Raw genomic sequence first — 57,671 nt, forward strand, 5'->3', positions numbered from 1 at the left:
TGTTGTCTGTGCTTTCCCAAGGTTCGTAATAATTAGAAGCATCTTCTTCGTAAGTTTCATCATCATAGTAATAATCATCAATATCAGTAAAAACATCTTCTTCACCAATACTTTGAATTTCATCTAACTGGCGCGAAAAATAATCTCGGTCAAAATTAGATTTTTCAACAACTACAACAGCTTCATTATCTTGCTGATTGTATGAACCATAGATTCCATCATTGTTGTATGCACTTTGATAAGTACCACAAGAATATAAACTAACAAATAGTACAAAAAGTAGTGCTATTTGAGAGCCTTTTCGGATAAAGATATTTGAAACTTTCATAATCATTCGAATTTTTATTGTTAACTATTCAAAAAAAACTAATTTTGTCGAAATTAGCATTTTCTATTTAAAAAGATGCAATATTTATGCCAAAGTTTTATTATGAGTAAGAATTTAACAAAGAGAGAAGTAGATTATTCTAAATGGTACAACGAACTAGTAGTTAAAGCAGATTTAGCTGAAAATTCGGCAGTTAGAGGTTGTATGGTAATTAAGCCTTACGGTTATGCTATTTGGGAAAAAATGCAAGCTGAATTGGATAGAATGTTTAAAGAAACAGGACATGAAAATGCCTACTTTCCATTATTTGTTCCAAAAAGTTTATTTGAAGCAGAAGAAAAAAATGCTGAAGGGTTTGCAAAAGAATGCGCAATAGTTACACATTATAGATTACAAAACGATCCTGAAAAGCCAGGAAAATTACGTGTTGATCCTGCTGCAAAATTAGAAGAAGAACTAGTTGTTCGTCCAACTTCCGAAGCTATTATTTGGAATACATATAAAGGATGGATTCAGTCTTATAGAGATTTACCGTTATTAATTAATCAATGGGCAAATGTTGTGCGTTGGGAAATGAGAACGCGTTTATTTTTAAGAACTGCTGAATTTTTATGGCAAGAAGGGCATACGGCTCATACAACAAAAAAAGAAGCTTTGTCAGAAGCTATGCAAATGCAAAAAGTATATGCCGAATTTGCAGAAAACTTTATGGCTATGCCAGTAATAAAAGGTTCGAAATCTGAAAGTGAACGTTTTGCTGGCGCTGATGAAACCTATACAATTGAAGCATTAATGCAAGATGGAAAAGCATTGCAAGCTGGAACATCTCATTTTTTAGGTCAAAATTTTGCTAAAGCTTTTGATGTTAAGTACACTTCAAAAGAAGGAAAACAAGAATATGTTTGGGCAACTTCTTGGGGTGTTTCTACACGTTTAATTGGAGGGTTGATTATGACACATTCAGACGATTTAGGTTTGGTATTGCCTCCAAAATTAGCTCCAATTCAAGTAGTAATTGTTCCTATTTATAAAGGAGATGATCAGCTAGAAGCTATTTCAGAAAAAGTAGACGTTTTTGTAAAAGAATTTAGAAAACTTGGAATTTCGGTTAAGTTTGATGATAGAGATACTTTTAGACCAGGTGCAAAATTTGCAGAATATGAGTTAAAAGGAGTACCTGTAAGGATAGCTATTGGGAAAAGAGATATAGAAAACAATACTGTTGAAGTAGCTAGAAGAGATACTTTAGAAAAGCAAACGGTATCTCAAGATAATGTTGTAAGCTTTGTTTCTAATTTATTAGAACAGATTCAAGATAATTTATTTAATAAGGCCGTTTCTTATAGAGAAGCGCATACAACCGAGGTTGATACATTTGAAGAGTTTAAAGAGGCGTTAGAGACTAAAGGAGGGTTTGTATCTGCCCACTGGGATGGAACAATAGAAACAGAGGAAAAAATAAAAGAACTAACAAAAGCTACTATTAGATGCATTCCTTTAGAAAATAAAATTGAAGCTGGAGCCTGTGTATTTACTGGGAAAAAGTCTACTCAGAGGGTATTATTTGCAAAAGCTTATTAAATTTTTTTTAAAAAAGTTTTGTAAAGTGAAAAATAGTTGTATTTTTGCATCCGCAATGACGAAATAATGTCATCGACAAAAAACATAATGGTCCGTTCGTCTAGGGGTTAGGACGCCAGGTTTTCATCCTGGTAACAGGGGTTCGATTCCCCTACGGACTACAAAATTTAATTAAAAGATTTTATAATGGCAAATCACAAGTCAGCTTTAAAGAGAATTAGAAGCAATCGCGCTAAGCAATTAAGAAATAAATATCAGCATAAAACAACACGTAATGCTGTAAGAAACTTACGTGCTCTAACTGAGAAAAAGGAAGCTGAAGAGTTATTTCCTAAAGTTATTGCAATGGTAGATAAATTAGCTAAGAAAAACATTATTCATAAGAATAAAGCTAGTAATTTAAAATCTAAATTATCTAAGCAAGTAGCTTCTTTATAATTCTTTAATTAAAATTTATAAAAAAAGCATCCTAATTTTAGGATGCTTTTTTTATGCAATTCATTTTTATGTATTGTTAATGCGTTAAGGTATCACATTTGAAAATTGTTGACTTAAAATTTAAGAGTAAAGTGTTTTATCTAGGCTTATAGTTATTTGTAGTATTTCCAGTTTTATTTTGAATAATATTTTACTTGCGTAATGCCAATTAGGCAAAATTTACCACTCGTAAGATCTATTTGCGTCTAATCTAACAAAGAGAAATAGTAATACCGTAAAACCCCAAAGTGCAGAGCCTCCATAGCTAAAAAAGGGTAGTGGTATTCCAATAGTTGGAAGTAAGCCTAAAACCATACCAATATTAATGGTGAAATGGGTGAAAAATATAGCAGCAATACTATAACCATAAACCCTACTAAATTTAGATTTTTGTCGTTCTGCAACTTGAATTATTCTTAATAAAAATATAACAAATACTAAAACAACAGTTGTTGTACCAATAAAACCCCATTCTTCACCAACAATTGTAAAAATATAATCGGTCTGATTTTCTGGAACAAAACTACCTTGTGTACGTTCACCTTCTAAAAAACCTCTACCTGTTAGGCCTCCAGACGCTATTGTAGTAACAGATTGATTTGTATTGTATCCAATATTTTTTGTATCTGTTGTTTTTCCTAATAAAATATTGAATCTATCTCGGTGACGTTGTTCAAAAACGTGGTTAAATACAAGGTCTACACTAAAAATAAAAAAAGCACTTATAAAATAGATTCCTAAAAGTTTAACCCAGCCTCTTTTAAAAGCTTTTTTTCTGTATTTGTTAAAAAAGATAAGAATTAATGTAAATAAGAAAAGAGAGCCAATTAATGTGTTTATAAAGCCAAAATATAAAGTAATTACAAAAAGTATTAAGGTTAAAAAGCCAACAGTGATGTAATAAAAAGGCAGTCCTTCTCTATAAAGCACAAAAATAAATGCTGTATACACTAATGCAGAACCTGGATCTGGTTGTAAAGTAATTAATATTGCAGGAAAAAATAAAATTAGAAATGCTTGAAATTGAGTGTTGAATTTTTTTAAATTAAATTGTTTATCACTCACTAATTTTGCTATTGCTAATGCAGTTGCTGCTTTAACAAATTCAGAAGGTTGAAGACTGAATCCACCAAAATCGTACCAGGATGTGGCTCCATTGATATTTTTACCAACAATAAAAAGTCCGAGTAAAGAAGCTAAACTAATTAAATATATTATTGATGCATATTTTTCGTAAAATTTAGCATCAAAAAGTAAAATTAATAGAATTAAAGGAAGGCTTAGTCCAATCCAAATTAATTGTTTACCATATTCAGTTGAAAAGTTAATTAAGTCATATTGGTCATCGGTAATTGTAGCAGAGTATATATTTATCCAACCGAAAAAGATTAAAATAAAATATAGGAGTACTAATACCCAATCGATTCCAAAAAATATGTTCGTTTTTCTACTTCTCAATTTCTTTAGTTTCTAGTTGTAGTTGTTTGTCGTATTCTTCCTGTAAACTACCGTTAAACATTCTTTGTTCTAAATAAGGTCTAGTTGTTTCTCCTTTTAAATATTTCTCTATCATTAAACTGGCTATTGGACCTGCCCATCTAGAACCCCAGTAACCATTTTCAACAAAAACTGCAATGGCAATTTTAGGATTATCTTTAGGCGCAAATGCTATAAATATTGAATGGTCTTGACCGTGTGGATTTTCTGCAGTTCCTGTTTTTCCACAAATTTCTATTCCTTCAACTCTAGAGCTTCTAGCTGTTCCGTTTGGGCTTTCAAATACATTAAAAAGACCTTCAATTACTGGTTCAAAGTGTTCTTTATTAATAGTTGTGTTAATAGGTGTTGTGAATTTTTCATCAATTTTTTTGTCTTTTATGTTTTTTACAATATGCGGTATGTAATAAAAACCTCTATTTGCTACAGCTGCGGTCATATTTGCTAGTTGGATAGGTGTTGTTAAAATTTCACCTTGTCCTATTGCATTTGATATATTATACGTGGCTGTCCATCTATTATTTGGATACCATTTATCGTAGAAACTACCGTCAGGAACCAATCCTTTTTGTCCTACAGATAAGTCATTGTTTAAATAGTTTCCCAATCCAAAACTTTTTATATGTCTACTCCATGCATCCATTCCTTCTGAAGATGTTGGGTATTTTTCAATTACTTTTTTATAGGCAAGCGAAAAATAGCTGTTACAAGAACGGTAAATGGCTTTGTTTAATGCCAAAGGACTTCCGAATGTATTACAGTGGCAGGCCATTGTTCTATTTCCATAATGAAATCTATTATTAACACATCTAATAGTTGATGTAGGTGTAATAACACCTTCTTGTAGTGCAGCTAATGCAGTAAGTATTTTAAATGGAGACCCTGGTGGATATTCTCCTTGAAGTCCTCTATCTAGAAGAGGGTTGCTTATAGTGTCTAGATAAAGTCTTGTAAAGTTTTTAGACCGTTCTCTTCCAACCATTAAATTTGGATTGTAAGTAGGGGTAGAGACCAATGATAGAATTTCTCCAGATGAAGGTTCAATTGCTACAATTCCTCCACGTTTATTAGCCATTAGAGCTTCTCCGTATTGTTGTAATGTACTATTAATGGTTAAAGTAATATCGTTACCAGGAACAGGAAGTGTATCGTACATTCCATTTTTATAAGAACCTATTTCTTTATTAAACCGGTCTCGTTGTATATATTTTACTCCTTTAGTTCCTCTTAAAACTTCTTCATAAGTTTTTTCAACTCCAGCGGTTCCAATTAGTTCACCAAGTTGATAATATGGGTTCTTTTTAATCATAGACTCATTTACTTCACTAATATAGCCTAATACGTTTGGTGCTGAATTAATAGGGTATTCTCTTAAAGATCGCTTTATTATGTAAAACCCTTTAAATTTGTACATTTTTTCTTGTAAAAAAGCATAATCACTTTTAGAAACTTGAGCTAAAAATGTTGAAGGAATTCTTGTAGAATAGCGTTTTGCTCTGTTTAATTTTTGAATAAAATCTTCTTTACTTATTTTTAATAAAGAGCAAAAATCTAATGTGTCTAATGGTTTTACTTCTCTAGGTATAACCATAATATCATAAGAGAGTTGATTGGCAACCAATAATTCGCCATTTCTATCGTAAATGTATCCTCTTTCTGGATAATCATAGGTTACTTTTACAGCAGAACTATTAAGGGCAGGTATAGAATACGAGTTATTTAATACTTGTAAATAAAATAAACGCCCAATAAATACAAGTGCAACAAAAATAATTAAAAAGGATAATAAGCCAGATCTTTTCATTTACTTCTTTTTTGTAAACAATATAATACCTAATATACTTATAATTATTGTAAAAATACTTGTTAAAATTGTGTTATAAATAATTGAAGGAAAATAATTAAAACTAAAGTATTCAAGACTAAAAACAATAAAGTGATGTATTAAAGTTAAAATGCTTATAAAAAGTAAGGCTTTACTAAATGAAATTGATCTAATATTGAATAATAAATAGTCAAAGTCTGTTTTTTTTAAAACTATTTTTAAAATAGGAAGTCGTATAAAAGCTATAAATAAGGTTGCAGCTGCATTAATACCTCCAGAATCTAAAAAAAAATCGATACTTAAACCAAGTAAAAAACTTAGTATTAAAAATAATGTTTGGCTTTTTCTAATTGGGAATAAAAGTACCCAAACTATATATACCATTGGATTTAAATACCCGAAAAAATGTATATGGTTTAACACTAATACCTGTAGTAATACCAGTATTAAAAAACGTATTATATTATTTAAAACTAGATTATTCATTTAATGTATTACTTTCTATATTTAGTTGTTCAACTCTTTCTAGGTTTTTAATAATTTGAACATAGCTAATAGCGCTCATATCATTAAATAATAAAATATCTATGTTTTTATATTGGTTATTTTCGAATTTAAAATTTCTTACAGCTCCAATTTTTATTCCTTCAGGGAAAATAGCTGATTTTCCTCCAGTAATAATTGTATCACCAATTTTAATTTGTGCTTGCCTTGGAATATCTATAAGTTGTAGTACGTTATAATCTTTTCCATTCCAAACTAATGTACCAAAATGATTGCTATTTTTTAAACGTACATTAATCATAGATTTGGTGTTTAAAATAGATAGTACAGTAGTGTAATTGTTAGAAGTGTTTTTTGTTACACCAATTATACCTTTACTATTTATAACGCCTAAATCTGAAGTAACACCTTGGTTTTTACCTTTGTTTAATGTTAAAATGTTGTCTCTATTAGTGTAATTATTATTTATAATTTTTCCGTAAGAGAATTCGTATTTTTGACCGTATTTAGAAGAATCATTTAGCGTAAAATTATCTTTATTTAATTCTAGGTCACGTTTGTATAGTAAATTTTTTAATAAGGTGTTTTCTTCAATTAATTGTTTATTTTCTGTTTTTAGATGTAAAAAATTATTTACAGAACTAACAGTGTTGTATACACCACCGGTAATTGCGTTTGCAGAATTAATAAATTTACTTTTATGAAATGAATGGTGTTGAATTATAAAAATAAATGCTATAACTTCTAAAAGTATAAATAGCAGAAAGTATCTAAATTTTCTAATAAAGTAAATTAATTGCTGCATATTATAGCTAAAAGGCTGGTATTATTTCATTAATACATTTTTGTATTTTTCTAAATCTTTTAGAGAAATTCCAGTTCCTCTAACAACAGCTCTTAATGGGTCTTCAGCAACATAAACAGGTAGGTCTGTTTTTCTAGATAAACGTTTGTCTAAACCGCGTAACATAGAACCACCTCCGGCTAAATAAATACCTGTATTGTATATATCTGCTGCTAATTCAGGTGGTGTTTTAGAAAGGGTTTCCATTACTGCATCTTCAATTCTAAGAATAGATTTATCTAATGCTTTAGAAATTTCTCTAAATGAAACTTGTACTTGTTTAGGTTTACCGCTTAATAAATCACGTCCTTGAACCAACATATCTTCAGGTGGAGTTTCTAAATCTTCTGTAGCTGCTCCTATTTGAATTTTTATTTTTTCGGCAGTGCGTTCACCAACATATAAATTGTGTTGGGTTCTCATATAATAAGCAATGTCTGAAGTAAATACATCTCCAGCAACTTTTACAGATTTATCGCAAACAATACCACCTAAAGCAATTACTGCAATTTCAGTTGTACCACCTCCAATATCAATAATCATATTTCCTTTTGGTTGCATAATGTCTATTCCAATACCAATTGCAGCTGCCATTGGTTCATGAATTAGATAAATTTCTTTAGCATTCATATGCTCAGAAGAATCAATTACAGCTCTTTTTTCAACTTCTGTAATTCCAGAAGGGATACATATTACCATTCGTAAAGAAGGTGTGAAAAAACGTTTTTTTATGCTAGGTATACTTTTGATAAATTCTTTTATCATTTGTTCCGAAGCTTCAAAATCTGCAATTACACCATCTTTTAACGGTCTAATAGTTTTTATGTTTTCATGAGTTTTTCCTTGCATTAAACTGGCTTTTTTACCAGTAGCTATAATTTTACCAGTGCTTCTATCTCTCGCTACTATTGATGGAGCATCAACAACCACTTTGCCATCGTGTATAATTAGGGTATTTGCTGTACCTAAATCAATGGCAATATCTTCGGTCATAAAATCGAAAAAACCCATATATTTTTATTGTTTTTAATTTTTAATTTTAGAATTGAACAAAGTTAATCAAATTAGTGTTTAAAATGACGTGTTCCTGTAAATATCATAGACATTTTATTATTATTACAATAATCTATAGATAATTGGTCTTTTATAGAGCCCCCAGGCTGAATAACAGCATTTACACCTGCATTTTTTGCTATTTCAACACAATCTGGAAACGGGAAAAAGGCATCACTTGCCATTACTGCATTTGTTAAGTCAAAATTAAAGTGTTTTGCTTTAGCAATTGCTTGCTCTAAGGCGTCAACTCTACTTGTTTGACCTGTTCCACTAGCATATAATTGTTTGTTTTTTACCAAAACAATTGTATTAGATTTGGTGTGTTTACAAATTTTTGAAGCAAAGAATAAATCTTCTAACTCGCTATCAGATGGTGCAGTAACAGTTTCGGTGGTCATAACGCTTGCATTATCTGTTTTGTTGTCCTTCTCTTGAAATAAAACACCATTTAATGCTGTTCTGTATTGGTGGTTAGGTAATTCAATATCTTTTTGAATTAAAATAATTCTATTCTTTTTACCTTTAAGAATTGTTAAAGCTTTATCAGAATAACTAGGAGCTATTACAACTTCACAAAATAATTTATGAATTTCAGTGGCAGTTTCAGCGTCAATTTCTTTATTTGAAATTAAAACGCCTCCAAAAGCAGAAGTTGGGTCACCTGCCAAAGCATCTAAATAGGCTTGTTTTAAAGTTGCTCTTTGTGCTAAACCGCAAGCATTATTATGTTTTAATATAGCAAAGGTTGGAGCGTCGTTTTTAAATTCGTTCATTAAGTTTACAGCGGCATCTACATCTAATAAATTATTGTATGAAAGTTCTTTACCGTGTAATTTTTCAAAAAGATTGTCTAAGTTTCCAAAGAAATAACCTTTTTGATGTGGGTTTTCTCCATATCTTAAAACTGAAGCATCGTTAAAACTTTCTCTAAATGCCAATTCATTTTTATTCAAATATTTAAAAATGGCACTGTCGTAATGACTAGATACTGCAAATGATTTTGCTGCAAAGTTTTTGCGTTGTTCTAATGTGGTTGCTCCATTTCCTTCAGTTATTATTTCTAAAAACTCGTCGTATTGACTCATAGATGAAACACAAATTACATCTTTAAAGTTTTTTGCTGCGGCTCTAATTAAAGAAATACCTCCAATATCAATTTTTTCAATTATATCTTGTTCTGGAGCTCCACTAGCTACAGTTTTTTCAAAAGGATATAAATCAACAATTACAATATCTAATTCTGGAATTTCATATTCTCCAAGTTGGGAAATATCACTTTCATTGTTTCTTCTGGCTAAAATTCCACCAAAAACTTTTGGGTGTAATGTTTTAACGCGACCTCCTAAAATTGAAGGGTACGAAGTTAAATCTTCAACAGGAATTACATCTATTCCTAAATCTTTTATAAAACTTTCAGTTCCGCCAGTAGAGTAAATGGTTACACCTAAGCTATTTAATTTTTTAACAATTGGTTCTAATCCATCTTTGTGGAATACAGAAATTAATGCAGAAGCTGCTTTTTTAGTTGTGTTCATAGGTAGTATTGTTGCTGTGGCGCAAAGCTAATAATTATCAATAGTTTATACAATATAAATTTCATTGAATTTTAGCTATTTTTAAACAATTATTTCAATGTTAAATTCAGTGTATTTTTGTGAGTTAAAATTATATTTTTTAAAATATTATAGAATCTTTGCTACTTTTTCACACACAAATTCTAATAGGTTTTCATCGTCTTTTGTAAAAGGATTTACAGTATGTGAATCAATATCTATTTGTCCAATATTTTCATTATTAATGAAAATTGGAATTACAATTTCGCTTTTAACTTTCCACCCGCAAGAAATATAATTATCTTGACTAGCAACATCTTGAACAATAAAGTTTTTATTGCTAACTGCAACTTGACCACAAATACCTTTTCCAAACGGAATAATTGTGTGTTCTGTTGGTTCTCCTGAAAATTGAGCTAATTTTAATTCGTTTTTATTGCCATTTTTAAAATAAAAACCAACCCAATCGTAATAGTTGATTTCTTGTTTTAAGAAATCGCATATATTTTGAAGTTTGGTTTCTGTATTTGAAGAAGTGTCTATTATTGTTGAAATTGATTTTTTTAATTCTGTAGTATTCATAATTGATTAAAATTTTAGGCAAAAGTATCATTCTTTTAACGTAAAATTGATTTACGCTACTAAAATTTTTGATGCTGTTTTTTAAAAAAAATATAGAATTCGTAAAATTTAAGTATTTTAGGCGAATAATTAATCTATACTAAATAACTAACAATATGAAAAAATCAATTTTAATTTTTGCAGCAATTTTCTCTTTTGTAGTATTATTTACGGCCTGTAAGGAAACTAAAAAAGAAGATGCTAAAACAGAATCTTATGAGCGCTCAAGTGGAGAAATGGTTTCAAAAGATGTTTATCAATGTCCAATGGATTGTGAAGATGGAAAAACGTATGAAGCTAAAGGCGCTTGTCCGGTATGTAAAATGGATTTAAAAATAGTAAAGGTGGATGCTGATTCTAAAAACCCCAAAGAATGTAAATGCGAAACAGAAAAATGTACTTGCAATAAGGAGGTGGCTAAAAAAGATAAAGAATGTACAATGTGCAAACCTGGTTCTTGTGAATGTAAGGCCTAAATTGTGATTGAAAAATAAAAAGACTGTTTAAAAATTTTACAAATTAAACAGTCTTTTTTTATTTATTAAGTTTTAAAACTTATGTTAACTCTACAAATAAGCCTTCATCGGTGTTATTTACTTTGGCTAAATTATATTTTGTTAAGCCTTTAATGGTTTTATCCCATTTTTTGTTGCTTAAACCACTTTGAGATTTTAATTCTGGCAATGCAATTTTTTCTGCTTTTGTTAGAATTTCTAATACAGCTTTTTCGTCATCATTTAATTCAATAGCAGGAGCTTTTTTCTCTGGTTTCATTTGAGGAAAGAAAAGCACTTCTTGAATAGATGCATTATTGGTCATAAACATTACTAAACGGTCAATTCCAATACCAATACCTGAGGTTGGAGGCATACCATATTCTAATGCTCTAATAAAATCTTGATCTATAAACATAGCTTCGTCATCACCTTTTTCAGATAATTTTAATTGATCTTCAAAACGTTCTTTTTGATCAATTGGGTCGTTTAGCTCAGAGTATGCATTAGCTAATTCTTTTCCGTTTACCATTAATTCAAAACGCTCTGTTAAAGCTGGGTTTGATCGGTGTTCTTTTGTAAGCGGACTCATTTCTTTTGGATAATCCGTTATAAATGTTGGTTGAATATATAGGTGTTCACATTTTTCACCAAATAATTCGTCAATCATTTTACCAATACCCATTGTTTCGTCAACTTCAATTCCAACTTTTCTACAAACATCTCTTAGTTCATCTTCATTCATTCCGGAAACATCGTAACCTGTATGAATTTTAATGGCTTCTAAAATAGGTACTCTAGGATATGGAGCCTTAAAGTTTACTTTGTTTTCTCCAATTTGTACTTCGCTGGTTCCATTTGTGTCAATTGCTATTTTTTCAAGAAGTTCTTCGGTCATATTCATCATCCAGTTGTAATCTTTGTAGGCAACATATAGTTCCATTACAGTAAATTCGGGATTATGAGTTCTGTCCATTCCTTCGTTTCTAAAGTCTTTTGCAAATTCATAAACAGCATCAAAACCACCAACAATTAATCGTTTTAAGTACAATTCGTTAGCAATACGCAAATATAAAGGCATATCTAAAGCGTTATGATGTGTGATAAAAGGTCTTGCGGCGGCACCTCCAGGTATTGGTTGAAGTACTGGTGTTTCAACTTCTAAATAGCCTTTTTTGTTGAAAAAATCACGCATTGAATTTGTGATTTTTGTACGTTTAATAAATGTTTCTTTAACGTGGTCGTTTACAATTAAATCTACGTAGCGTTGACGGTAACGTTGTTCTGCGTCAGAAAAAGCATCGTGAACTTTACCATCAGCATCGGTTTTTACAACTGGTAGTGGGCGTAAACTTTTAGAAAGCACGGTTAATTCTTTAACTTTAACAGAAACTTCACCTACTTTAGTTTTAAAAACTTCACCCCTAATTCCAATTATATCCCCCATATCCAATAATTTTTTGAATACAGTATTGTACATAGTTGGGTTTTCTTCAGAAGAAATTTCGTCTCTGTTTACGTAAATTTGCATTCTGCCACTAGCATCTTTTAATTCTGCAAAAGAAGCTTTACCCATTATTCTTCGGCTCATCATTCTACCGGCTAAAACAACTTCTTTACCTTCAAAAGAGCTAAAGTTAGAAGTAATTTCCTTTATGTTAGCAGTGGTTTTAAATGCTGCTGCTGGATATGGATTGATACCTAATTCACGTAGTTTTTGTAAAGATTCTCTTCTAACTATTTCAAGTGGTGATAATTGCATGATGCTATATTTAGTATTTATTTTTTATTTTCGGTGTGCAAAGATACAATCAATTCAGAAATAACAGTAATTTAGAAAGAAAAAGAATATTGAATTTAAAATCAATTTAAAATTTTATATATTTGCATATCACATTTTATGTGATAGTTGTGTTGTAATGACGTTTATTGCGTCATAGGTTTTTTAAACCAATGGAAAGCTTCCCGAGAACCGGGACGCTTTTTTTATGCTTTTTAAATAACAAATAATACAGATGTAGATAAGGTATTAAGAAAAATTAGCAAATGTTAATTTTAAATTATTTTTTTATTAAAAAAATGTATGCCGGTCTCTAACTTACCAAAAAAATAAATGATAATTTTTAATTTAAGGATGAAATAATTTTTTAAAATCTCTAAGGGTTGGAGAGGTTTTGAGAAAAAAAAGGAGTAAAACAATGCGCGTTTGAGAAGTGTTTTAAAACAAAAAACTCGTAACTACCTAATTAAAAGTGTGTTACGAGTTGTTTTTTGTGGTACCTCCAGGAATCGAACCAGGGACACAAGGATTTTCAGTCCTTTGCTCTACCAACTGAGCTAAGGTACCATTGCCTTAGCGGGTGCAAATATATAAGTATTTTTTCTACTAATCAAAACTTTTTTTAAAAAATCTGTCGTATTTTTGAAACTTGATATAAAAAACAAATGAATTTAATAATAGATATTGGGAATACGAGAATTAAAATTGCTGTTTTTAATAGTGATGAACTAATTTATAATGAAGTTATTACAAAAAAAGAATTTGTAAATGTTACACTAAATTTAATTGAAAAATTTAATTGTAAAAACGCAATAATTTCTTCTGTAGGAATTTTAAAAAAAAATGAAAAAGATAAAATTAAAGCTAAAATAAATGTAATTGAACTTAATTCTGATACCAAAACACCATTTATAAATAATTATGGAACTCCAAAAACGCTTGGTGTTGATCGGATAGCTTTAGTGGCGGCAGCAGTTTTAAAATATAAAAATAAAAATGTATTAATAATTGATGCAGGAACTTGTATAACCTTTGATTTTGTAACAAAAGATAAAAAATATCTTGGAGGTGCTATTTCTCCTGGAATTGAAATGAGGTATAAATCACTTAATACGTTTACAGAAAAACTACCTTTATTAAATGCTGAAGAAGGTTCAATTGAGTTAATTGGTACATCAACAGAAACAAGCATACATTCGGGTGTAATAAATGGAGTTATAAGTGAAATTGATAGTGTAATTGATAAGTATAGAAAAAAAAATAAAGATTTAACGATAGTTTTAACAGGAGGTGATGTTAATTTCTTGTCAAATAAATTAAAAAATAGCATATTTGCCAATCCTATTTTTTTATTAGAGGGATTAAACTCAATTTTGACTTATAATTTACAATAAATGATAAAAAAAATAATAGTAATCATAACACTATTTGTATCAGTTGCTAGTTTTGCACAGAAAAATAATGCGTCAGCATATTCATTTTTTGGAATTGGTGATAAAAATAATACCAATACAGTAGAGCAAGTTAGTATGGGAGGAATTGGGGTTTCATTACAAGATCAATTTCGATTAAACTTATCAAATCCGGCTTCTTTATCTAGTTTAAACTTTACTACTTACACGTTAGCTATAGAAAATAAAAATATTTGGGCTAAAGATAGTCAAGATAAACAACAAGGGGCTTCAACATATCTTTCATACTTAGCAATAGGAATACCTTTAGGTGAAAATGCAGGTATGTCTTTTGGGTTGTTACCAAATACATCTGTTGGGTATTCGTTAGTTGCAAGTAGTTACGATTCTAGTGATGAACTAACTGAGGTGTCATTATATAATGGTGAAGGAGGAACAAATAAAGTGTTTTTAGGTTTTGGTTTACAACTCTTTAAAGGTTTTAGTGTTGGTGTGCAAGGAAATTATATTTTTGGAAAAATTGAAAACAATATAACTAACCAGTTAAAAGATATTTCTTTAGCAACTAAATATGAAACTTTATCTAGAGTTAAAGGTTTTGGTATTAATACAGGCTTTCAATACAAAGCTAAATTATCAGAAAAGTTAAATTTACATTTAGGAGGTAATTTTGAATTAGAAAATGAAATAGATACAGATGATGAAGAATATATTTATTCACTATCAATTGCTTCTGGTGAAATTCCAAGAGATACATTGTTAAGTAATACAGGTACTGGTATAATAAAATCACCTTTAAAAACTTCTTTAGGTATTGGTATTGGGCAAGATAATAAATGGTTTGCAGGTATAGATTATAGTTATCAAGATGCACTTGATATAGATGCAAATATTTATAATAATGTTTCAAAAGTTGCTTATGACGATTATAGTAAAATAGCTATAGGAGGTTTTTATACCCCTAAATTTACTTCTATTACAAGTTACTGGGAAAGGGTAACATATAGAGCCGGTGTAAAATTTGAAAAGACTGGTTTAATGGTTAATTCTTCAGGAAATGGAAATGATTTTACTGCAATTGACGATTTTGGCATATCTTTTGGAGTTGGTTTACCAGTTAGTAATCAATTATCAAACTTAAATGTTGGTTTTGAATTTGGAAAAAGAGGAGAAATTGATAAAGGTTTAGTTCAAGAAAACTATATAAACTTTAGATTAAGTTTTTCTTTAAACGATAAATGGTTTAAGAAACGAGAAATATTTTAATTAAAAATTTAGAAAATGAAAAAAATGAGACACTATTTAACCTTACTATTTTTAATAGCTTCAATGCCGTTGGTTTTTGCCCAAGCCAGCCAAGATTGTACTATTAAATATAATCTTTTTAAGGGGGACTACAATGCTAAAAATTATGATAAAGCATATGAAAACTGGATGTGGTGCATGGATAATTGCCCAACACTTACTGTAAATATTTATAAATTAGGTATAAAAATTGCAGAACACAAGCTAGAAAATGCAGCAGAAGCTGATAAAGCCGCTGCTGAAGCTTTAGTAATGAGAGTTTATACACAAAGATTAGAGCATTTTCCAAAAGATAAAGCTGATATCTATGATGATATAGCTACATTTAAAAGAGAGCAAGGTGCTTCTGATGACGAAGTGTATGAATGGTTAGAAAAAACATTTCAAGAAGATCCAACCGCATTATCTCCAAAAAATATCTATAAATATTTTGATATTATCTTAGTTAAATATAAAGATACAGATACTCAAAAAGTTTTTGATACTTATGATGAAGTTGGTGAAGCTCTTGAATTAAAAAAACAAGATTACACAAAAACTATTGAAGAGATTAATGCAAAAGATTCTACAACTTTAAGTAGTAGAGATATTAAAAAAAGAAAAGTTTCTCAACAAATTATTACTAATTTAACTATTGTAGAAGGTGGTTTAGATCAAAAATTAGCAGCAATTTCTACTTGTGAACGTTTAATACCTTTTAATAGAAAGAATTTTGATGCACATAGAACAGATGCACTTTGGTTAAAAAGAGCGGTTTCTAGAATGTATAATAAAGAATGTACTGAAGATCCTTTATACGACGAATTAGTTGAAGCGTATGTACACGCAGACCCTTCTCCTCAAGCATCAGTATTTTACGCAGGTATTTTATTGAAAAATGGTGAAACAAATAAAGCCATGGATTATTTTAAAAGAGCTGTAGAACAAGAAACGGACGATTATAAAAAAGCTGGTTATTTATATAAAATTGCTGTAAACCTTAATAAAAAAGGTAGAAAATCTGAAGCAAGAAGTTATGCATACCAAGCTTTAGAATTTCAACCAACAATGGGTAGAGCTTATTTATTAATAGCAAGTATGTATGCTTCAAGTGCAAACTCTTGTGGAGATGATGTTGTTTCTAAAAGAATGGTATATGTTGCAGCTTTAAATAAAGCAAGAAAAGCAAAATCTGTTGACCCTAGTATTAGTTCAACAGCTAACAGATTTATAAACTCTTACTCAGATAATATTCCTTCAACTAAAGATTTATTTGTTGCAGGTGTAAAATCAGGTTCAACTCATAAAATTGGATGTTGGATTAACGAAACAGTTAGAGTACCATAATTAGAATATAAATAATTGGTATATTTGTTCTATGACAAGATCAATTGTATATAAAATTAAAAACATTGCTATTGTATTTTCAGTAGCAATGTTTTTTTCATGCACTAATAGTGCTAAAGAAGTAAGAGATTTTTTAGCAGATAAAAACCTGCCAATTGGTGAAGCTGTAAATATAGATTTAAAACATACCGATTCTGGTAGTGTAGATATTAAAATGAAAGCTCCCTTAATGTTAGATTTTGCAAATAGAGAAGCGCATCCATATTCAGAGTTTCCTAAAGGTATATTTATTACTACAATAGAAAAAAATGGAGATTCTACTACAGTAAAAGGAGATTATGCTAAAACGTATAATAAAACTGCTGTTTCTGAAATAAGAGGAAATGTAGTAATTACCAATTATGCGAAAAACAATAAATTAGAAACTACAGAGATTTTCTGGGACCAAAAAGCACATTATTTTTTTACTGAAAAAAGATTTGTGTTTTATACTGCAACAGATACAATTTATGGAACTGGCTTTGAAGCCTCTGAAGACTTAGAATTGTGGTGGGTTAAAAATCAAAGTGGTGTTATAGAAATTAAAGATTAGAGATATGAGTAAATTGTGGAAAATGTTTGAATACGCTTATTTAGTAGTTGCAATAATTTTTATTGTTGAAACCGTATTAAAGTGGAATACAGATAGAGAGAAAGCTTATATGTCATTACTTTTTGCTGGTATTGCTATTTTTATGTACTTTTTCAGAAAGAGATTTAGGTCTAGAATAGAAAAAAGAAATAAACAATAAATGGAATTTCAAATTGCTGTAATTTTAATTTCAATATTACTTTCAGCCTTTTTTTCTGGAATGGAAATAGCCTATGTTTCGGCTAATAAATTTCAAGTAGAATTAGAAAAAAGAAAAGAAGGATTTACATCTAAAATTTTATCTAGAATAACTTCAAAATCATCAAAATTTATTACCACAATGTTAGTCGGTAATAATATTGCTTTGGTGGTTTATAGTTTTTTTATGGGCGAATTTATTATCGGTTTTATACCTGAAAATATATTTAATGAATTTTCTATACTTTTAATTCAAACAGTAATTTCAACCTTAATAATATTAATAACCGCAGAATTTTTACCAAAGGCGTTATTCAGAATTTATGCCAATGAAACATTGTACTTTTTTGCTCCATTAGCATATGTGTTTTATATAATTTTTCATTTTATATCTTGGTTTATAACCTTAATTTCAGATTTTGTTTTAAGGCTCTTTTTTAATTCAGCAAAAGATATTAAACAACCGGTGTTTACAAAAGTTGAACTTGGAAATTATATTTCAAAACAATTAGAAAATGCGCGAGATTTTGAAGAAGTAGATTCTGAAATTCAGATATTTCAAAATGCTTTAGAATTTGATACGGTTAAAGCGCGTGAAATTATGATACCAAGAACGGAAGTTGTAGCCGTAGATATTAATGATAGTATAGCAAACTTAAAAAAACTTTTTATTGAAACAGGTTATTCTAAAATTCTTGTTTACAAAGGATCTTTAGATGATGTTTTAGGTTATGTACACGCTTTTGAACTATTTAAAAAACCAAAAAACATAAAATCTATGTTACTTCCAGTTGAATTTGTGCCTGAAAGTATGATGATTAATAATGTTTTAAATATTTTAACCAAAAAGAAACGAAGTTTATCTGTTGTTTTAGATGAATTTGGAGGAACATCGGGTGTAATAACCGTTGAAGATATAGTAGAAGAGCTTTTTGGAGAAATTATTGATGAGCACGACACGTTAGAATTATTAGAAAATAAAATAAACGACAGAGAATTTGAATTTTCGGCACGTTTAGAAGTTGATTATTTAAACGAAACATACAACTTAAACCTTAATGAAAATGAGGCATACGAAACACTTGGAGGGTTTATTGTTTACTATAATGAAGATATTCCAAAAGAGGGAGAAGTAATAGAAATCGACAATTTATATTTTAAAATGTTGAAAGTAGATTCCTCTAAAATAATGGAAGTTTATCTAAAAGTTTTAGATAAAGCCGATTAAAAATTAAAAAGACATAAAAATACCTGCTTTTTCATATTTAATTATACTAAATTCACTTTCATAATTAAATACTTAATTGTATTTTCGCAAACTGTAATAAAACAAATAATATAATGGCAATTTTATCAAAAATTAGAGATCGTTCAATGTTCCTAATCCTAATAGTAGGTTTAGCACTTTTTGCATTTGTACTTGATCCAAGCTCAATACAACAATTTTTCAGTTCAAGTAAGGTTAACTCTGTAGGAGAAGTTAATGGTGAAGATATTGATAGAGAGGAATTTGCAAGTCAAGTAGAAGCCTACAGAACGCAAAGTGGTGGTAGAGCTACTCAAATGCAAGCTGTAAATGCTGTTTGGACTGGAATGGTTAGTGAAAAAATATTTGAAGACCAACTTGAAAAAGCTGGAATTGTAATTGGAGAAAAAGATATTTGGGATGCTATGACTTCTTTGCAAGAAATTCAAAGTTCTCCACTTTTCAAAAATGAAGCAAATCTTTTTGATGAAGAAAAACTAAAAGAATATATAGCTAACATGAAAGATGAAGCTGAGTCTGGTAATAACCAAGCTTGGTTAAACTGGTTGGCAACAGAAAAAAATATTAAACAAAACTTACAACGCCAAGCGTATACATCTTTAGTACAAGCTGGCTTAGGAGCTTCTTTAAAAGAAGGAGAAAGAGATTATTTGTTTAATAATACCAAAATGGATGCACAATTTGTATATGTACCTTATAGTTCTATTCCAGATAGTTTAGGGTATGTTTCAAAAGACGAAATCCAAAAGTACTTAAATGATAATAAAAAAAGATTTAAACCTGAAGCAGCTAGAACATTAAAATATGTGAAGTTTGATATTGTACCTTCTGAAGCAGATGATGCTGAAGCAAAAAAACTTGTAGAAAGTTATATTGAAGATAGAGAAGAGTACAGTAATGCCGCTAAAACTACAGTTAAAATTGCAGGTTTAAAAAGCACTACTAATTACGAAGATTTTTTAAATGATAATAGATCTGATTTAGCAATTGATAATGGTTATAAATATAAAAATCAAATCTTTGCTGAAGTTTCTGATGAAGTTTTTAATGCAGAAATTGGAACTGTTGTAGGACCATACAAACAAAATGGTTATTACAAAATATCTAAAGTTGTTGAGGTTATTCAAATACCAGATTCAGTAAAATCAAGTCATATAATAATACCATTTGCTGGTACAACTAGATCTACTTCTACAGTAACTAGAGAACAAGCTAAAAAAACAGCAGATAGTGTTTATGCTTTAGTGAGAAACAATAAATCTAAATTTATTGAAATCGCTGATGAAATTAATACTGATGGAACTAAAGGAAATGGTGGAGACATTGGATGGGTAAGAAAAGATCAAGCTTTTTCACCTTCTTTTGATAAAGACTTTGCTGATTTTATTTATAAAAATAAAGAAGGAAGTATTGATGTTATTGAAACTGCTTTTGGTTTTCATATTATTAAAATAGACGAACAAACTGCTCCTGAAAAAGCTGTTAGATTAGCAACTTTTGCACGTTTAGTTGAAGCTTCTGAAGAAACTGAAAATATGCTTTTTGAACAAGCTGAAACCTTAAACGCAAGTTTGTCTGAAGGAAAAGATATTGATCAATTAGCTACAGAATTGAATTATAAAGTTCAAACAGCACTTAACTTAAAAGCATTAGCTGAGAACATACCAGGTTTAGGAGCACAAAGACAAATGGTTACTTGGGCTTTTGATGGTGAAAGAGAAATAGGAGACTCTAAAAGATTTGATGTTGATGTTTCAGGAAAAAGAAGTTATGCTGTTGCCGTTTTAAGTGGTAAAGTTGAAGAAGATGGTGTTGCTGTAAGCTCTGATTTATTAGCGAGCATTAGACCAGAATTAATGGATAAGAAAAAAGCATCACTTATTAAAAAGAAAATGACAGGTACTACTCTTGACGAAATTGCTAAAAATAGCGGTGTAAATGTTAGAAGTGCTTCTGCAGTAAATCTATCTAGCCCTTTAATTTCTGGAGTTGGAAATGAACCAGCTGTTGTAGGGGCAATGTCTACAAGTAAATTAGATCAAGTTTCTGATTTTGTTGAAGGTGAAAAAGGTGTGTTTGTTTTTAAAGTAACAAAGCGTGATGCTCCTGTAGATTTAGAAAACTATGATACTTTCCGTAAAAAAGTTGTAACACAATTACAAGCTAGAGGAGGTCAAATATTTAGTGTGTTAGAAGAAACAGCAGATATTAAAGATTATAGAAGTAAATTCTTTTAGAAAGAAGAAAGCTTATTAAAATATAAAAAATCGTCTAAATTAATTTTTAGACGATTTTTTTATACATAAAGGTTATAAAGACTTTTAGTAAAAATATTTACTTGTTAAACCTTTATAATTTTACCTTATAAATCTTTGTTTTAAGCTTGTTTGCAGTGCTTATTTATGTTTTGTTATTATTGGAGTGTAGATTGCTTTAATACGTTATTATTAGACGGTAATCTTTAAAATTACAGTATTTTATTAATTGACAATAAAAAAGAAATTGATATGCTTAAAAAATTTATTAAGTAATAGGTGGTATAAAAAAACTCCAAAGAAATTACTTCTCTGGAGTTTTAAAATTTATTTTAGATTATTAGTCTAATAATTAACCATTCATAGAGATTAAAAATTCTTCATTAGAATTGGTATATTGTATCTTATCTTTAATAAATTCCATTGCCTCAACAGGGTTCATATCAGCTAAATATTTTCTAAGTACCCACATGCGTTTTACTGTTTTTTCGTCTAATAGTAAATCATCTCTACGTGTACTAGATTTAACTAGGTCAATAGCCGGATAAATTCTACGGTTAGCAATATTTCTTTCTAATTGAAGTTCCATATTACCCGTTCCTTTAAATTCTTCAAAAATAACTTCGTCCATTTTAGAACCAGTTTCTGTTAGAGCTGTAGCTATAATAGAAAGAGAACCTCCATTTTCAATATTACGTGCGGCTCCAAAGAAACGTTTTGGTTTGTGCAGTGCGTTTGCATCAATACCACCAGATAGTATTTTACCTGATGCTGGTGCAACAGTATTATAAGCTCTAGCTAAACGTGTAATAGAGTCTAGTAAAATAACAACATCGTGTCCACACTCAACTAATCTTTTTGCTTTTTCTAAAACAATATTAGCAACTTTAACGTGCTTTTCAGCTGGTTCATCAAAAGTAGAAGCAACAACTTCTCCGCGTACACTACGTTGCATGTCTGTAACCTCTTCTGGACGTTCATCAATTAATAAAATTATTTGATATACTTCTGGGTGGTTAGATGCTATTGAGTTAGCTATATCTTTTAGTAACATTGTTTTCCCAGTTTTAGGTTGAGAAACAATCATACCTCTTTGTCCTTTTCCAATTGGGCAAAATAAGTCCATTATTCTAGTAGATAATGTACTTGACCTTCCTGCTAAATTAAATTTTTCTTGAGGAAATAGAGGTGTTAAATGTTCAAAAGAAACTCTGTCTCTTACAACATTAGGGTTTAAACCATTTATTTTAGAAACTCTAATTAATGGAAAATATTTTTCGCCTTCTTTTGGTGGTCTTACTACACCTTTAACTGTATCTCCAGTTTTTAAACCAAATAATTTTATTTGAGATTGCGATAAGTAAATATCATCTGGAGATGATAAATAATTATAATCTGAAGAACGTAAAAAGCCATAACCGTCAGGCATCATTTCTAAAACACCTTCACTTTCAATAATACCATCGAACTCATAATCAGGATCTCTATAGCGATTGTTATTTTTACGCTGTCCTTTATTGTTGTTTGATTGTTGATTATTTTGTTGTTTGTTCTGATTTTGTTGCTTTTGCTTGTTCTGCTGATTTTGTTGAGGTTGTTTTTGCTGAACAGGCTTTGCTTGAGGTTTGTTTTTAGGAGGAGTTGGTTGGTCGGCTACATCTGTTGCATTTTCTTTTTTTGCAACAGCTTCTGTTTTGGGTTTTGGTTGTGCTTTAACTGCTTTTTTTGGTTTTGCAGGTGTAGTTTTAGTAGCAGCTTTTTGTTTTGTAGTATTTGGTGTTGTAGCTTCTTTAACTTCTACCTCTGTTTTTGGTGCTTCAGAACTAAAAGGTTTTTTTTCTTTTACTGTAGTAGTTTTTTTTACGATTCTTTTTCGTTTTGGTTTGTTATCACTGGGTGTAGGCTCTTTCTTAGTGATTTTTGAAGGGTTTGAAGCTTGTATGTCTAATATTAAATAAACTAAATCTAGTTTTTTTAATTGACTGTATTTTTTTGCTCCAATAGTTTTTGCTATCTCCTGTAATTCAACAAGAGTTTTCTCCTTTAGTTGGGAAATTTCAAACATCTGTTAATTTGTAATTAGTGTTAATATGTGTATATTAAAAATTTGTGTTTTTAAAACTGTATTATAGTGAATTATAATAAGTGGTAATTGGTTGTTTTTTAGTTGTAGTTGGTTACTGTGCTAATAGCAACTGATTGCAAATATATAAAAATATTTCACATAGTATAGTTTTAATCTTTAAAAATAAAACGTATTTTTGTCGTCCATTATTATAATTATGATTCAAAGAATACAAACTATTTATTTATTGTTGGCAACTATATTGTCTGGAGGAAGTATTTTCCTTTTTAATTTATGGGTTAATAATGAGGGCGTTAAATTTTTTGTAATGGATTCTTTTAATTCAAATAATACATTGTTAATTGTAATGGCTGTATTATTTTTTCTATCTGCTCTATTAACTTTTGTAGCTATTTTTCAATTTAAAAAGCGTCAATTACAGTTTGTTTTAGGTAGATTATCAATTTTGATCAATTTTATTTTATTAGGTATTCTCGTATATTTTGCGCAAAACTTATCTGGAGAAATTAATGTTTCTGAGAAGGGTATTGGGTTGCTGATTCCAATTTTAACAATAGTATTAGTTGTAATGGCTAATAAAGCAATTAAGAAGGATGAAGAACTTGTAAAATCTGTAGACAGATTACGTTAAACCTAACATCTTAGTATATTTAGTGCAAGGAAAACCATTTTAATTTTATTAAAATGGTTTTTTGCTTCTAACGGTTTTTGGTGATGCGTAAATATCACTATATTTAAGTATGGTTTTAAAAATTTATAATTAATATATTTGATAAGGGAAATTTATGAAAAAGATCAAAGTTCATATTGCAGACGATCATCAATTATTAATTGATGGTATAGAAGCAGTTTTATCATCTGAAGAAAACATTGAAGTTGTTGGGAGCTCTCTTAATGGTGAAGATGTTTTAAATTGGTTTGCTTCGAAAGAAGCTGATATTCTAATTTTAGATATTAATATGCCTAAAGTAGATGGAATTGCAGTTTTGCAAAGTTTTTTGAACAATAATTTTCAACAAAAAGTGATTGTACTATCAAGCTATGATGATACTAAACTTATTAAAGAAGTGTTGAAAATTGGAGCAAGTGGTTTTTTAGCTAAAAAATGTGCTGGAGAACATATTGTTGAAGCTATAAACGAAGTTTATAATGGTAAACAATATTTTAGTGAAAGTATTAAAGATAAATTATTGTCTACTTTTACTAATAATTTTTCGAGTGTTGATGCAATGCCGAGAGAAAGTTCATTTTTTAGTTCACTAACTCCAAGAGAAATAGAAGTTCTTCAGCTAATATGTAAACAATTCAATTCAAAAGAAATTAGTAGTGCTCTTAATATTAGTACTAATACAGTTGAAACTCATCGAAAAAATTTAATCAATAAATTAAAAGTTAAAAATGTTGTTGGCTTGGCTATTTATGCGATAAAAAACAATATTGTTTAAACTTTTTAGTCTCTTATAAATTATTATGAACTTAATAAAATTACTATTAATTGTAATTGTTTGTTTTACAACTGTAGACACTCCTTTTTATGCTCGTAATTCAAAAGATATAGTTTTAAATAATTTAGAGGAAACATTTTTTATTTCTGAAGATGAAGCATTGGTTTCTATTAAAATTTTAATTGATTCTGGAAAATATGAAGAAGCCTTACAAAAGTTAAATACATTTATTGATAAAGCTAAAAGCATAAATAATAAGCAACAGTTAATTGAAGGATACATGTTGTTGTCAACTATTTTTAGAGAACATGGAGATTATAAAAAGTCAACCAATACATTTAATAAAGTAATTCCTTTTGTTTTAAATGATCCAGAAAAGCTTCAATATATTTATTTTAAAAAAGGGGGAAATTTTCAATTAGATAATCAGATAGATTCTGCAAAAGTAAATTATGAAAAAGCAGTAATAGAGGGCTATAAAGTAGAGAGAAATGAAGATTTAAAAGCTAAAATTTATGCAAATTTATCTGGTATTTTTTATTTACAAGCCAATTATGATAAAGCCATTGAAAACTATAAAATAGCAGCTAATTACCAAGATATTTTAGGGAATAAAGACATAGAAGCGGGTATTTTAAATAATCTCGGTAGTGTGTATTATATGCAAGAAAAATATAAAGAAGCTCTTGATGTTTTTCAGCAAGCATTTGATTTGGTAGGCTTTGGACAAGGAGATATTCAAAAACAAACAAGGCGTTCTTCTTATATTAATATGGCGTATGCCTATAGTGGTTTAAAAAACTATAAAAAAGCATTTGAATATCAAGATAAGTTTTTTTCGTTAAACGATTCTATACAGCAAGAGTTAAAATATAAAGAAATAGCTGTAATTCAATCTCAATATAGTTTAGCAACAAAAGAAAGAGAAACAGAAATAGAAAAGGCTAAGAGAAAAGATGCTGAAATATTAACGTATGGTTTAGGTCTTGCTGTTCTAATACTTTTATCAGGTATTTATGCATTGTACAAAGTTTATAGGTTGAATAAAAAAAATTACCAACTTAAAATAAGTCAAACCAAATTGTTAAATCAAAATAAAATAGATAAAATTAAAAGCGATTTACAATTAGAAATTTTGGCAGCTACTTTAGATGGTAGGTTAGAAGAACGAAAAAATATAGCAAGTGTATTGCACGATAATGTAAGTGCTTTACTTTCTGCAATAAATTTACATTTATACGCAAGTAAAAAGAAAATTAAAGGTACTATTCCGGTTGAAATTGATAAAGCTCAAAGTATTTTGTCTGAAGCTTCTGAGCAAGTTAGAGATTTATCGCATAACTTAATGTCTGCCGTTTTATTAAAATTTGGATTGGAAGTGGCAGTTCAAGATTTATGCGAAAAACTATCAAATTCTAATATTATTCTTACGAGTAATTCTAAAAATATAGGAAGATTTAATCAAACTTTTGAAATAAAAATGTTTACGGTTATTAACGAGCTTTTAAATAATATTTTAAAACATAGTGAAGCTAGTAATGGAACCGTTAAATTAGAGCAATTAAATGGAAATTTACAAGTAGTTGTTTTTGATGATGGAATAGGGTTTGATATTGATGAAATTGAGTTTAAAAGTGGTGTTGGTTTAAGTCAAATTAAGGCTAGAATACAAGTGCTAAAAGGATTGTTAAATATAAAATCTACCGAAGACGGAACCCGTATTTTTATTTCGGTACCAATAGTGTATTAACGTTTTTCAAGTTCAATAATTTCTAAATTAGTAATGTTTCCTTTAGCAATTTCAAAACGAAGCATTGTTCTTACTTTATGAAATCCGTGTTTACCAACAGCTCCAGGATTTAAGTGAAGTAAGTTTAATTTTTTATCATATATAACTTTTAAAATATGCGAATGCCCACTAATAAAAATTTTAGGAGGATTTTCAATCAATGCAGCTTTAATTCTTTGGTCGTACCTATTTGGGTAGCCTCCAATATGTGTTATCCAAACAGAAACTCCTTCAATTTCAAATTTATTATCTAATGGAAATTCAGATCTAATTATTTTATCATCAATATTTCCATAAACGGCTCTTACCGGTTTTATTTTAGAAATTGTATCTGTTACTTCAATAGCTCCAATGTCACCTGCATGCCAAACTTCATCAGCTTGTTTTACATACTTCAATATTTTAGCATCAATATAACTATGGGTATCGGAAAGAAGTAGTATTTTTTTCATGCTTGTTTCATTAATTGTTAAAATTTAAACTGGTAAATAACTCTTATATTTGCAAACAACAAAATTAGCATTTCAATTGAGATATTTTATAGAAATAGCATATAAAGGTACAAATTACCATGGTTGGCAATACCAACCCAATGCGGTTACCATTCAAGAATCAATAAATAAAGCCCTTTCTCTAATTTTTAAAAGAACCATAGATGTTGTTGGGGCTGGAAGAACAGATGCCGGTGTTCATGCTGAACAACTGTATGCGCATTTAGATTTAGAGGAAGATTTTGATATTGATAAAACTAAATATAAATTAAATTCATTACTATCTAAAGATATAGCTATTCTTAATATTTTTAAAGTTACTAATAATGCACATGCACGTTTTGATGCAGAAAGTAGAAGTTACCAGTATAGAATTTATTTTGGAAAAAATCCATTTTTAATGAATACTACTTGGCAAATTATTAATAAAAAGTTAAATGTAGATTTAATGAATGAAGCAGCTAAAATTTTGCTAACTTACACCGATTTTCAATGTTTTTCTCGTTCAAATACCGATGTTAGAACTTATAATTGTGCTGTTAATAAAGCAATTTGGGTGCAAAAAAATAAATCGTTAATTTTTTATATTTCAGCAGATAGATTTTTAAGAAATATGGTAAGAGCTATTGTTGGTACTTTAATTGAAGTAGGGACAGGAAAAACAACATTAGAAGAATTTAAAAAAATAATTGAGAGTAAAGATAGAAGAAATGCAGGTCCTTCAGCACCAGCAAAAGGTTTATTTTTAACCGAAGTAAACTATCCGAAAAATGTATTTATAAATGAGTAAAAAAGTTACAGGCAAAGCTTTTGATTTAAATATCTTTAGTAGATTAATGTCCTTTGCTAAAATATACCGTTGGGAATTTACAATAAGTACTTTAGCCGCAATATTACTTTCGTTAGTTTCAATAGCTAAACCGGTTTTATTGCAAGAAATTGTAAATACTTATTTTGAAAATAAAGATAAAGAAGGAATCTTATATTTTTCATTAATAATGGTTGCTTTTTTACTTGCTGAAGTATTGCTGCAATTTTTGTTTATCTATAAAGTAAATTGGCTAGGCCAACATATTATTATGGATATTAGGGTGAAATTGCAGAAACATATGTTGCAGTTTAAAATGGCTTATTTTGATAAATCTTCTGTAGGTAAATTAGTTACCCGATTGGTTTCTGATACAGAAACTATTGCGCAATTTTTTGGGCAAGGTTTGTTTATGATTATAAGTGATTTATTAAAAATGTTGGTTGTAGCAATTGTAATGCTATTTATGAATTGGAAACTAGCCTTAATAGCATTTATTATTTTACCAATAATGATATATGCAACCAAATTATTTCAAATTGCTATAAAAGCTGCATTTCAAGAAGTTAGAATTCAAGTTGCTAATTTAAATGGTTTTGTGCAAGAGCGCGTTACAGGTATGAATATTGTACAACTTTTTAATCGTGAAAAGTTAGAATATGAAAACTTTGTAAAAATTAACGAAAAACATAAAAAAGCACAAGTTAAAACAGTTTGGTATTATTCAATATTTTTTCCTATTGCAGAAATTTTAACATCAATTGCTGTTGGTTTAATGGTTTGGTACGGTGGGTTAGATATTGTAAATTCAGGAATTACTAATGCAGGTGAAATAATAGCTTTTATTATGATGTCTCAAATGTTGTTTAGACCATTAAGACAAATAGCCGATAAATTTAACACTCTTCAAATGGGGATGGTTGCAGGTGATCGTGTGTTTGAAATATTAGATACAAAAAGTCAGATTGATAAAACAGGAACTGTTGAAGCAACAAACTTTAGAGGTGATATTGCTTTTAAAAATGTGCGATTTAGTTATATAAAAGGCGAAGAGGTTTTAAAAGGAATTTCTTTTAAAGTAAATGCGGGTGAAACTGTAGCAATTGTAGGTGCAACTGGAGCAGGAAAATCTACTATTATTAATTTGGTAAATCGTTTTTATGAAATTAATGAAGGAGAAATATGTGTTGATAATCATAATATAGAGCAGTATACATTACATTCATTAAGAAATCAGATAGCGGTTGTATTACAAGATGTATTTTTATTTTCAGATACTATTTTTAATAATATTGTACTTAATAAAGAGGGAATTACTTTAGATGATGTTAAAAATGCAGCTAAAGAAATTGGTATTCATAAATTTATTATGAGCTTACCAGGAGATTATAATTACGATGTAAAAGAACGAGGAGCAATGCTTTCTTCTGGACAGCGTCAATTAATTGCTTTTTTACGAGCTTATGTAAGTAATCCTAGTGTGTTAATTTTAGATGAAGCCACGTCTTCTATAGATTCGTATTCAGAAAAATTAATACAAGATGCTACAGATAAAATAACAAAACATCAAACGTCAATAATAATTGCGCATAGATTAACAACCATAAAAAATGCAGATAAAATTATTGTAATGGATAAAGGTGAGATTGTTGAGCAAGGTTCCCATATAGAATTATTAGAGAAAGACGGTCATTATAGAAATTTATATAATATGCAGTTTTCTAGTGAAATTGCTTCTTAGTTTTTAAGTCTCGAAGTTAAAAAGTTGAAAGGTTGAAGAGGTGAAAAGACGGTGGCTGAGTGGAGTCGAAGCTTATTACAATAAAAAACATTACTGCAATAATCTTATTTATTGGAGTGGAGTTAACTTTTTTTAAATATTTAATGGATGAAACGTTTGGAAGTAGAAAGTTAAAAAGTTTTTTTGATTTAACTAACAACTAATTCAAATCATAACGAATCATTTCAATTAATTCATTGTAGTTTTTGTAGAGTACAAATTCGCCATCTTTTATGTATGATATTTTTCCAGTTTCTTCAGAAATAACAATGCACAAGGCATCTGTTTTTTCAGTAATACCAATTGCAGCTCTATGTCTTAAACCAAATCGAGCAGGAAGTTCTTTTTTAGAAAGAGGTAGAACAACTCTTGTGGCTATTATAAAATTTTCTTTAACAATCATTGCACCATCATGTAAAGGGCTATTTTTATAAAAAACACTTTCTATAATAGGCTGATTTATTTCAGCATTCATAGTATCTCCAGTATTTTTTACAAAGTCTAGGTTGTGGGTGCGTTCCAATACAATTAAAGCGCCGGTTTTTGTAGCTGCCATAGTTTCGCAAGCTGTTATAATTACTTCAACATCCATATTAGTATGGATTTCGGTTTTTAGAAATTTTAGTTGCTTTAAAAAATTTCTTTTATTGCTGAAATTGGTAGAACCTAACATTAGTAAAAATTTTCGGACTTCAGGTTGAAATACAATTAAAATAGCAATGGCACCTACACTAATTAAAGTACCGAGTATACCACTAAGCATTTCCATTTGAAGTGCCTGTGTTATTTTCCAAATTAAAACAACTAGTGCAATACCAATAAATATATTAATAGCTACCGTTCCTTTTAGTAATTTGTATATTGAGTAAAGTAGAATAGCAACTAATACTATATCTAAAGCGTCAAGAAAAGTAAAGTCTAAAAAATCTAGCATGTGATAATTTTTGGTAAAAGTATAAAAAAGATTGCAACTATATAATTATTCGCAACCGCAATCTGGAACCTTTAAAGGATCAAAAATAAATTCTAAATTATTAATTAAAATGCCTGGGTTAGAAATGGATTTAATAAGTGTTAGATAATATAAATAATCTTGGTACAATAAATCTTGATTAAAATTTAAATGAAGCATCGTTTTGTTTCCTTCAGAAGAGAATTCTATAAACTCAAGTAATGTAGTAATTAATTCACCATCTTCCATTTTTGCATCATTAATCCAAGTGTTATTTGGGTTAAATACAAGGTTTATATTGTTGTAATTTAAGTAGTCTTCGCTATTCTCTTTGATATAGGTTTTAGATAAAACACTGTCTTGTTTATAAATTACACCATCAAATTTTATAAAAGAAAGTTTATCTGTAATGGTGTCTGCATAACTAAAATAATCAAATCTACCTTCTTTAGAATGTATGCCGTTAGCGTGTTTGTATTGAAATTCACTAATTGAAGGAATGATAGTTTTTAAAGGTAGTTTTCTGTCAATATTATAAATCCAATGGGTAGAACTTATGGTGTTTTTTCTGTTTATATTTGCAATAGTGTCGTTGTCTTTAACATCAAAAAACATCCATATTTGAGAATGGTCTTGTAATTCTTGAATTCCTTTTATGGCTAAAACGGGAATTTTAATTTCTTTTTTGTTGCAACTCAATAATGTGAGTGGAATTAATATGTATAAGAGTTTTTTCATTTTAATTTTTTAATAAATTTACAATTTTAATTGTTTCAACAGCTTCTTTCACATCATGAACTCTTAAAATGTTTGTTCCATTAAGTAGCGCAATTGTATTTGCTGCAGTTGTAGCGTTTAATGCGGTTTTAGCAGTTATATCAAGAGGTTTGTATAGCATAGATTTTCTAGAAATGCCTGTTAAAGTTGGGATTTCTAAGCTTTTAAAAATTTCTAAATTTTTTAATAGCCAATAATTTTGCCCAATGGTTTTACCAAAACCAAAACCAACATCTGCAATAATATCATTAACGGCTAAAGCACGTAATTCGTAAATTTTTTCTGAAAAATAATATAAAATATCTGTAATTACATTTTTATAGGTTGGATTGGTTTGCATATTTTGAGGAGTGCCTTGCATATGCATAATAATATAAGGTACTTGAAGTTTTGCAATGCTTTTAAACATTGCAGTATCCATACTTCCAGCTGAGATATCATTTATAATGCATGCGCCATTTTCTATACATTGTTGCGCTATATTGCTTCTAAAAGTGTCTATTGAAATTAATATTTCAGGGAATTCCTTAACAAGTAATTTTACAACAGGTAAAATGCGTTCTAATTCTTCTTTTTCAGAAATGTGTTTAGCGCCTGGGCGTGATGAATATGCACCAATATCAATAAAAGTAGCGCCTTCGGTTAGCATTTTTTTTACTTGCGAAATAATTGCAGCTTCATTTTTATAATTGCCGCCGTCAAAAAAAGAGTCTGGGGTAATATTTAAAATACCCATAACTTTTGGTGAAGTTAAGTCTACTAATGTTCCTTTACAATTAATTGATTGCATTATTTTACTACTTTATTTATAACTTTAGTTAGTATTGGTGCTTTGTATTTAAACATTTTTGTTAGTAAATCATCAATAGAATCACTTACTATTAACATTTCTTTGTTAGATTGTTTTAGATAACCTTCGGTTACCATTACATCTAGTTGTTTTATTAAATGGTTAAAAAATCCGTTGGTATTTAGGATACCAACTGGTTTTTGTTCAATTCCAAGTTGATTTAAAGTTAGGGCTTCAAAAATTTCATCTAAAGTTCCAAATCCTCCAGGTAATGCAATATAGCCGTCAACTAATTTGCTAATTTTAACTTTTCGTTTGCTCATTGTTTTAGTAACAATCATTTTGCTAATATTAGTATGTGCAACTTCTTCGTGACGTAACAATCCAGGAATAACACCAATTACTTCTCCTTTTTTTTCAATAATAGTATCTGCAATTATGCCCATCATTCCGATTTTTCCACCACCATAAACCAATCCAATATTGTTGGAAGCAAAATAATTACCAAGTTTTATGGCTTCATTTTTATAAACTTCATTAAAACCGAGGCTAGAACCACAAAAAACAGCTACTTTTTTCATTATTTATTAATTGATTTTTTATTTCATTAAATTTGTTCGAAATTTACGCAAATTATTAAAGTTACATGCAAAAAACTTCAAAACAATATAACGCCATTATTGCAAAATGCCGTACACTTTATATTAATAAGTTACAAGATTATGGTACTGCTTGGCGTATTTTAAGGTTACCATCTTTAACAGATCAAATTTTTATTAAGGCGCAACGTATTCGTCAATTACAACAAAATAGTGTTAGAAAAGTAGATGAAGGAGAGGTTTCTGAGTTTATTGGTATTATAAATTATTCTATTATGGCTTTAATTCAATTAGAAAAAGGTGTTGTAGAGCAGCCAGATATTTCTAATGAAAAAGCTATTGAATTATACGACAAGCACATTGTTATTACTAAAAAATTGATGGAAGATAAAAATCATGATTATGGAGAGGCTTGGAGAGATATGCGTGTAAGCTCTTTAACAGATTTAATTCTTCAAAAATTATTGCGTGTAAAACAAATTGAAGATAATAAAGGAAAAACAATTGTTTCTGAAGGAATAGATGCAAATTATCAAGATATGATAAATTATGCCGTTTTTGCCTTAATTCATATTAATGAAAAATAAAAATATATATTTATGAAATTACTAGTACACCTTTCTCGATTGATTGTTTCAATAACTTTTATTTTTTCAGGTTTTGTTAAACTAGTAGATCCGTTAGGTTCTGCTTATAAGTTTGAAGAATATTTTGGGGCAGACGTGTTAAATCTAGAGTTTTTAATTCCTTATGCATTACCATTTTCAATAGCATTAATTTTAGCAGAAATAATTTTAGGTGTTATGCTGTTGGTAGGATATTTACCTAAATTAACAGTTTGGAGTCTATTGCTGCTTATAGGGGTTTTTCTGTTTTTAACGTGGTATTCTGCATATTATAATAAGGTTACAGATTGTGGATGTTTTGGAGATGCTGTAAAATTATCTAGCTGGGGTACATTTTATAAAAATATAGTTTTAGTTGTATTTATACTTATTTTAGTAAAAGGTTATAAGCATATAACGCCATTGTTTAGTCCTGTTTTTGCAAAGTGGTCTACTTTTCTTTCTTTTTTAGTATTCTTTTATATTGTGTATTATGTTTTAATTCATCTGCCAATAATAGATTTTAGACCCTATGCAATTAGTAAAAATATTCCAGCGGAAATGGAATATGTTGGAACAAAAGAGCCTGCAATACACGATTTCTTTTTAGAGTCTTCTGAAGGTGAAGAGCTTACTTATGAGGTTTTAGAAGCTGAAAAAATGTTATTAGTTATTGCATATAATTTAGAAATTAGCGATAAAGAAGGATTTAAAGCTATTAAGCAAGCTACTGATAAGGCTTTAGAAAATGGATATAAAGTGTATGCATTGTCGGCTTCTATGAATGAAGATTTTCTTAAACTTAAAGAAACGTATAAGCTTAATTTTGAAATGCTTTTTGGTGATGAAACAATGTTAAAAACCATTATTCGATCAAACCCTGGTGTTATAACTTTAAATAAAGGTACTGTAACAGGTAAGTGGAGCTGGGTTGATGTTGATACAATTGAGTTTAATTAATGAAATCTCTTTTATTAGTTTTTTTTGGAGGTGGACTCGGTAGTGTACTTCGATACTTAGTGGGTAAATGGTCTAAAAGTATAGAAAGTGCTATTCCTTACGGAACTTTTTTAGTAAATATTATTGGAAGTATAATTATTGGTATTGTTTTAGGGTATGTTGCAAAAACCTCAAACAGTTCTAATAATTATGCTCTTTTGTTAGCAACAGGCTTTTGCGGAGGCTTTACTACTTTTTCCGCTTTTGTTTATGAAAATCACCTTTTTTTAAAAAATGGAGATTATTTTTCTTTCCTTATTTATACAATAGGTTCAATTGTTTTGGGTTTATTGGCGGTCTTTTTAGGATTCTACTTTTCAAAAGTATTTTAATTTACCTTTTTTTTATTCTTTTTTAACCTGTATTTGAAATACGGGAGAATCTTTGTGTCTTAATATGATAAAATAGTATATATTTATTTAGATACCCTTAAAAAAATAGGGGTAAAAAATTAATAATACGTAAAAATTACAGTTATACCCTAAAAAAATTAGGGGGTAAAAAAATATAAACATATTTTTGTTTCGAAATCAATTATAAAAATCACTTTATTATGAAGAAAATTGAAGCTATTATTAGAAAGTCAAAATTTGACGAAGTAAAAGATGCTTTGCATCAAATTGAAGTCAATTTCTTTAGTTACTGGGATGTAACTGGAGTAGGAAACGAAAAAGAAGGTCATGTGTATAGAGGTGTAAGTTATAGTACATCAGATATACAGCGAAGATTTTTATCAATTGTTGTTTCGGATCCTTTCTTGGAGATAACGATTAATGCTATTTTAAAATCGGCTGGTACAGGTGCGGTAGGAGATGGTAAAATATTTGTTTCAGAAGTGTTAGAGACGTATAGAATTAGAACAAAAGAAAAAGGTGTAGAGTCTTTAAACTAGTAAACTAAAAAATTAACTAATTACAAAAATAAAAAATTATGGAAGCTAACGCTGTATTAGACTTAATGTGGATTGTAATCTGCGGAATTTTAGTGTTTTTTATGCAAGCAGGATTTACGCTTGTTGAGGTAGGATTTACCAGAGGAAAAAACGCGGGAAATATAATAATGAAAAATTTTCTAGACTTATGTATAGGTAGTATCGGTTTTTGGGCTATTGGATATACAGTTATGTATGGGGAAACAATCGGTTCTTTTATTGGAACACCTACATTGTTTTTTGATGATGTAGAAAATATGCATAATTTATTCTTTCAAACGGTATTTGCTGCAACTGCTGCAACAATTGTATCTGGGGCTGTAGCCGGAAGAACTAAATTTACTACTTATATAATGTTCTCATTTATAATGACAGTAGTAATTTACCCAATTTCTGGTCACTGGGTGTGGCAAGGTGATGGTTGGTTAACTGAACTTGGGTTTGTTGATTTTGCAGGTTCTACAGTAGTACACTCCGTAGGTGGATGGGCTGCTTTGGTTGGTGCTATTTTAGTAGGGCCAAGACTTGGTAAATATACAAATGGAAAATCAAATGCTATACCTGGTCATAACTTAGTTTTAGGAGCTTTAGGGGTTTTTGTACTATGGTTAGGTTGGTTTGGATTTAATGGTGGTTCAGAATTAGCAATTTCAGGAGGAAGTGCAAACGCTGTTGCTGGAATTCTTATAACTACAAATTTAGCTGCTGCTGCTGGAGCGCTTTCTGCAATGACTGTTTCTTGGATGCGATATGGTAAGCCAGATATTTCAATGACTTTAAATGGGGCTTTAGCTGGTTTAGTAGCAATAACTGCTGGTTGTGCTGCTGTAAGTCCGATGGGGTCTTTTATAATAGGTATAATAGGTGGTGCTGTCGTAGTGCTTTCAATTGATTTTATAGATAAAAAACTTAAAGTTGATGACCCTGTGGGTGCTGTTTCTGTGCATGGAGTGTGTGGTGCATTAGGGACTTTATTGGTAGGTGTTTTTGCTGTTGATGGTGGATTGTTGTATGGTGGAGGTTTTTCTTTACTAGGAGTTCAGGCTATTGGAGTATTGGCAATTGGAGCTTGGGCTGCAGGTATGGCTTTTGTGGTGTTATTTATTTTAAAGAAAACTATTGGGTTAAGAGTTACTAAAGAAGAAGAGGTTGATGGATTAGATATACATGAGCATAAGTCTAATGTGTATAATTAATAGAATTCATATTAAGAATATTAATAAATTAAATTAAAAAAAGAATGAAAACAATTAAAAGAATATTATTAGTTTTTGTAGCAATTTTATCAATTTCTACTATGAATGCGCAAGAAGAATCAAGTAAGGCTAGTTTTGATATTGGTCTTGACTATGCGAGTAGGTATGTATGGAGAGGTTTAGAATTTTCTGATTCACCAGCTTTACAGCCTTATGCTGAAATGTCTTCAGGAAATTTTACAATGGGTTTTTGGGCATCTTATGAAACTGGAGGTCAAGTAGTCGGTCAAGAGTTTGATTTTTATGCAAGTTACTCTTTTGGAGCTGTTTCTGTAGGGTTTACAGATTATGCATTTCCTGTGGATGGAGCTTCTGATGGTTATTTTATGATGAAAAACCACATCGGTGAGGCTACCTTAAGTTTTGATGGTGTAGAGTCTTTTCCAATTTCATTAATGGTTGGTGCTAATATATATAATGATGATGATAATTCAATTTATACTGAATTAGGAGTGCCATTTAGTATTGGAGGTACAGAATTAGGTGCTTTTATTGGAGGTGGAAATGAAATATATACAACAGATGGTGATTTTGCTTTAACAAATATTGGTTTCTCAGCATCTAAAGATGTAACTATTACAGATGCTTTTAGTCTAGGTGTTTCTGCTTCAGCAATCTTTAATCCAGATACGGATGATGCTTATTTAGTATTTATACTTTCTCTATAATATTATAATTAGGTTTAGTTTAAAATTGTCTAATAACTTAAGTGTTGTTAGGCAATTTTTTTTAATAATGTTTATGAATTTTATTCTATGTAATATGTATGTGTGTAAATTTTTAGGGTTAAAATTGAATATATGGTAAAAATGATATTTTGACCCTTTAAAAATTAGGGGGTTAAGATATTTTATTTATTTTTGATATTAAATCAATTATATAAACCGTTTTATTATGAAGAAAATTGAAGCAATAATAAGAAAATCAAAGTTTGTAGAAGTTAAGGAAGCTTTGCATGAGATTGGAGTTAATTTTTTTAGCTATTGGGATGTGACCGGAGTTGGAAATGAGAAAAAAGGACATGTGTATCGTGGTGTGAGTTATAGTACATCAGAGTTGCAAAGAAGATACTTGTCAATTGTGGTTTCAGATCCTTTTTTAGAGAAAACAATAGATACTATTTTAAAAACGGCATATACTGGTGCGGTTGGAGATGGGAAAATATTTGTTTCTGATATTGAGGAAACTTATAGAATTAGAACAAAAGAAAGAGGGGTAGAGTCGTTAAATTAAAATAAAGAGAGGGTTACTATTATTATGGAGGAAACACTATTTACAGTAAATAATGTATGGATGATGATTTGTACTGCATTAGTATTTTTAATGCATTTAGGATTTTCATTATTAGAAATTGGATTAACAAGACAAAAAAACACAATTAATATACTTTTTAAAAACGTATTTATTATTTGTATCGGATTAATATTATATGCCTTGGTTGGTTTTAATTTAATGTATCCGGGTTCATTTATCGCAGGAGTTATTCCAGATTATTTTATTGATTTATTTGGATTAACTTTACCTGAAAATGGATTAACTGCAGAATATGCAGATGGAGGTTATACTTTTTGGACCGACTTTTTATTTCAGGGTATGTTTGCTGCTACCGCGGCAACAATTGTATCTGGAGCGGTAGCTGAAAGAATTAAATTAGGGGCGTTTATGATTTTTACAATTGTTTATGTTGGTTTAGTTTATCCAATTGTAGGTTCTTGGAAATGGGGAGCTGGTTGGTTAGATGAGTTAGGCTTTTATGATTTTGCAGGTTCTACTTTAGTGCATTCAGTAGGTGGTTGGGCTGCTTTAGTGGCGGTTTGGTTATTGGGAGCTAGACTAGGTAAATTTAAAAAAGATGGTTCTGTAGGTGCTATTCCTGGACATAATATGCCTTTTGCAACTGCAGGTGTGTTTATTTTATGGTTAGGATGGTTTGGATTTAATGGAGGTTCTGTGCTTTCTGCCGCTCCAGGTGCTACATCTTTAGTGTTGGTTACTACTTGTGTTGCAGCTGCCTCAGGTGGAATGTCTGCGTTCTTAGTTTCATTATTCAAGTATAAACAATTTGATTTATCGATGTTTTTAAATGGTATATTAGGTGGTTTGGTTGGTATTACTGCGGGAGCTGATTTAATGAGTGTAACAGATGCTATTGTTATTGGGTTTATTGCAGGTGGATTGATTGTTGTTGGTGTTTCATTTATAGATAGATTAAAACTAGACGATCCTGTTGGTGCAATTGCAGTTCATTTAATTTGTGGTATTTGGGGAACTTTAGCTGTAGGGATTTTCGGTGATTTAGCTAGCTGGTCTCAATTGGGTTACCAAGCTATTGGAGTTGTTTCAATAGGAGTTACTTGTTTAATTTCTTCGTATGCGATTATTAAAACATTAAAAAGCACTATAGGTATAAGAGTTTCTAAAGAAGAAGAGCAAGAAGGGTTAGATATACATGAACATGGTATGGATGCATATCCAGATTTTCGTTTGAATCAACATTAATTATATTTAATTATTTTAGAAAATATAAGATTATTTTCAAAGCCTGGTCAATTTAAATTGGTCAGGCTTTTTTAATGGGATTTATTGTAGGTTTTAACTCCAACTAAAATTGCAACAGCTAGGTTGTTTTCAATTGGAGGTATTGGGCAAGAAAACTTATGATTGTAGGCGCAATAGGGGTTGTATGATTTGTTGAAATCTATAATAATAGTATTGCTATCTTTTTTAGGGGTTTCTATGTCAATATAGCGTCCTCCTCCGTAAGAAGTTGTGCCGTTAGAGGTGTCTTTGTAAGGTAGGAAAAGTAGATTTTCATCGCTATATGATGTGCTGGTGGTTTGGTGTTGATATAAACTTAGCTCTAGTTTTTTGCCATTTAAAGTGAAAGTTGCAATACCGTATTTTCTGTATAGAGGAAGTCGGTCTGTTGTGGTTGGCATTGCAAAAATAGGGGTATTGGGAGTTAATTCAAAATTTGCTTCAACTTTATAGGTTTCGTCAATATCAAAAAAGTCTAAAGATTTAAATGTTTTTAAATCCTCTTTTGTGAGAGGAGATTCTTTTGGGGTGGCAAACTGTGTGTTTAGTTTGTATTGAAATTGTTTAATTTCTTCTGTGTAGGAGTTTGTTTTTGTTGAGCAGTTTGTAAATAAAAATATTGAATATATAATTAAATGAAGCTTTTTCATAGCTAATTGAGATTTAATAATTTTGAATTGTGTTGTGCAAAAATAGTGTTGTTGTATTAAATTATTGTTGTATTGTGTAAAATAGTTTGGGTTTAATTATTGGGATGTCGTTTTAGATGGTTAGAGATGTTAGTGGTTCTGTTTGTAAATTATTTTATGTTGAATAGTGTTCTAAAAGTGAGATGGTATATTGTAAAATGGTTTTTGATTGGATGTTTGTGGTTGTTTACTGTTGTTTGTGTATTTATTCTTAGAAATATGTTTGTAATGGAGGGTTGGTTAGATTTAAATGATGTTTTTGTATCAAAAAATGTAATTTTTTAATTAAATAAAAAAATAGTTATTGAGTATTTTTGATTAGTGAATTTTTGTATTTTAAAATAACTAATTATGAAAAAAATAATAATAGCACAATTGGTGTTTGTTTTTTTAATGGTATTTGTATCATGTGGAAATAAACAAGAGAAAAAAGAGGTAAGGGTGGTAGAGGAAGTTCAAGAGCTTGTTGGGTCTGGGGAGTTAAGTAGGATTAGTGTAAAGGGTAATAAATTTATTAATGCTGAAGGGGTTGAGGTTGTTTTTAGGGGTTTAGATACAAGTGATCCTGATAAGTTGGAGAAAGACGGGTATTGGAATTTAGATTACTTTAAAGAAATGAAAAAATGGGGAGCTACAATTGCTAGATTTCCTGTGCATCCAAAAGCTTGGAGAGAACGAGGTAAAGAAGCTTACTTAAAGTTAATTGATGATGGTTTAGCTTGGGCTGCTGAGGTTGGTGTGTATGTAATTATTGATTGGCATAGTATTGGAAATTTAAAAGAAGATAAATATTATTTACCGATGTATGAAACAACATTTGAGGAAACAGAAGATTTTTGGCGTACAATGTCTGTTCGGTATAAAGATAATCCAACTTTAGCTTTTTTTGAATTGTTTAATGAGCCAACTGTTAATAATGGTGAATTGGGTAGTTGTACTTGGGTTGAGTGGAAGGAATTGATGGAGAGACTTATTAGTGTTGTTAGAGAAAACGGGTGTCAAACTGTTCCGTTGGTTGCAGGGTTTAATTGGGGTTATGATCTAACTCCTTTAAAAACTAATCCAATTGCTGCTGAAGGAATAGGGTATATTAGTCATCCGTATCCGCAAAAAAGAGAAAAACCTTGGGAATCTAAATGGACTGATGATTGGGGGTTTGCCGCTGAAAAATATCCTTTAATTTTATCTGAAATTGGTTTTTGTGGGCCTGATGATAAAGGGGCTCATATTCCTGTAATTAGTGATGAGTCTTATGGTGATGCTATTACAAAATATGCAGATGAACGTGGGATTTCTTATACGGTTTGGGTATTTGATCCTGATTGGTCTCCAATGTTGTTTAACGATTGGGATTATACGCCATCGCGTCAGGGAAGGTATTTTAAAAAGGTTTTACAAAGCTATAATAAGTAATTAAAAAAATCCCTCTTCCAATTTTGAAAGCGGGATTTTTTTGTAGGTGTGTTCTTAGGCAAGAGTTACATCTATGCCTAATTCTTCTAATTTTTCTTTTATTTTGTGATCTAATTTTTTATCTGTAATTATTTGGTCAACATCTTCAAGTCCGCAAATTTTTCCGAAACCTTTTTTTCCAAATTTAGAAGAGTCAGCTAGTACAATTATTTTTTGAGCAGCTTTAATCATTTCTTTGTTTAAAGAAGCTTCCATAGAATTTGTGGTGGTTAATCCAAAATCAATATCTATTCCATCAACACCTAAAAATAATTTTGTAAACGTAAATTCTTTAAGCATTTTTTCGCTTGTTGGTCCTATTACTGAAGAGGAGCTTCGTCTTACAATTCCGCCTAATTGTATTACATCAATATTTGGATTTTCTGCTAGAATTAAAGCAGTGTTTAATGATGCTGTAAGAACGGTTAGGCCTTCAACGGGTTTTAAATGTTTGGCAAATTCAATTACGGATGTTCCGGATGCTATAATAATACTATCGTTTGGTTTTAAAATTAAACCAGCTGCAATCGCAATTCTTGTTTTTTCTTTTTTATTGATTTTTTCTTTAATGTTAACATGGTGTTCAGTAGTGTAGGGGTTAGATGGAATTGCTCTTCCGTGAGAGCGGAAAAGTAAATTTTTTTCTTCTAAGGCTTTTAGGTCTTTTCTAATAGTAACTAGTGATACTCCAAATTCTTGACTTAGGTCTGCGACTTCTACAAAACCATCATTTTCAAGTTTTTTTAAAATTAATTTGTGACGTTCGGCTATGTTTAAAAGCATTTTCAAGTATTTTGTTTAACAAATATACGGTAATGTTAGTTTATTTCGAAGCGTTTCGAAATATTTTTTTGCTTGCCGATTTTGTGAAACTTAGTAATGTTCTAGTTGTTATTTCTCTTTTAGTAATCAGTTGTTTAGCTTTTTATTTCGATAAGAAATGTTTGAGAAATATGACAAAAGTCATAATATGTTAAAAAAAACAAAAAAAAACTTTCGAAATGTTTCTAAAAGATTTACTTTTACCCTGTAATAGAAAAATACTATTCGTTTAAAATATTTGAAATATGAAAAGAGATGAAATGATTTCGAGGGTGAAGAGTCATTCAGAGGAATTCGATTTTATAATTATTGGTGGAGGAGCCACTGGAATTGGAATAGCTTTGGAAGCTTCTGCTAGAGGGTATTCTGTTGTTTTATTAGAAATGTCTGATTTTACAAAGTCAACCTCGAGTAAGGCTACGAAACTAATGCATGGAGGTGTTCGTTATTTGGCGCAAGGTGATGTTGGTTTGGTAAGAGAAGCTGTTGTGGAGCGTGGTTTAATGATACAGAATGCTCCTCATTTAGTTAAAAGTCAGTCGTTTATAATTCCTACACATGGTCTTTTTGATGAGGTTTTGTATACTGTGGGTTTAACGTTTTATGATTTGTTAGCTGGGAAATTAAGTTTGGGTAGATCAAAAAGAATTTCAAAAAAGAAAACATTAGAGCGTATTTCATTGATTAACCCGAAGAAGATATCTGCAGGGGTAGTGTATTATGATGGTCAGTTTGATGATTCTCGTTTAGCTATAAATACTTTGCAAAGTGCTGTGGAAAAAGGTGCTGTTGTTTTGAATTATTGCAATGTAACAGGGTTGGTTAAAGATGGTGATGGAAAAGTAAAAGGGGTTTCATTTGTTGATGGAGAAACTTCTGAAAAACATCAAGTAATGGGTAAGCAAATTGTAAATGCTACAGGTGTGTTTGCTGATGATATATTACAAATGGATGCTCCAGGTGCTGAAAAAACAATAGCTCCAAGTCAAGGTGTGCATTTAATTTTAGATAAATCTTTTTTACCAGGCGATGATGCGATAACAATTCCTAAAACAGATGATGGGCGTGTGTTATTTTTGGTTCCTTGGCATAATAAAGTAATTATTGGTACAACTGATACTCCAATTGAAAAAGAATCTTTAGAGCCTGTGGCTTTAGAAGAAGAAATAGGGTTTATTTTAGATACGGCTAGTAGGTATTTAACAAAAGCTCCAAAACGAAGTGATGTCTTAAGTGTTTTTGCAGGGTTACGTCCATTAGCTGCTACAAAAGGAAAAGGAAATAAAACGAAAGAGATTTCTAGAAGTCATAAAATTTATACATCTGATTCTGGTTTGTTAACTATAGTTGGTGGTAAATGGACAACATTTAGAAGAATGGGGCAAGATTTAGTTGATAAAGCAGAGAAAAATCACGGTTGGCCTCGTATTTCTTCTAAAACAATACATTTAAAAATTCATGGGTATAAAGAAAATGTAGATTATGACAATCCTTTGTATTTCTATGGTTCAGATGAAGATGCTATCTTAAAGTTAGCTTCACAAAATGGAAATAAAAATTATATAAGTAAAAAACTTCAGGTTATAGAAGCTCAAGTATTGTGGGCTGTGGAACATGAAATGTGTCGTACAGTTGAAGATTTTTTAGCACGTAGAACAAGGTGTCAATTATTAGATGCTAGAGAGAGTATAAAAATGGCTCCTAGGGTGGCAGAGATTATGGCCTCTGCGTTAGAAAAAGATGAATCTTGGATTGAAAAACAAGTTCAAGATTATATTGCAGTAACGTTAAATTACATATTATAATAAATTATAAATCAATGTCATGATAAATTTTTTTAAACCCGCAGCGCATAAAGAATTATTGCCTTCCGATAAAATAGATTCGACTTATAAACGATTACGTTTTCAGGTATTTGTAGGTATTTTTATTGGATATGCAGGGTATTATTTAGTTAGAAAAGTATTCTCTTTAGCAATGCCAGATTTAATTGCTTTAGGGTTTTCAAAAACAGAATTGGGTTTTGCACTTTCAGGTGTTTCTATTGCTTATGGTTTAAGTAAATTTATTATGGGGAATGTTTCTGATAGAAGTAATGCTAGAAATTTTCTTACAGCAGGTCTTGTGCTATCGGCGTTAACTATGATTTTAATGGGGACGCTTCCTGTTGCAACATCTTCAGTGTTTATAATGTTTGTGTTACTTATACTTAATGGATGGTTTCAAGGTATGGGATGGCCTCCTTGTGGAAGGGTAATGGTGCATTGGTTTTCTATTAGAGAACGCGGAACTAAAATGTCTATATGGAATGTAGCACATAATGTTGGAGGAGGAATAATTGGACCTTTAGCAATATTAGGTGTTGCAATTTTTGCAGATTGGCAAGCTAAATTGTATTTCCCGGGTTTTATAGCGTTAGGTGTTGCTGTAATTACGTGGTTTTTAATGAGAGATACTCCGCAATCATGTGGTCTTCCAAATATTGAAACCTATAAAAATGATTTTCCTCCTAATTATTCTGAAAAATTTGAGGAAGAAATGACGGCCAAAGAAATATTCTTTAAATATATTTTAAAAAATAAATTATTGTGGTCTATTGCCTTTGCAAACGCCTTTGTTTACTTAGTGAGATATGGTGTTTTAGACTGGGCCCCATTGTATTTAGAAGAAGCAAAAGGATTTTCAATTAAAGAATCTGGATGGGCATATTTTGCCTATGAATGGGCTGGGATACCAGGAACACTTTTGTGTGGATATTTAAGTGATAAAGTATTTAAAGGTAAAAGAGCTCCTGTAAGTATTATATATATGGCTTTAGTTTTTGTCTCAATATATATGTATTGGACAAGTCAATCAATTTTAGCAAACTCTATAGCGTTAATTTGTATTGGATTTTTAATCTATGGACCAGTAATGTTAATAGGTGTTCATGCATTGGATTTGGTTCCTAAAAAAGCAGCGGGTACAGCTGCAGGTTTAACAGGTTTATTTGGGTATTTAGGGGGCGCATTATTTGCTAATATAGCAATGGGTGCAGTAGTAGATACTTGGGGATGGTCTGGTGGATTTGTAGTGTTGTTAAGTTCATGTGTTATAGCAATTTTATTAATTGGTTTTTCTTGGTTGCAAGAGAGAAGAGGGTATAATGGTATTCATGTGTAATAAATAATCATTTGTAAGAATTATAATAATAAATAAGAGTATTAATCAATAAATATTAAATAAATGACTAAACTATTTTTTAAAAAAATACCAGTAGGTATTGCGCTTCTTATGCTCCTTGGAGTTGTAGGATGTGATGATGATATTAAAGATTTAAGTAATGAGATTCAAGCTGATTCTATTGAATTGAAAACTGTAAATGCTGAAACTAAAGCTGTGATTGATCAATTGTTAATTGATGCTCCAGATGCTATTATTGCTCATAGAGGTACAACTTTTTGGGCTCCAGAAGAAACAGAAGCTGCTTTTCGTTGGGCTCGTAATATGGGTGCAGATTACCTTGAAATTGATATTCAAAAAACATCTGATGGTATATTATTAGCGCTTCATGATAATAACCTTCGTAGAACTTCAAATGTTGAAAGTATTTATCCAGGAAGAGCGGATTACGATTTAAGTAAATTTACGTTAAAAGAGCTTAGAGCACTTGATGCGGGGACTTGGTTTAATGAGGATGTGCCAGATAATGCACGATTAGAGTTTGTAGATCAAAAGATTTCAACTTTAAAAGATGTATTGCTAATTGCTGAGGGTATGAAAGTGAAAAGAGATGAAAATAGAAACCCTTATTATAAAAAAGAAGATGGTACTGAAACGTTAAACTTAGAGGAATCAACCGGAGAATTTGTTTTTGTTGAGGATGAAGTTGATAATGGAAATAGACCAGGTATATATATTGAAACTAAAGAACCTTGGAGATTTTCAGGAATGGAAAAAGCACTTGCTGAAGTTTTAAAAAGTAATGGTTGGTTAGCTACAGATAATCCAAAAAATATACCAACAACTCCAGGTAAAGTTGGTGTAGCAAATACTAAATCTCGTATTATTTTACAAACGTTTTCTTGGCAAAGTGTTCTTCTTTTGGAGGAATTTTTACCAAATATACCTAAATGTATGTTGCTTTGGAAAGGTGGATACGATAATCTAGTAGATGATGATGCAGATATGATTGCTGACGTGTTGAACTTTTCTGTAGATAATAACGTACATATTATTGGGCCTTCAATTGCTGGTGCTCCAAATGGGTATGATGATTTATCTGCTCCTTGGATGAATGAAATGTATCACCGTTCTGGTTTTGTAATTCATGCATATTCTTTTGATACAGATGATCAATTGAAAAAATACAACGGAGACTATTATTATACAGGTCTAGAATCACGTTTTGATAATCCAAATCGTACATTGCAAGGTGAATGGTCAGGTAAAATTGGAAGAGAGAATTTTATTGATGGAGGTTTTACAAATTTAACAGATCTTTCTTTAGAATATCAAGGTAGAGCAACACCTGGTGTTACTGCTCAAACAGTATTAGAAGATCTTGGGTATGGAACCTATATTGGTAGAAATTAAATTTAGTAATAATAAAATTTGAAATAATGAATAAATTAAAAAATATATCGCTCTTAGTAGTCTCTTTTGCATTTATGTGTACAGGAGTTATTACAGCTCAAGAAACTGACGGAGTAGTTACTGGAGAAAAAGGAATTATTAATTTTAAAACAAATGATGGCGATTATAAATGGTCATTTGGTGGACGTGCTTATATGGATGGTGATTATTATATGGAAGATGCTACCGATTTAAGTTCAAAAACAACTTTAAGTGATGTTCGTTTATATGCAAAAGCTTCTTGGAAAAAATGGGATGCAAAAATTAATTTTAGTTTTGCAAATAATAAAGTAAGTGCAAAAGATATCTATTTAAGATATGCTATAAGTGATCATAGCTCTATTAAAGTTGGTAATTTCTTTGAACCTTATGGTATTCAAGGATCAATATCTAGTAAAGACACAAAATTTATAGGTAATTCTTTTTCAGGTGAAGCATTTGGTATTGGTAGAACTGTGGGTATTGCTTATACTACATTTTCAGATAAATATTTTATTTCAGGAGGTTTATTTGGTAGTGAAATAGGAAATACAGAAATGGGAGATGGTGGTTATAGTGTGACGGGGAAAGCCTTATATAGTCCAATTGTTGAAGATGATATGAATTTTCATATTGGTGCTTCAGCTTCATATAGATTACCTGATGCAAATGGGTTTGATGAAACTTATAATGATGATGACTATAATAGAGAAGTAGTTTATGCTGCAGGTCCTGAAGATAAATTTTTAAATGCTGTTGTAAATCATGCGGGGAATGAATTAAAATTTAATGCTCAATTGTTGGGAACTTATGGTCGCTTTATGTTGCAATCAGAATATTATTACAATAAAGTTTATCGTAATTCTAATTATGAGCTTCAATTCGAAAATTCAACTCCAGATATGTGGGGATGGCCTTCTTCTCCTCAAGACCTTGAAGATTGGTATGGTGAACAAAGAGATATTGAAACCGATGGTTTCTATGTTCAAGCGGGTTATTTATTAATGGGTAATAATTATTCTTATAATTCGTCTTATGCATATTTAAATCGTCCAAAAGCAGGTTCTTTAGAATTATTAGCTCGTTTCAATCAAACAAATTTAAATGATATTGATGGTATTTTTATGCAAGATAAATTTTGGAATGCTGACCCTTTAAAAGCGGCTGCGGGACAAACAAATTATAGTGTTGGTGGAGGAGAAAGTATTGATTATTCTATAGGTTTAAATTATTATATGAGTGATAATGTTATGTTCCGTCTTAATTATACTTATATGGATATTGATAATTTATATTATAGACAAGATGATAATATCTCGTTTGTAAAAGCAAGAATTCAAGTTAATTTTTAAAAAGAATGATTATAATTAATTTTAATTACAAAAGCTCCATTTAATATTTGTAAAACCCATAATTTAGGATAAAATCTAAGTTATGGGTTTTTTTAATTTATTTTATTGAAGTTGATAATTATTCAGAAATGCCATAATTTTCTACAACATAATCTAAGTCTTTATCTCCACGACCACTTAGATTAACTAAAATAGATTGTTTAGGGTTTTCTTTTGCTAATTTAAATGCGTGCGCTACAGCATGTGCACTTTCTAAAGCAGGTATAATCCCTTCCATTCTGCTTAATTCAAAAAAGGCATCTATACATTCTTTGTCTGAAATGGTTGTGTAATTAACTTTCTTTAAATCTTTTAACATACTGTGTTCTGGGCCAACTCCCGGATAATCTAAACCACTGGCGATAGAATGAACAGGCGCAGGTTCGCCTTTTTCATCTTGTAAGGTGTAGCATTTAAATCCATGAATAATTCCAGGTTTTCCTAGAGTCATAGTTGCAGCATGGTCACCTAAAGTTTCTAGCGATTTACCGCCTGGTTCAACACCAAAAAGTTTACATTCTTCATTTTCTAAAAATGCTGAAAATATTCCCATTGCATTACTTCCACCTCCAACACAAGCTACAACGTTATCAGGTAATTCTCCAGTCATTTCAAAAAATTGATCTTTGGCTTCAATACCAACAATACGTTGAAAATCGCGGACCATCATTGGAAAAGGGTGTGGTCCTACTACAGAACCAATACAATAAATTGAAGTTACTGGGTCTTTTAAATATGCTTCAAAAGCGCTGTCAACAGCTTCTTTTAGTGTTTTTAAACCGTGTGTTACTGGAACTACTGTGGCTCCAAGAATTTTCATTCTAAGTACATTTGGATATTCTTTTTCAATATCTACTTCACCCATATGAATTTCACATTCTAGACCAAAATATGCTGCTGCTGTAGCTAGAGCAACACCATGTTGTCCGGCTCCAGTTTCGGCAATTAATTTCTTTTTTCCCATGTGTTTGGCAAGTAACGCTTCTCCCATACAATGGTTTAGTTTATGTGCGCCAGTATGATTTAAGTCTTCACGTTTTAAATAAATTTGACCACCATATTTTTGTGATAAACGGTGACAATGATAAACTGGAGTAGGTCTGCCTTGAAAATGCTTTCGAATATCACGAAGTTCTGAAATGAATTTATGAGATTTACTTATTGAAAAATAAGCATCATTAATTTTTTTCATTTCTTCTTCTAGTTGTGGAGGTATAAATGCTCCACCATACTCGTTAAAAAATCCTTCTTTGTTTGGGTGATTTTTAAAATAATTGTCAGACATTCTATAAATTTTAAGATAATATTGTGTTAATTCTTGATGTTTTTATAAAGAAGCTCTAAAGTACTATATTTTTCAATTTTTTTTATAATTAATTCTAGTAAGTTTTCTTTATTTTCTTTTGCTTTTGAATTGGAAGATGTTACACTTTCTTGTTGTAGTTGTTTAGAAAAGTCGCCATTTTTCTGAATTTCTTTAAAAAATTGCCACGTATCGTTTAAGATTTCTTCTGTAAGTTTTTCAATAGTTGCTGAGCCAGCCCAAGGATCAACTGTTTTTGAAACAAAAGTTTGTTGTTGGATAAAATCAGAAATTAAGTTGTTTGATAGTATACTTTGTATACCACTTAAAAATGCAGTGTTTACTTTGTTGTAATTGTTAAAGTTGTTAAGGGCGTGGATTTGCAATGCTAAAGATTGTTGCTCTTTTGGGGTGAATTCTAATAACATTTTAGCCCAAAGCATTCTTGTTGCTCTTATTTTAGAGATTTCAAAAAAATAGTCTTCTTTAATAGTATAATTATAAGAGATTTTTTTTGCAATTGTATCTATTTTAATTCCTTTTGAAATGCAATAACTAATACTTTTAGAAGTAGCTGATAAAAAGTAAGCTACGTCTGTTTTAGTAGATTTTTGGGTGTGAGTTATGGGTGTGGTAATTGCAATAGTATTAAAATTTGGTAAATTTTTGATTGTATATTTTAATATAGTTTCAACTGTATTTTGCTGAAAATAACTATCAATTATTGTGTTTTTAGGAGTTAAGTTTACTGAGAGGTTTAAGTTTTCTTGAGGGATTTTTAATTGTTTTGTAGCTGCAATAAACAGGCTTAAAACAGTTAAAATAGAGTTGTTTGTACTTAGTGTAATTGATAATTTTTCTAAATGAATTTTATGAAGTAATATTTTCATTGCTTCAATAGAAGGTGTAGAAACACCTGAAACTGTTTCGTGAGAAGTACCTGTATTTATATCTAATACAAAAAAATTGTAACCTTTTAAAAGATGTTCTTTAATAAATGTATTGCTTTTTTCTGGTGAAGGAAAATCAACTAAAATATGTGTTTTTAAAGGTTTTTGAAGGTACATTGTGCTATTTATACCTCTTAAAAAAGGAGCGGTTCCGGCAATATAATTTTCATGTTCAAAAAAAGTGTTTTTTTTGTTTTGAACCGTAATTTCTATGTCTGAAAAATCTTTACGCTTCATTTTTTCTTATTTTTTGTTCCACCTTTTCAGATAATCTTTTAGAAAGTATTGGAGTTATTAATGTTTTTTGCGGTTTGTTTTTTGTGTTTTCTATTAAAGTAGGTTTTAAGTTGCTCTCTGTTTTATCTAAAAAAAGTTTAGAGTCAAATTCGAGTTGTTCTTTTTGAGCGTTTTCTGCTATTTTTCGTTGTATAGTTCCTTCTTTTAATTGATTTAAAAAACCACCACTTTTTTCAATATCCTTAAAAATTAGTAAAGCTTTTTCTGCTAATTGTTTGGTTAAAGATTCAATATAGTAAGAGTCTTCAGTGGTATCTTTTTTATCTTTAAACTGCTGTATAAGGTCTAAGAGTTGTTGTTGATCTTCGGTGAATTTATGCGAACTATTATATTCATCTATGTTAATTGTATTTGCACCTCCTAAAACAGCACTTACAGTTTCGGATGTTAAACGAAATGTGTTTATTGAAGTGTTGAATAAAGTTTTATTTCTTAAACTTGGTGTTGTGTAAATTTTAGCAATGGCAGAAGTATTGTAGTTGCTTAATATTAAATTATAAAGGTATCGAAAAGCTCTAATTTTAGCTATTTCAAAAAAATAATTGCTTCCTATGGAAAATTTAAATTGAATGGTATTTGCAATTTCGCTACCGTATTTTGTTAAATATTCATTTGCATGCGCTAGCGCGTAGGCAATTTGTTGTGTGGTATTAGCGCCAGCATTTTGGTATGTGATTGCATCAACGCTTAAAATAAATGTTTTAGGGTTGTTTTTTATAAAACTTTCAAGTAATGAAAAATTGTTATTAGACGTTTTAAACCAGTTTCCGGTTTTGGTTAAATTACCAATAGGATCAATATTTAAATAAAAAGTTTCAGCTTGTAAAGTGTTATAAAGTTCATTGATGAAGTTTTCAGATAAAAAGTTTAAATCAAAATGAAATTCAATATTAATTTTCAATAAATTTTTAAATACTTCTAAAGTATTAAAAGCTTGTGTAGCTTTAAATAAAATTGCGGTTATGCCTTTTTTTATAGCTGATTGTGCTTCAGAATTAGCTGTGGTTTCTGATGTTATAACAATGGTTTTACAGGTTTTAAAACCTGTTTCGGGTGTTGGAACAACTACTTTTTCAAAAGTGTCTGCATGGTAAAAGGGTTTTATTGTAATACCTTCAGTTGTTTTTGTTAAAAGTGTTTTGTTGTAATCTGCTCCGTCTAATTCAAATTGAATTTTTTGTTTCCAAGCGGCCGCAGAACTTGTTTGAAATTCATTTGTTAAAAAATTAGACATAGTTTTAAGTGTTGAATAAGTATGAAATAAAAGTACGTTATTATTTTGCTATGGTGTCATATTGTATGATATAAATTTCTTCGTTTTCTTTTTTCATTTTGTATTCTTCTCTAGCAAATTTTTCTAATTCTTCAGTATCATCAAGGTTTTTAATTAATTCGTCGTCTTTTTTAATTTCATTAATATAATACTCTTTTTCGCTTTTAAGTTTTTCAATTTCTAGGTTAAACTCTCTATGGTTAAGCCAAGAATTTTCATCAAAAAAGGTCATCCAAATTATAAATGTTACTAGAATTAACACATATTTGTTTGAGATGAATTTTACAATTGGTTTGTTTAGAAACTGCTTTAATTTCATTAAATTACAATTTATGACTTATAACGGTTCTAACGATGTCGATAGCTACGGTATTGTATCTGTCGTTTGGAATAATAATGTCTGCATAGTTTTTAGTTGGTTCAATAAATTGTTGATGCATAGGTTTTAGAGTGTTTTGGTATCGTGTTAATACTTCATTTACATCTCTGCCTCGTTCTTCAATATCTCGCCTAACCCTTCTAATTAAACGTTCGTCAGTATCTGCATGAACAAATATTTTAATATCGAAAATATCGCGTAATTCTTTGTTGTTAAAAATTAAAATTCCTTCAACAATTATTACTTTCCGTGGGTGTGTAATTAGCGTGTCTATAGTGCGGTCGTGGGTAACAAAAGAATAGACGGGTTGCTCAATAATTTCTCCTTTTCTAAGTGCTTTTAAGTGACTTACCAATAAATCGAAATCGATAGCTTTTGGGTGGTCAAAATTAATTTTTTTTCGTTCTTCATAACTTAAATTATGAGTTGCATGGTAGTATGAGTCTTGTGAAATAACACAAACTTCATCTGCGGGTAATTCGTTTAGTATTTGGTTTACTACGGTTGTTTTACCACTTCCTGTTCCTCCGGCAATTCCTATTATTAACATCTATTTTTTTATATATTTTTACAAATTTAGGGAATATTAAACAAGAAATAATAATCAGTTGTTGAAAAATAGTGATTCGAAAAAAAACAAATCCTTTTTACCTTTAAAAAATACGTGTTTTAAATATCTTTTGTGCTAGGTTTAAAATGTATAATTAACTGCTGTAATTTTTTAAAAAATCTTCAAAAGGCATCGGTATTAATTTTTTTGAAGAATAATAATCTAAATATGTTTTGTAATCTTTTAATGCTATAGGGTTTGTTTGTTTTGTTGTAGAGGAATTTTGTGAGGAATTGCTGCTCATAAATTAAATAATTAAGGGGGTTTTGTTATTGTGTTAAAATTTAAAATTGTTGTATTTTTTTTAAAAAAAGTTAAAATATGAAAAAATATTGTAAAATATTTAAATAAAATGAATATTTATTAAGATTTGTGTTTTTTTAAATGAGGTTTGGTGTTTAAGATGCTAAATTGTTTTTAAGATGTGAAAATAGCACTAAAATGGTACTGAATTTTAAATAAATGAAGCCGTAGAGTTTCTTTAAAAGCAATTGCTATTCAATATTAATTGGTTATTTTTGTTGAAATCTAGATTTTAAATACTAAAGTGTAGAATTTCCGTTTTTAAATTATGAAATGGTTGAAATAATAAATAGTTACAAATGAAAGGAATAATTTTAGCAGGGGGTTCAGGAACACGCTTATATCCAATAACTAAAGGTACTTCAAAACAATTGTTGGCTATTTATGATAAGCCTATGATTTATTATCCGCTTTCTATTTTAATGCTTTCTGGAATAACAGAAATATTAATAATTTCAACTCCTCAAGATTTACCGAATTTTAAAAAATTATTGGGAAATGGTAAATCCATTGGAATGCGGTTTGAATATGTTGAACAGCCATCTCCAGATGGATTAGCACAAGCGTTTATTTTAGGAGAAAAATTTATTGGAGATGATGATGTTTGTTTAATTCTAGGAGATAATATTTTTTATGGTGCAGGTATGGAAAAGCGTTTAAACGATGCTGTTTTATCTGTAAAAGAAAATAAGAAAGCAACAATTTTTGGGTATTATGTGCAAGATCCAAATAGATATGGAGTCGCAGAATTTGATGCAGAAAAAAATGTATTAAGCATTGAAGAGAAACCAGAAAAACCTAAAAGCAATTATGCTGTTGTGGGCTTGTATTTTTATCCGAATAGTGTAGTTAAAATTGCTAAAAATATAAAGCCAAGTAAACGTGGCGAATTAGAAATTACAACGGTAAACCAAACCTATTTAGAACAGAAAAATTTAAAATTAGAATTGTTAGGAAGAGGTTATGCTTGGTTAGATACGGGAACTCAAGATTCTCTTTTAGAGGCTTCTAATTTTATTCAAACTATTGAAAAACGACAAGGTTTAAAAATTGCTTGTATAGAAGAAATTGCTTTTCAAATGGGCTATATAAATAAGGAAGAGTTATTGTTACTAGCAGAAGAATATAAAAATAATAGTTACGGCCAGTATTTATTGAATTTAGCAAGGCGATGATTAGGAGTTGTTTATGAGATGTAGAAGTGAAGATGAAATAAATTTATTGAGGTTTAGCGGTGTTGAGAGCTAAACCAATAAATATCAACAGAGAACTAGAATTAACAAATTTTAATGGAATTTATAAGAACAAATATACCAGAAGTAGTACTTTGTAAACCAACTGTTTTTAAAGATGATAGAGGTTATTTTTATGAAGTTTTTAAAAAAGAGTCTTTTGAAAAATTTATTGGTTATAGCGTAGATTTTTGTCAAGATAATGAAGCAAAATCTTCAAAAGGAGTACTGCGTGGTTTGCATTATCAATTACCACCTTTTGCACAATCTAAATTGGTGCGAGTTATAAAAGGAAAAGTATTGGATGTGGTAGTTGATATTAGAAAAAACTCTAAAACATTTGGCGAGAAAGTTATTGTTGAATTAAGTGAAGAAAATAAACACCAACTTTTTGTTCCTAAAGGATTTGCACACGGGTATTTAACTTTAAGCGATGATACTATTTTCTGTTATAAAGTAGATGCTTATTACAATAAAAAAGCAGAAAGAGGTATTTTGTATAACGACCAAGAACTTGCTATTGATTGGGGTTTTTCTGAAGATAAGTTAATTATTTCAGAAAAAGATAAAGTACAAGTGCCTTTTAACAAAGCCGATTTATTTGAACCAACTTTTAAGATGTATGAATAATGTTTTAATAACGGGTGCAAATGGTCAATTAGGGATTTCTTTACAAAGTATTGCAGAAAATTATCCGAATTATACTTGTTTTTTTGCAACTAAAAGTGTGTTAGATATTTCAGATTTTAATGCTGTTTCAAATTTTGTTAACGAGAATAAAATAAATATAATTATTAACTGTGCAGCATATACTGCTGTAGATAAGGCAGAAGATGAATTTGGCTTAGCAACTGAAATTAATCATTTGGCAGTAGAAAATTTAGCAGAAGTTTCTAAAAAGTATACTATTAAATTAATTCATATTTCAACAGATTATGTTTTTGATGGATATTCAAAAATACCTTATCTAGAAACAGCTACTACAAACCCTACAAATAATTATGGTAAGTCTAAATTAGAGGGTGAAAACGCTTTGTTGAAAGTAAATCCAGAAAATTCGGTGATTATAAGAACATCTTGGTTGTATTCTTTACACGGAACAAATTTTGTAAAAACTATGTTAAGGTTATTTAAAAGTAATAAAACTGTAAAAGTAGTTTCAGATCAAATAGGTTCTCCAACAAATGCTAATGATTTGGCAAATTTTTTATTTACAATAATTCCAAGTATAAAAAATAAAGAAGTTGAAACATATCATTATTCAAATAAAGGAACTTGTAGCTGGTTTCAATTTGCACAAGAAATAGCAAAAATAACCAATAGTGAGTGTACTATAGTTCCAATTTTATCAAAAGATTTTAATTCAAAAGTAAAAAGGCCAAAATATAGTTTGTTAAATACTGATAAAGTACAGCAAGTATTTAAAGTTGAAATACTATCTTGGCAAGATTCTTTAAAACAATGTTTAAATAAAATTAAGTAAATTATGAATTCTATTTTAGTTACAGGTGGAGCTGGATTTATCGGCTCAAATTTAGTCGAATATTTAGTTGCTAAGTATCCAGATTTTAAAATTGTAGTTGTAGATTCTTTAACGTATGCCGGCGATATAGAAAATTTAGATGCAGTAAAAAAATTGAAGAATTTTACTTTTGTACATGGTTCTATTTGCGATCGTGGTTTAATGGAACGTGTGTTTGAACATTATATAGTACACGGGGTTATTCATTTAGCTGCAGAATCTCACGTAGATAATTCAATAAGTAAACCAGATGTTTTTATAGAAACCAATGTTAAAGGAACATTTACGTTAATAGATGTAGCTTACAAATATTGGATGGAAAAGCCATTTGTGTATAAAAATGGGTTTGAAAATGCACGATTTTTACATGTTTCAACAGATGAGGTTTATGGAACTTTAGGTGAAACCGGATTGTTTACAGAAGAAACTCCGTATGCACCTAACTCTCCTTATAGTGCTTCAAAAGCAAGTAGTGATATGATTGTTAGAAGTTACCACCATACCTATGGTATGAACACAGTTATTACAAATTGTTCTAATAATTATGGTCCACATCAACACGATGAAAAATTAATACCAACAGTAATTAGAAAGGCATTAGCTGGGGAAGAAATTCCTATCTATGGTGATGGAAAAAATATTAGAGATTGGCTTTATGTTTTAGATCATTGTAAAGGGATTGATATGGTTTATGACTATGGGAAAAGTGGCGAAGTGTATAATATTGGCGGAAAAAATGAACGTAATAACAATTATATCGCAACTAAAATATGTGAGTTGTTAGATGATTTAGTGCCAAAAGAAACAAGTTATAAAGATCAAATTAAATATGTAGAGGACAGAGCTGGTCACGATTTTAGATATGCCATTGATGCTAGTAAAATTGAAAATGAATTAGGTTGGAAAGCAGCTGAAAACTTTGAGTCTGGGATATTAAAAACGGTTGAGTGGTATATTAACAAGTATAAAGGTTAAGGTATTAGTTTTGATTTTGTCAACAAATTCGAAGCTAATAACTAATGAGTAGCAACCAAAAATAAAAATGAAAAAACAAATAAAAATAGCAATTATAGGTTTAGGTTATGTAGGGTTGCCTTTAGCTAGGTTATTTGCAACTAAATATAATGTAATTGGTTTTGATATCAATAAAGAACGTATTGCTGAATTAAACAATGGGGTAGATAGTACTTTAGAGGTTTCAGAAGATGTTTTAAAAAATGTGCTTGTAACAAATTCAGAAAGTGAAAAAGGGTTGTATTGTACTACTTCATTAGAAGATATAAAAGATTGTAATTATTATATTGTAACAGTGCCAACGCCAGTTGATAAAAAAAACAAGCCAGATCTAACTCCATTAATTAAATCGAGTGAAGCTGTTGCAAGTGTTTTAAAACAAAACGATATTGTTATTTACGAATCTACAGTTTACCCAGGAGCAACAGAAGAAGTTTGTGTTCCAATTCTAGAAGAAATCTCAGGGCTTAATTTTAATAAAGATTTTTATGTTGGTTATTCTCCAGAACGTATTAATCCAGGAGATAAAGAACATACTGTTGATAAAATATTAAAAGTAACTTCGGGTTCAACGCATAAAATTGGTAAAAAAGTAGATGAGCTTTATACATCTGTAATTACCGCAGGAACACATTTAGCGCCAACAATTAAAGTTGCTGAAGCTGCAAAAGTGATAGAAAATTCGCAAAGAGATATTAATATTGCTTTTGTAAACGAATTGGCAAAAATATTTAATCTATTAAAAATTGATACGCAAGCGGTATTGGAAGCTGCAGGTACAAAATGGAATTTTTTACCATTTAAACCTGGTTTAGTTGGCGGACATTGTATTGGTGTAGATCCATATTACTTGGCGCAAAAAGCACAAGAAGTTGGTTATCATCCAGAAATTATTTTAGCAGGTAGGAGAATGAATGATAGTATGGGCAATTATGTAGCATCTGAAGTGGTAAAACTTTTAGTGCAACAAGATATTAAAGTAAAAAATTCAAGAATTTTAGTTCTAGGAATTACTTTTAAAGAAAACTGTCCGGATGTTAG

The 57,671-nt window shown here is 29.9% G+C and carries 56 protein-coding genes and 2 tRNA genes (2 of these 58 cut by a window edge); 34 read left to right on the forward strand and 24 right to left on the reverse strand.

All coding sequences use genetic code 11. The features are described 5' to 3' along the window. Positions 1-328, reverse strand: partial view of a hypothetical protein gene (locus tag MKD41_RS15015; RefSeq protein WP_240243159.1) — the 5' portion only. 860 nt of this gene lie to the left of the window's left edge; 328 of the gene's 1,188 nt are visible here — the first part of the coding sequence; it begins with the start codon at positions 326-328; its stop codon lies off the left edge, out of view. A 102-nt stretch (positions 329-430) separates the two neighbouring features. Here MKD41_RS15015 and proS point away from each other — a divergent pair, with 102 nt between their 5' ends. From proS to rpsT, 3 genes are all read left to right on the forward strand, one after another. Continuing rightward, positions 431-1,909 carry a proline--tRNA ligase gene (gene proS, locus MKD41_RS15020; RefSeq protein WP_240243160.1) on the forward strand — a complete coding sequence of 493 codons (1,479 nt, stop codon included), beginning with the start codon at positions 431-433 and terminating at the stop codon, positions 1,907-1,909. A gap of 89 nt (positions 1,910-1,998) precedes the next feature. Next, positions 1,999-2,070: transfer RNA gene (locus MKD41_RS15025), tRNA-Glu, on the forward strand. Positions 2,071-2,095: 25 nt separating this feature from the next. Continuing rightward, entirely contained in the window at positions 2,096-2,347 is a 252-nt protein-coding gene (rpsT, locus tag MKD41_RS15030; protein WP_240243161.1) for a 30S ribosomal protein S20, read from the forward strand. A 219-nt stretch (positions 2,348-2,566) separates the two neighbouring features. Here rpsT and rodA read toward each other — a convergent pair whose 3' ends face one another. The 7 genes from rodA to MKD41_RS15065 all read right to left on the reverse strand — a co-directional run bounded on the left by rodA (position 2,567) and on the right by MKD41_RS15065 (position 10,247). Continuing rightward, on the reverse strand, positions 2,567-3,844 hold the full coding sequence (gene rodA / locus MKD41_RS15035) for a rod shape-determining protein RodA (protein WP_240243162.1): 1,278 nt from the start codon (positions 3,842-3,844) through the stop codon (positions 2,567-2,569). Next, positions 3,834-5,687, reverse strand: a complete 1,854-nt coding sequence (gene mrdA / locus MKD41_RS15040) for a penicillin-binding protein 2 (protein WP_240243163.1) — start codon at positions 5,685-5,687, stop codon at positions 3,834-3,836. The genes rodA and mrdA overlap by 11 nt, the downstream gene beginning before the upstream one ends. Then, complete coding sequence (gene mreD, locus MKD41_RS15045; protein WP_240243164.1) at positions 5,688-6,194, reverse strand: rod shape-determining protein MreD; 507 nt, start codon at positions 6,192-6,194, stop codon at positions 5,688-5,690. Further along, a complete protein-coding gene (mreC, locus tag MKD41_RS15050) occupies positions 6,187-7,017 on the reverse strand; it encodes a rod shape-determining protein MreC (RefSeq protein WP_240243165.1) in 831 nt (276 codons plus the stop codon). The genes mreD and mreC overlap by 8 nt, the downstream gene beginning before the upstream one ends. 21 nt (positions 7,018-7,038) lie before the next feature. After that, positions 7,039-8,067: a rod shape-determining protein gene (locus tag MKD41_RS15055; protein WP_240243166.1), complete on the reverse strand. Its 1,029-nt coding sequence runs from the start codon at positions 8,065-8,067 to the stop codon at positions 7,039-7,041. Between the two features lie 53 nt (positions 8,068-8,120). Further along, the gene (gene purH / locus MKD41_RS15060; protein WP_240243167.1) at positions 8,121-9,647 is read right to left on the reverse strand and encodes a bifunctional phosphoribosylaminoimidazolecarboxamide formyltransferase/IMP cyclohydrolase; all 1,527 of its coding nucleotides are present in this window, start codon (positions 9,645-9,647) and stop codon (positions 8,121-8,123) included. 147 nt (positions 9,648-9,794) lie between these two features. After that, on the reverse strand, positions 9,795-10,247 hold the full coding sequence (locus MKD41_RS15065) for a GAF domain-containing protein (protein WP_240243168.1): 453 nt from the start codon (positions 10,245-10,247) through the stop codon (positions 9,795-9,797). Positions 10,248-10,402: 155 nt separating this feature from the next. Between MKD41_RS15065 and MKD41_RS15070 the strand changes: the two genes are divergently transcribed. Further along, on the forward strand, positions 10,403-10,762 hold the full coding sequence (locus MKD41_RS15070) for a heavy metal-binding domain-containing protein (RefSeq protein WP_240243169.1): 360 nt from the start codon (positions 10,403-10,405) through the stop codon (positions 10,760-10,762). Between the two features lie 79 nt (positions 10,763-10,841). Here the strand turns inward: MKD41_RS15070 and lysS are convergent, their stop codons facing one another. Continuing rightward, positions 10,842-12,542: a lysine--tRNA ligase gene (gene lysS / locus MKD41_RS15075; protein ID WP_240243170.1), complete on the reverse strand. Its 1,701-nt coding sequence runs from the start codon at positions 12,540-12,542 to the stop codon at positions 10,842-10,844. Positions 12,543-13,054: 512 nt separating this feature from the next. After that, a tRNA-Phe gene (locus tag MKD41_RS15080) sits at positions 13,055-13,127 on the reverse strand. 98 nt (positions 13,128-13,225) lie between these two features. On the opposite strand from MKD41_RS15080, the gene MKD41_RS15085 reads away from it, so the two are divergent. The 7 genes from MKD41_RS15085 (at position 13,226) to MKD41_RS15115 (ending at position 20,936) form a co-directional block, all read left to right on the forward strand. After that, positions 13,226-13,954: a type III pantothenate kinase gene (locus tag MKD41_RS15085; protein ID WP_240243171.1), complete on the forward strand. Its 729-nt coding sequence runs from the start codon at positions 13,226-13,228 to the stop codon at positions 13,952-13,954. Further along, positions 13,955-15,238, forward strand: a complete 1,284-nt coding sequence (locus tag MKD41_RS15090) for a hypothetical protein (protein ID WP_240243172.1) — start codon at positions 13,955-13,957, stop codon at positions 15,236-15,238. It abuts the gene before it with no gap. Positions 15,239-15,253: 15 nt separating this feature from the next. Next, on the forward strand, positions 15,254-16,603 hold the full coding sequence (locus tag MKD41_RS15095) for a tetratricopeptide repeat protein (protein ID WP_240243173.1): 1,350 nt from the start codon (positions 15,254-15,256) through the stop codon (positions 16,601-16,603). Between the two features lie 31 nt (positions 16,604-16,634). Beyond that, entirely contained in the window at positions 16,635-17,195 is a 561-nt protein-coding gene (gene lptC, locus MKD41_RS15100; protein WP_240243174.1) for an LPS export ABC transporter periplasmic protein LptC, read from the forward strand. Between the two features lie 4 nt (positions 17,196-17,199). After that, positions 17,200-17,394, forward strand: coding sequence for a hypothetical protein (locus MKD41_RS15105; protein WP_240243175.1), 195 nt, complete (start codon positions 17,200-17,202; stop codon positions 17,392-17,394). After that, positions 17,395-18,660 (forward strand): hemolysin family protein, encoded by a 1,266-nt coding sequence (locus MKD41_RS15110; protein WP_240243176.1) that lies wholly within the window; start codon positions 17,395-17,397, stop codon positions 18,658-18,660. A 113-nt stretch (positions 18,661-18,773) separates the two neighbouring features. Beyond that, positions 18,774-20,936: a peptidylprolyl isomerase gene (locus tag MKD41_RS15115; RefSeq protein ID WP_240243177.1), complete on the forward strand. Its 2,163-nt coding sequence runs from the start codon at positions 18,774-18,776 to the stop codon at positions 20,934-20,936. 370 nt (positions 20,937-21,306) lie between these two features. Here the strand turns inward: MKD41_RS15115 and rho are convergent, their stop codons facing one another. Further along, entirely contained in the window at positions 21,307-23,019 is a 1,713-nt protein-coding gene (rho, locus tag MKD41_RS15120; protein ID WP_240243178.1) for a transcription termination factor Rho, read from the reverse strand. A gap of 217 nt (positions 23,020-23,236) precedes the next feature. Here rho and MKD41_RS15125 point away from each other — a divergent pair, with 217 nt between their 5' ends. From MKD41_RS15125 to MKD41_RS15135, 3 genes are all read left to right on the forward strand, one after another. Further along, positions 23,237-23,671 carry a DUF4293 domain-containing protein gene (locus tag MKD41_RS15125; RefSeq protein ID WP_240243179.1) on the forward strand — a complete coding sequence of 145 codons (435 nt, stop codon included), beginning with the start codon at positions 23,237-23,239 and terminating at the stop codon, positions 23,669-23,671. A gap of 154 nt (positions 23,672-23,825) precedes the next feature. Further along, complete coding sequence (locus MKD41_RS15130) at positions 23,826-24,485, forward strand: response regulator (protein ID WP_240243180.1); 660 nt, start codon at positions 23,826-23,828, stop codon at positions 24,483-24,485. Between the two features lie 25 nt (positions 24,486-24,510). Further along, complete coding sequence (locus tag MKD41_RS15135) at positions 24,511-26,235, forward strand: tetratricopeptide repeat-containing sensor histidine kinase (RefSeq protein WP_240243181.1); 1,725 nt, start codon at positions 24,511-24,513, stop codon at positions 26,233-26,235. Here MKD41_RS15135 and MKD41_RS15140 read toward each other — a convergent pair. Continuing rightward, positions 26,232-26,726 (reverse strand): metallophosphoesterase family protein, encoded by a 495-nt coding sequence (locus MKD41_RS15140; RefSeq protein ID WP_240243182.1) that lies wholly within the window; start codon positions 26,724-26,726, stop codon positions 26,232-26,234. The two genes, MKD41_RS15135 and MKD41_RS15140, sit on opposite strands and share 4 nt — an antisense overlap. A 49-nt stretch (positions 26,727-26,775) precedes the next feature. On the opposite strand from MKD41_RS15140, the gene truA reads away from it, so the two are divergent. Both truA and MKD41_RS15150 read left to right on the forward strand, forming a co-directional pair. Then, entirely contained in the window at positions 26,776-27,555 is a 780-nt protein-coding gene (gene truA, locus MKD41_RS15145) for a tRNA pseudouridine(38-40) synthase TruA (protein WP_371824272.1), read from the forward strand. Beyond that, entirely contained in the window at positions 27,548-29,314 is a 1,767-nt protein-coding gene (locus MKD41_RS15150; RefSeq protein WP_240243183.1) for an ABC transporter ATP-binding protein, read from the forward strand. The genes truA and MKD41_RS15150 overlap by 8 nt, the downstream gene beginning before the upstream one ends. Before the next feature lie 199 nt (positions 29,315-29,513). Here the strand turns inward: MKD41_RS15150 and cdaA are convergent, their stop codons facing one another. From cdaA to MKD41_RS15170, 4 genes are read right to left on the reverse strand one after another with little or no spacing between them, the layout of a single operon-like run. Next, the gene (gene cdaA, locus MKD41_RS15155; protein WP_240243184.1) at positions 29,514-30,287 is read right to left on the reverse strand and encodes a diadenylate cyclase CdaA; all 774 of its coding nucleotides are present in this window, start codon (positions 30,285-30,287) and stop codon (positions 29,514-29,516) included. A gap of 45 nt (positions 30,288-30,332) precedes the next feature. Beyond that, positions 30,333-31,043, reverse strand: coding sequence for a hypothetical protein (locus tag MKD41_RS15160; RefSeq protein ID WP_240243185.1), 711 nt, complete (start codon positions 31,041-31,043; stop codon positions 30,333-30,335). A 1-nt stretch (position 31,044) separates the two neighbouring features. After that, the gene (folP, locus tag MKD41_RS15165) at positions 31,045-31,872 is read right to left on the reverse strand and encodes a dihydropteroate synthase (RefSeq protein WP_240243186.1); all 828 of its coding nucleotides are present in this window, start codon (positions 31,870-31,872) and stop codon (positions 31,045-31,047) included. Continuing rightward, positions 31,872-32,453: a TIGR00730 family Rossman fold protein gene (locus tag MKD41_RS15170; RefSeq protein WP_240243187.1), complete on the reverse strand. Its 582-nt coding sequence runs from the start codon at positions 32,451-32,453 to the stop codon at positions 31,872-31,874. Before MKD41_RS15170 ends, folP begins: the two co-directional genes overlap by 1 nt. Positions 32,454-32,518: 65 nt before the next feature. Here MKD41_RS15170 and MKD41_RS15175 point away from each other — a divergent pair, with 65 nt between their 5' ends. The 8 genes from MKD41_RS15175 (at position 32,519) to MKD41_RS15210 (ending at position 38,761) form a co-directional block, all read left to right on the forward strand. Continuing rightward, entirely contained in the window at positions 32,519-33,058 is a 540-nt protein-coding gene (locus MKD41_RS15175; RefSeq protein WP_240243188.1) for a DUF1599 domain-containing protein, read from the forward strand. Positions 33,059-33,070: 12 nt separating this feature from the next. Beyond that, a complete protein-coding gene (locus MKD41_RS15180; protein ID WP_240243189.1) occupies positions 33,071-34,036 on the forward strand; it encodes a DoxX family protein in 966 nt (321 codons plus the stop codon). Next, positions 34,036-34,407, forward strand: coding sequence for a fluoride efflux transporter CrcB (crcB, locus tag MKD41_RS15185; protein ID WP_240243190.1), 372 nt, complete (start codon positions 34,036-34,038; stop codon positions 34,405-34,407). Before MKD41_RS15180 ends, crcB begins: the two co-directional genes overlap by 1 nt. A gap of 221 nt (positions 34,408-34,628) precedes the next feature. Further along, a complete protein-coding gene (locus MKD41_RS15190; protein ID WP_240243191.1) occupies positions 34,629-34,967 on the forward strand; it encodes a P-II family nitrogen regulator in 339 nt (112 codons plus the stop codon). A 38-nt stretch (positions 34,968-35,005) separates the two neighbouring features. Continuing rightward, entirely contained in the window at positions 35,006-36,202 is a 1,197-nt protein-coding gene (locus tag MKD41_RS15195; RefSeq protein WP_240243192.1) for an ammonium transporter, read from the forward strand. Between the two features lie 44 nt (positions 36,203-36,246). Further along, positions 36,247-36,930 carry a hypothetical protein gene (locus MKD41_RS15200; protein WP_240243193.1) on the forward strand — a complete coding sequence of 228 codons (684 nt, stop codon included), beginning with the start codon at positions 36,247-36,249 and terminating at the stop codon, positions 36,928-36,930. A 226-nt stretch (positions 36,931-37,156) separates the two neighbouring features. Further along, complete coding sequence (locus MKD41_RS15205) at positions 37,157-37,495, forward strand: P-II family nitrogen regulator (protein WP_240243194.1); 339 nt, start codon at positions 37,157-37,159, stop codon at positions 37,493-37,495. Positions 37,496-37,519: 24 nt separating this feature from the next. Beyond that, positions 37,520-38,761, forward strand: coding sequence for an ammonium transporter (locus MKD41_RS15210; protein WP_240243195.1), 1,242 nt, complete (start codon positions 37,520-37,522; stop codon positions 38,759-38,761). Positions 38,762-38,832: 71 nt separating this feature from the next. Here MKD41_RS15210 and MKD41_RS15215 read toward each other — a convergent pair whose 3' ends face one another. Next, entirely contained in the window at positions 38,833-39,450 is a 618-nt protein-coding gene (locus MKD41_RS15215; RefSeq protein ID WP_240243196.1) for a DUF1684 domain-containing protein, read from the reverse strand. A gap of 390 nt (positions 39,451-39,840) precedes the next feature. Here MKD41_RS15215 and MKD41_RS15220 point away from each other — a divergent pair, with 390 nt between their 5' ends. Next, on the forward strand, positions 39,841-40,902 hold the full coding sequence (locus MKD41_RS15220) for a glycoside hydrolase family 5 protein (RefSeq protein ID WP_240243197.1): 1,062 nt from the start codon (positions 39,841-39,843) through the stop codon (positions 40,900-40,902). Between the two features lie 54 nt (positions 40,903-40,956). Here the strand turns inward: MKD41_RS15220 and MKD41_RS15225 are convergent, their stop codons facing one another. Next, a complete protein-coding gene (locus MKD41_RS15225) occupies positions 40,957-41,724 on the reverse strand; it encodes a DeoR/GlpR family DNA-binding transcription regulator (RefSeq protein ID WP_240243198.1) in 768 nt (255 codons plus the stop codon). 284 nt (positions 41,725-42,008) lie between these two features. Between MKD41_RS15225 and MKD41_RS15230 the strand changes: the two genes are divergently transcribed. From MKD41_RS15230 to MKD41_RS15245, 4 genes are all read left to right on the forward strand, one after another. Further along, positions 42,009-43,568, forward strand: coding sequence for a glycerol-3-phosphate dehydrogenase/oxidase (locus MKD41_RS15230; RefSeq protein WP_240243199.1), 1,560 nt, complete (start codon positions 42,009-42,011; stop codon positions 43,566-43,568). Between the two features lie 19 nt (positions 43,569-43,587). After that, the gene (gene glpT, locus MKD41_RS15235; RefSeq protein ID WP_240243200.1) at positions 43,588-44,925 is read left to right on the forward strand and encodes a glycerol-3-phosphate transporter; all 1,338 of its coding nucleotides are present in this window, start codon (positions 43,588-43,590) and stop codon (positions 44,923-44,925) included. 63 nt (positions 44,926-44,988) lie between these two features. Then, the gene (locus tag MKD41_RS15240; RefSeq protein WP_240243201.1) at positions 44,989-46,338 is read left to right on the forward strand and encodes a glycerophosphodiester phosphodiesterase family protein; all 1,350 of its coding nucleotides are present in this window, start codon (positions 44,989-44,991) and stop codon (positions 46,336-46,338) included. Between the two features lie 26 nt (positions 46,339-46,364). Further along, on the forward strand, positions 46,365-47,708 hold the full coding sequence (locus MKD41_RS15245) for an OprO/OprP family phosphate-selective porin (RefSeq protein ID WP_240243202.1): 1,344 nt from the start codon (positions 46,365-46,367) through the stop codon (positions 47,706-47,708). Positions 47,709-47,826: 118 nt separating this feature from the next. Here MKD41_RS15245 and trpB read toward each other — a convergent pair whose 3' ends face one another. The 6 genes from trpB to MKD41_RS15275 form a co-directional block, all read right to left on the reverse strand. Continuing rightward, positions 47,827-49,032, reverse strand: coding sequence for a tryptophan synthase subunit beta (gene trpB, locus MKD41_RS15250; RefSeq protein ID WP_240243203.1), 1,206 nt, complete (start codon positions 49,030-49,032; stop codon positions 47,827-47,829). A 26-nt stretch (positions 49,033-49,058) separates the two neighbouring features. Further along, entirely contained in the window at positions 49,059-50,237 is a 1,179-nt protein-coding gene (locus tag MKD41_RS15255; protein ID WP_240243204.1) for a methylmalonyl-CoA mutase family protein, read from the reverse strand. Then, entirely contained in the window at positions 50,227-51,531 is a 1,305-nt protein-coding gene (locus MKD41_RS15260; RefSeq protein ID WP_240243205.1) for a methylmalonyl-CoA mutase family protein, read from the reverse strand. Before MKD41_RS15260 ends, MKD41_RS15255 begins: the two co-directional genes overlap by 11 nt. Before the next feature lie 40 nt (positions 51,532-51,571). Continuing rightward, the gene (locus MKD41_RS15265; protein WP_240243206.1) at positions 51,572-51,889 is read right to left on the reverse strand and encodes an FtsB family cell division protein; all 318 of its coding nucleotides are present in this window, start codon (positions 51,887-51,889) and stop codon (positions 51,572-51,574) included. A gap of 4 nt (positions 51,890-51,893) precedes the next feature. Beyond that, positions 51,894-52,499 (reverse strand): uridine kinase, encoded by a 606-nt coding sequence (gene udk / locus MKD41_RS15270; protein ID WP_240243207.1) that lies wholly within the window; start codon positions 52,497-52,499, stop codon positions 51,894-51,896. A 154-nt stretch (positions 52,500-52,653) separates the two neighbouring features. After that, positions 52,654-52,803, reverse strand: a complete 150-nt coding sequence (locus MKD41_RS15275; RefSeq protein WP_240243208.1) for a hypothetical protein — start codon at positions 52,801-52,803, stop codon at positions 52,654-52,656. A 358-nt stretch (positions 52,804-53,161) separates the two neighbouring features. Here MKD41_RS15275 and rfbA point away from each other — a divergent pair, with 358 nt between their 5' ends. From rfbA to MKD41_RS15300, 5 genes are all read left to right on the forward strand, one after another. Then, positions 53,162-54,037 (forward strand): glucose-1-phosphate thymidylyltransferase RfbA, encoded by an 876-nt coding sequence (gene rfbA, locus MKD41_RS15280; RefSeq protein WP_240243209.1) that lies wholly within the window; start codon positions 53,162-53,164, stop codon positions 54,035-54,037. A 114-nt stretch (positions 54,038-54,151) separates the two neighbouring features. Then, positions 54,152-54,724 (forward strand): dTDP-4-dehydrorhamnose 3,5-epimerase, encoded by a 573-nt coding sequence (gene rfbC / locus MKD41_RS15285; RefSeq protein ID WP_240243210.1) that lies wholly within the window; start codon positions 54,152-54,154, stop codon positions 54,722-54,724. Continuing rightward, entirely contained in the window at positions 54,717-55,577 is an 861-nt protein-coding gene (gene rfbD, locus MKD41_RS15290) for a dTDP-4-dehydrorhamnose reductase (protein ID WP_240243211.1), read from the forward strand. Before rfbC ends, rfbD begins: the two co-directional genes overlap by 8 nt. Before the next feature lie 3 nt (positions 55,578-55,580). Beyond that, positions 55,581-56,591 (forward strand): dTDP-glucose 4,6-dehydratase, encoded by a 1,011-nt coding sequence (gene rfbB / locus MKD41_RS15295; RefSeq protein ID WP_240243212.1) that lies wholly within the window; start codon positions 55,581-55,583, stop codon positions 56,589-56,591. Between the two features lie 67 nt (positions 56,592-56,658). Continuing rightward, positions 56,659-57,671 carry the 5' portion of a nucleotide sugar dehydrogenase gene (locus tag MKD41_RS15300; RefSeq protein WP_240243213.1) on the forward strand. It continues 271 nt past the right edge of the window, so only the first 1,013 of its 1,284 coding nucleotides appear in the window; the start codon lies at positions 56,659-56,661; its stop codon lies off the right edge, out of view.

The sequence above is a fragment of the Lutibacter sp. A64 genome, assembly GCF_022429565.1.
Classification (GTDB): Bacteria; Bacteroidota; Bacteroidia; order Flavobacteriales; family Flavobacteriaceae; genus Lutibacter.

Coding starts and splice junctions, on each gene's coding strand:
- rfbA (WP_240243209.1), top strand. CDS start 53,162: ATGAAAGGAATAATTTTAGCAGGGGGTTCAGGAACACGCTTATATCCA.
- MKD41_RS15130 (WP_240243180.1), top strand. CDS start 23,826: ATGAAAAAGATCAAAGTTCATATTGCAGACGATCATCAATTATTAATT.
- glpT (WP_240243200.1), top strand. CDS start 43,588: ATGATAAATTTTTTTAAACCCGCAGCGCATAAAGAATTATTGCCTTCC.
- MKD41_RS15170 (WP_240243187.1), bottom strand. CDS start 32,453: ATGAAAAAAGTAGCTGTTTTTTGTGGTTCTAGCCTCGGTTTTAATGAA.
- MKD41_RS15215 (WP_240243196.1), bottom strand. CDS start 39,450: ATGAAAAAGCTTCATTTAATTATATATTCAATATTTTTATTTACAAAC.
- MKD41_RS15220 (WP_240243197.1), top strand. CDS start 39,841: ATGAAAAAAATAATAATAGCACAATTGGTGTTTGTTTTTTTAATGGTA.
- MKD41_RS15180 (WP_240243189.1), top strand. CDS start 33,071: ATGAAATTACTAGTACACCTTTCTCGATTGATTGTTTCAATAACTTTT.
- MKD41_RS15110 (WP_240243176.1), top strand. CDS start 17,395: ATGGAATTTCAAATTGCTGTAATTTTAATTTCAATATTACTTTCAGCC.
- mreC (WP_240243165.1), bottom strand. CDS start 7,017: ATGCAGCAATTAATTTACTTTATTAGAAAATTTAGATACTTTCTGCTA.
- MKD41_RS15055 (WP_240243166.1), bottom strand. CDS start 8,067: ATGGGTTTTTTCGATTTTATGACCGAAGATATTGCCATTGATTTAGGT.
- MKD41_RS15160 (WP_240243185.1), bottom strand. CDS start 31,043: ATGAAAAAACTCTTATACATATTAATTCCACTCACATTATTGAGTTGC.
- MKD41_RS15070 (WP_240243169.1), top strand. CDS start 10,403: ATGAAAAAATCAATTTTAATTTTTGCAGCAATTTTCTCTTTTGTAGTA.
- MKD41_RS15065 (WP_240243168.1), bottom strand. CDS start 10,247: ATGAATACTACAGAATTAAAAAAATCAATTTCAACAATAATAGACACT.
- folP (WP_240243186.1), bottom strand. CDS start 31,872: ATGCAATCAATTAATTGTAAAGGAACATTAGTAGACTTAACTTCACCA.
- udk (WP_240243207.1), bottom strand. CDS start 52,499: ATGTTAATAATAGGAATTGCCGGAGGAACAGGAAGTGGTAAAACAACC.
- rfbC (WP_240243210.1), top strand. CDS start 54,152: ATGGAATTTATAAGAACAAATATACCAGAAGTAGTACTTTGTAAACCA.
- MKD41_RS15095 (WP_240243173.1), top strand. CDS start 15,254: ATGAAAAAAATGAGACACTATTTAACCTTACTATTTTTAATAGCTTCA.
- proS (WP_240243160.1), top strand. CDS start 431: ATGAGTAAGAATTTAACAAAGAGAGAAGTAGATTATTCTAAATGGTAC.
- lysS (WP_240243170.1), bottom strand. CDS start 12,542: ATGCAATTATCACCACTTGAAATAGTTAGAAGAGAATCTTTACAAAAA.
- MKD41_RS15230 (WP_240243199.1), top strand. CDS start 42,009: ATGAAAAGAGATGAAATGATTTCGAGGGTGAAGAGTCATTCAGAGGAA.
- MKD41_RS15150 (WP_240243183.1), top strand. CDS start 27,548: ATGAGTAAAAAAGTTACAGGCAAAGCTTTTGATTTAAATATCTTTAGT.
- mrdA (WP_240243163.1), bottom strand. CDS start 5,687: ATGAAAAGATCTGGCTTATTATCCTTTTTAATTATTTTTGTTGCACTT.
- purH (WP_240243167.1), bottom strand. CDS start 9,647: ATGAACACAACTAAAAAAGCAGCTTCTGCATTAATTTCTGTATTCCAC.
- MKD41_RS15115 (WP_240243177.1), top strand. CDS start 18,774: ATGGCAATTTTATCAAAAATTAGAGATCGTTCAATGTTCCTAATCCTA.
- MKD41_RS15265 (WP_240243206.1), bottom strand. CDS start 51,889: ATGAAATTAAAGCAGTTTCTAAACAAACCAATTGTAAAATTCATCTCA.
- MKD41_RS15135 (WP_240243181.1), top strand. CDS start 24,511: ATGAACTTAATAAAATTACTATTAATTGTAATTGTTTGTTTTACAACT.
- rpsT (WP_240243161.1), top strand. CDS start 2,096: ATGGCAAATCACAAGTCAGCTTTAAAGAGAATTAGAAGCAATCGCGCT.
- MKD41_RS15105 (WP_240243175.1), top strand. CDS start 17,200: ATGAGTAAATTGTGGAAAATGTTTGAATACGCTTATTTAGTAGTTGCA.
- MKD41_RS15205 (WP_240243194.1), top strand. CDS start 37,157: ATGAAGAAAATTGAAGCAATAATAAGAAAATCAAAGTTTGTAGAAGTT.
- cdaA (WP_240243184.1), bottom strand. CDS start 30,287: ATGCTAGATTTTTTAGACTTTACTTTTCTTGACGCTTTAGATATAGTA.
- MKD41_RS15085 (WP_240243171.1), top strand. CDS start 13,226: ATGAATTTAATAATAGATATTGGGAATACGAGAATTAAAATTGCTGTT.
- MKD41_RS15140 (WP_240243182.1), bottom strand. CDS start 26,726: ATGAAAAAAATACTACTTCTTTCCGATACCCATAGTTATATTGATGCT.
- trpB (WP_240243203.1), bottom strand. CDS start 49,032: ATGTCTGACAATTATTTTAAAAATCACCCAAACAAAGAAGGATTTTTT.
- MKD41_RS15275 (WP_240243208.1), bottom strand. CDS start 52,803: ATGAGCAGCAATTCCTCACAAAATTCCTCTACAACAAAACAAACAAAC.
- MKD41_RS15255 (WP_240243204.1), bottom strand. CDS start 50,237: ATGAAGCGTAAAGATTTTTCAGACATAGAAATTACGGTTCAAAACAAA.
- MKD41_RS15260 (WP_240243205.1), bottom strand. CDS start 51,531: ATGTCTAATTTTTTAACAAATGAATTTCAAACAAGTTCTGCGGCCGCT.
- mreD (WP_240243164.1), bottom strand. CDS start 6,194: ATGAATAATCTAGTTTTAAATAATATAATACGTTTTTTAATACTGGTA.
- MKD41_RS15200 (WP_240243193.1), top strand. CDS start 36,247: ATGAAAACAATTAAAAGAATATTATTAGTTTTTGTAGCAATTTTATCA.
- MKD41_RS15090 (WP_240243172.1), top strand. CDS start 13,955: ATGATAAAAAAAATAATAGTAATCATAACACTATTTGTATCAGTTGCT.
- rfbB (WP_240243212.1), top strand. CDS start 55,581: ATGAATTCTATTTTAGTTACAGGTGGAGCTGGATTTATCGGCTCAAAT.
- MKD41_RS15175 (WP_240243188.1), top strand. CDS start 32,519: ATGCAAAAAACTTCAAAACAATATAACGCCATTATTGCAAAATGCCGT.
- MKD41_RS15125 (WP_240243179.1), top strand. CDS start 23,237: ATGATTCAAAGAATACAAACTATTTATTTATTGTTGGCAACTATATTG.
- MKD41_RS15225 (WP_240243198.1), bottom strand. CDS start 41,724: ATGCTTTTAAACATAGCCGAACGTCACAAATTAATTTTAAAAAAACTT.
- MKD41_RS15190 (WP_240243191.1), top strand. CDS start 34,629: ATGAAGAAAATTGAAGCTATTATTAGAAAGTCAAAATTTGACGAAGTA.
- MKD41_RS15195 (WP_240243192.1), top strand. CDS start 35,006: ATGGAAGCTAACGCTGTATTAGACTTAATGTGGATTGTAATCTGCGGA.
- MKD41_RS15210 (WP_240243195.1), top strand. CDS start 37,520: ATGGAGGAAACACTATTTACAGTAAATAATGTATGGATGATGATTTGT.
- crcB (WP_240243190.1), top strand. CDS start 34,036: ATGAAATCTCTTTTATTAGTTTTTTTTGGAGGTGGACTCGGTAGTGTA.
- MKD41_RS15245 (WP_240243202.1), top strand. CDS start 46,365: ATGAATAAATTAAAAAATATATCGCTCTTAGTAGTCTCTTTTGCATTT.
- lptC (WP_240243174.1), top strand. CDS start 16,635: ATGACAAGATCAATTGTATATAAAATTAAAAACATTGCTATTGTATTT.
- MKD41_RS15240 (WP_240243201.1), top strand. CDS start 44,989: ATGACTAAACTATTTTTTAAAAAAATACCAGTAGGTATTGCGCTTCTT.
- rfbD (WP_240243211.1), top strand. CDS start 54,717: ATGAATAATGTTTTAATAACGGGTGCAAATGGTCAATTAGGGATTTCT.
- rho (WP_240243178.1), bottom strand. CDS start 23,019: ATGTTTGAAATTTCCCAACTAAAGGAGAAAACTCTTGTTGAATTACAG.